At 54.7% G+C, this 57,671-nt stretch carries 45 protein-coding genes (2 of these 45 only partly in view); 16 read left to right on the forward strand and 29 right to left on the reverse strand.

Features of this window, described 5'->3' with window-relative positions:
• The 11 genes from THINI_RS24385 to THINI_RS13515 all read right to left on the reverse strand — a co-directional run.
• On the reverse strand, positions 1-437 hold the 5' portion of the coding sequence (locus THINI_RS24385) for a CAP domain-containing protein (protein ID WP_002709122.1). It extends 130 nt beyond the left edge of the window; only the first 437 of its 567 coding nucleotides appear in the window; it begins with the start codon at positions 435-437; its stop codon lies beyond the left edge, outside the window.
• A gap of 18 nt (positions 438-455) precedes the next feature.
• Positions 456-1,085, reverse strand: a complete 630-nt coding sequence (locus THINI_RS13470; RefSeq protein WP_002709123.1) for an MBL fold metallo-hydrolase — start codon at positions 1,083-1,085, stop codon at positions 456-458.
• Between the two features lie 118 nt (positions 1,086-1,203).
• A complete protein-coding gene (locus tag THINI_RS13475; protein WP_002709124.1) occupies positions 1,204-2,049 on the reverse strand; it encodes a ferredoxin reductase domain-containing protein in 846 nt (281 codons plus the stop codon).
• A gap of 154 nt (positions 2,050-2,203) precedes the next feature.
• Positions 2,204-2,395, reverse strand: coding sequence for a hypothetical protein (locus tag THINI_RS13480; protein ID WP_002709125.1), 192 nt, complete (start codon positions 2,393-2,395; stop codon positions 2,204-2,206).
• Positions 2,392-2,973, reverse strand: a complete 582-nt coding sequence (locus THINI_RS13485; protein WP_002709126.1) for an electron transport complex protein RnfA — start codon at positions 2,971-2,973, stop codon at positions 2,392-2,394. Before THINI_RS13485 ends, THINI_RS13480 begins: the two co-directional genes overlap by 4 nt.
• Complete coding sequence (gene rsxE / locus THINI_RS13490; RefSeq protein WP_002709127.1) at positions 2,966-3,610, reverse strand: electron transport complex subunit RsxE; 645 nt, start codon at positions 3,608-3,610, stop codon at positions 2,966-2,968. The genes THINI_RS13485 and rsxE overlap by 8 nt, the downstream gene beginning before the upstream one ends.
• Positions 3,607-4,266 (reverse strand): RnfABCDGE type electron transport complex subunit G, encoded by a 660-nt coding sequence (locus tag THINI_RS13495; RefSeq protein ID WP_002709128.1) that lies wholly within the window; start codon positions 4,264-4,266, stop codon positions 3,607-3,609. Before THINI_RS13495 ends, rsxE begins: the two co-directional genes overlap by 4 nt.
• Positions 4,263-5,312 (reverse strand): RnfABCDGE type electron transport complex subunit D, encoded by a 1,050-nt coding sequence (locus THINI_RS13500; RefSeq protein WP_002709129.1) that lies wholly within the window; start codon positions 5,310-5,312, stop codon positions 4,263-4,265. Before THINI_RS13500 ends, THINI_RS13495 begins: the two co-directional genes overlap by 4 nt.
• Positions 5,309-6,670: an electron transport complex subunit RsxC gene (gene rsxC / locus THINI_RS13505; RefSeq protein ID WP_002709130.1), complete on the reverse strand. Its 1,362-nt coding sequence runs from the start codon at positions 6,668-6,670 to the stop codon at positions 5,309-5,311. The genes THINI_RS13500 and rsxC overlap by 4 nt, the downstream gene beginning before the upstream one ends.
• 147 nt (positions 6,671-6,817) lie before the next feature.
• Positions 6,818-11,746, reverse strand: a complete 4,929-nt coding sequence (locus THINI_RS13510) for a 2-oxoacid:acceptor oxidoreductase family protein (protein ID WP_002709131.1) — start codon at positions 11,744-11,746, stop codon at positions 6,818-6,820.
• Positions 11,747-11,779: 33 nt separating this feature from the next.
• Entirely contained in the window at positions 11,780-12,670 is an 891-nt protein-coding gene (locus THINI_RS13515; RefSeq protein ID WP_002709132.1) for an RnfABCDGE type electron transport complex subunit B, read from the reverse strand.
• A 369-nt stretch (positions 12,671-13,039) separates the two neighbouring features.
• On the opposite strand from THINI_RS13515, the gene THINI_RS23515 reads away from it, so the two are divergent.
• A complete protein-coding gene (locus THINI_RS23515) occupies positions 13,040-15,835 on the forward strand; it encodes a toll/interleukin-1 receptor domain-containing protein (protein WP_002709133.1) in 2,796 nt (931 codons plus the stop codon).
• Here the strand turns inward: THINI_RS23515 and THINI_RS13525 are convergent.
• Both THINI_RS13525 and THINI_RS13530 read right to left on the reverse strand, forming a co-directional pair.
• Positions 15,822-16,352, reverse strand: coding sequence for a GNAT family N-acetyltransferase (locus tag THINI_RS13525; RefSeq protein ID WP_002709134.1), 531 nt, complete (start codon positions 16,350-16,352; stop codon positions 15,822-15,824). The two genes, THINI_RS23515 and THINI_RS13525, sit on opposite strands and share 14 nt — an antisense overlap.
• Entirely contained in the window at positions 16,349-16,645 is a 297-nt protein-coding gene (locus THINI_RS13530) for a type II toxin-antitoxin system TacA family antitoxin (protein ID WP_002709135.1), read from the reverse strand. The genes THINI_RS13525 and THINI_RS13530 overlap by 4 nt, the downstream gene beginning before the upstream one ends.
• Positions 16,646-16,710: 65 nt before the next feature.
• Here THINI_RS13530 and THINI_RS26035 point away from each other — a divergent pair, with 65 nt between their 5' ends.
• Positions 16,711-16,920 carry a hypothetical protein gene (locus THINI_RS26035; RefSeq protein ID WP_050988053.1) on the forward strand — a complete coding sequence of 70 codons (210 nt, stop codon included), beginning with the start codon at positions 16,711-16,713 and terminating at the stop codon, positions 16,918-16,920.
• Positions 16,921-16,976: 56 nt separating this feature from the next.
• On the opposite strand, the gene THINI_RS13535 is transcribed toward THINI_RS26035, so the two are convergent.
• Positions 16,977-18,737 (reverse strand): ATP-binding response regulator, encoded by a 1,761-nt coding sequence (locus tag THINI_RS13535; protein ID WP_002709136.1) that lies wholly within the window; start codon positions 18,735-18,737, stop codon positions 16,977-16,979.
• A 49-nt stretch (positions 18,738-18,786) separates the two neighbouring features.
• The gene (locus tag THINI_RS13540; RefSeq protein ID WP_002709137.1) at positions 18,787-20,682 is read right to left on the reverse strand and encodes a protein kinase domain-containing protein; all 1,896 of its coding nucleotides are present in this window, start codon (positions 20,680-20,682) and stop codon (positions 18,787-18,789) included.
• 208 nt (positions 20,683-20,890) lie between these two features.
• Between THINI_RS13540 and THINI_RS13545 the strand changes: the two genes are divergently transcribed.
• The 5 genes from THINI_RS13545 to THINI_RS13565 all read left to right on the forward strand — a co-directional run bounded on the left by THINI_RS13545 (position 20,891) and on the right by THINI_RS13565 (position 25,613).
• Complete coding sequence (locus THINI_RS13545) at positions 20,891-21,562, forward strand: toll/interleukin-1 receptor domain-containing protein (RefSeq protein WP_002709138.1); 672 nt, start codon at positions 20,891-20,893, stop codon at positions 21,560-21,562.
• Entirely contained in the window at positions 21,559-22,080 is a 522-nt protein-coding gene (locus tag THINI_RS13550; protein ID WP_002709139.1) for a hypothetical protein, read from the forward strand. The genes THINI_RS13545 and THINI_RS13550 overlap by 4 nt, the downstream gene beginning before the upstream one ends.
• Positions 22,077-22,949, forward strand: coding sequence for a c-type heme family protein (locus THINI_RS13555; RefSeq protein ID WP_002709140.1), 873 nt, complete (start codon positions 22,077-22,079; stop codon positions 22,947-22,949). Before THINI_RS13550 ends, THINI_RS13555 begins: the two co-directional genes overlap by 4 nt.
• 38 nt (positions 22,950-22,987) lie before the next feature.
• Positions 22,988-24,673, forward strand: coding sequence for a transglycosylase SLT domain-containing protein (locus tag THINI_RS13560; RefSeq protein WP_211206984.1), 1,686 nt, complete (start codon positions 22,988-22,990; stop codon positions 24,671-24,673).
• A gap of 139 nt (positions 24,674-24,812) precedes the next feature.
• Complete coding sequence (locus THINI_RS13565; protein ID WP_002709142.1) at positions 24,813-25,613, forward strand: hypothetical protein; 801 nt, start codon at positions 24,813-24,815, stop codon at positions 25,611-25,613.
• 51 nt (positions 25,614-25,664) lie between these two features.
• On the opposite strand, the gene THINI_RS13570 is transcribed toward THINI_RS13565, so the two are convergent.
• Both THINI_RS13570 and THINI_RS13575 read right to left on the reverse strand, forming a co-directional pair.
• Complete coding sequence (locus THINI_RS13570; protein WP_002709143.1) at positions 25,665-27,005, reverse strand: mechanosensitive ion channel family protein; 1,341 nt, start codon at positions 27,003-27,005, stop codon at positions 25,665-25,667.
• Between the two features lie 92 nt (positions 27,006-27,097).
• Positions 27,098-27,877 (reverse strand): PP2C family protein-serine/threonine phosphatase, encoded by a 780-nt coding sequence (locus THINI_RS13575; RefSeq protein ID WP_002709144.1) that lies wholly within the window; start codon positions 27,875-27,877, stop codon positions 27,098-27,100.
• Positions 27,878-28,305: 428 nt separating this feature from the next.
• Between THINI_RS13575 and THINI_RS13580 the strand changes: the two genes are divergently transcribed.
• From THINI_RS13580 to THINI_RS13610, 7 genes are all read left to right on the forward strand, one after another.
• Entirely contained in the window at positions 28,306-29,694 is a 1,389-nt protein-coding gene (locus tag THINI_RS13580; RefSeq protein ID WP_211206985.1) for an efflux transporter outer membrane subunit, read from the forward strand.
• A 77-nt stretch (positions 29,695-29,771) separates the two neighbouring features.
• Positions 29,772-32,348 (forward strand): FHA domain-containing protein, encoded by a 2,577-nt coding sequence (locus tag THINI_RS13585; RefSeq protein WP_040839453.1) that lies wholly within the window; start codon positions 29,772-29,774, stop codon positions 32,346-32,348.
• 33 nt (positions 32,349-32,381) lie between these two features.
• A complete protein-coding gene (locus THINI_RS13590; protein ID WP_002709147.1) occupies positions 32,382-33,749 on the forward strand; it encodes a beta-barrel domain-containing protein in 1,368 nt (455 codons plus the stop codon).
• Positions 33,750-33,863: 114 nt separating this feature from the next.
• Positions 33,864-34,616 (forward strand): peptidylprolyl isomerase, encoded by a 753-nt coding sequence (locus THINI_RS13595; RefSeq protein ID WP_002709148.1) that lies wholly within the window; start codon positions 33,864-33,866, stop codon positions 34,614-34,616.
• 100 nt (positions 34,617-34,716) lie between these two features.
• Positions 34,717-37,770, forward strand: coding sequence for a peptidase domain-containing ABC transporter (locus THINI_RS13600; protein WP_002709149.1), 3,054 nt, complete (start codon positions 34,717-34,719; stop codon positions 37,768-37,770).
• The gene (locus tag THINI_RS13605) at positions 37,767-39,068 is read left to right on the forward strand and encodes a sigma-54 interaction domain-containing protein (RefSeq protein WP_002709150.1); all 1,302 of its coding nucleotides are present in this window, start codon (positions 37,767-37,769) and stop codon (positions 39,066-39,068) included. Before THINI_RS13600 ends, THINI_RS13605 begins: the two co-directional genes overlap by 4 nt.
• Positions 39,069-39,118: 50 nt before the next feature.
• The gene (locus THINI_RS13610) at positions 39,119-40,048 is read left to right on the forward strand and encodes a PP2C family protein-serine/threonine phosphatase (protein ID WP_169314622.1); all 930 of its coding nucleotides are present in this window, start codon (positions 39,119-39,121) and stop codon (positions 40,046-40,048) included.
• On the opposite strand, the gene THINI_RS13615 is transcribed toward THINI_RS13610, so the two are convergent.
• Positions 40,049-41,353 carry an autotransporter outer membrane beta-barrel domain-containing protein gene (locus THINI_RS13615; RefSeq protein ID WP_040839455.1) on the reverse strand — a complete coding sequence of 435 codons (1,305 nt, stop codon included), beginning with the start codon at positions 41,351-41,353 and terminating at the stop codon, positions 40,049-40,051.
• Between the two features lie 467 nt (positions 41,354-41,820).
• Between THINI_RS13615 and THINI_RS13620 the strand changes: the two genes are divergently transcribed.
• Positions 41,821-43,761 (forward strand): caspase family protein, encoded by a 1,941-nt coding sequence (locus THINI_RS13620; RefSeq protein WP_169314623.1) that lies wholly within the window; start codon positions 41,821-41,823, stop codon positions 43,759-43,761.
• Positions 43,762-43,768: 7 nt separating this feature from the next.
• On the opposite strand, the gene THINI_RS23525 is transcribed toward THINI_RS13620, so the two are convergent.
• The gene (locus tag THINI_RS23525; protein ID WP_002709154.1) at positions 43,769-45,853 is read right to left on the reverse strand and encodes a protein kinase domain-containing protein; all 2,085 of its coding nucleotides are present in this window, start codon (positions 45,851-45,853) and stop codon (positions 43,769-43,771) included.
• A gap of 132 nt (positions 45,854-45,985) precedes the next feature.
• Between THINI_RS23525 and THINI_RS13630 the strand changes: the two genes are divergently transcribed.
• Complete coding sequence (locus THINI_RS13630) at positions 45,986-47,425, forward strand: RyR domain-containing protein (protein ID WP_002709155.1); 1,440 nt, start codon at positions 45,986-45,988, stop codon at positions 47,423-47,425.
• Between the two features lie 38 nt (positions 47,426-47,463).
• Here the strand turns inward: THINI_RS13630 and THINI_RS13635 are convergent, their stop codons facing one another.
• The 10 genes from THINI_RS13635 to THINI_RS13680 all read right to left on the reverse strand — a co-directional run.
• A complete protein-coding gene (locus tag THINI_RS13635; RefSeq protein WP_002709156.1) occupies positions 47,464-48,180 on the reverse strand; it encodes a cysteine hydrolase family protein in 717 nt (238 codons plus the stop codon).
• 1 nt (position 48,181) lies between these two features.
• On the reverse strand, positions 48,182-49,420 hold the full coding sequence (locus tag THINI_RS13640; RefSeq protein WP_002709157.1) for a Zn-dependent hydrolase: 1,239 nt from the start codon (positions 49,418-49,420) through the stop codon (positions 48,182-48,184).
• A 137-nt stretch (positions 49,421-49,557) separates the two neighbouring features.
• Complete coding sequence (locus THINI_RS13645; RefSeq protein WP_002709158.1) at positions 49,558-50,472, reverse strand: ABC transporter ATP-binding protein; 915 nt, start codon at positions 50,470-50,472, stop codon at positions 49,558-49,560.
• Positions 50,473-50,499: 27 nt separating this feature from the next.
• Positions 50,500-51,432: an ABC transporter permease gene (locus THINI_RS13650; protein ID WP_002709159.1), complete on the reverse strand. Its 933-nt coding sequence runs from the start codon at positions 51,430-51,432 to the stop codon at positions 50,500-50,502.
• Between the two features lie 61 nt (positions 51,433-51,493).
• Positions 51,494-52,897, reverse strand: coding sequence for a CmpA/NrtA family ABC transporter substrate-binding protein (locus THINI_RS13655; protein WP_002709160.1), 1,404 nt, complete (start codon positions 52,895-52,897; stop codon positions 51,494-51,496).
• A 345-nt stretch (positions 52,898-53,242) separates the two neighbouring features.
• Positions 53,243-54,421 (reverse strand): CmpA/NrtA family ABC transporter substrate-binding protein, encoded by a 1,179-nt coding sequence (locus THINI_RS13660; RefSeq protein WP_002709161.1) that lies wholly within the window; start codon positions 54,419-54,421, stop codon positions 53,243-53,245.
• A gap of 5 nt (positions 54,422-54,426) precedes the next feature.
• On the reverse strand, positions 54,427-55,005 hold the full coding sequence (locus THINI_RS13665) for an ANTAR domain-containing response regulator (protein WP_002709162.1): 579 nt from the start codon (positions 55,003-55,005) through the stop codon (positions 54,427-54,429).
• Positions 55,006-55,136: 131 nt separating this feature from the next.
• Positions 55,137-56,111, reverse strand: coding sequence for a dimethyl sulfoxide reductase anchor subunit family protein (locus THINI_RS13670; RefSeq protein WP_002709163.1), 975 nt, complete (start codon positions 56,109-56,111; stop codon positions 55,137-55,139).
• An 11-nt stretch (positions 56,112-56,122) separates the two neighbouring features.
• Positions 56,123-56,851 carry a 4Fe-4S dicluster domain-containing protein gene (locus tag THINI_RS13675; protein WP_002709164.1) on the reverse strand — a complete coding sequence of 243 codons (729 nt, stop codon included), beginning with the start codon at positions 56,849-56,851 and terminating at the stop codon, positions 56,123-56,125.
• A gap of 1 nt (position 56,852) precedes the next feature.
• Positions 56,853-57,671, reverse strand: partial view of a molybdopterin oxidoreductase family protein gene (locus THINI_RS13680; RefSeq protein WP_002709165.1) — the 3' portion only. The gene runs 2,082 nt beyond the window's last position; the window shows 819 of its 2,901 coding nt (coding positions 2,083-2,901); its start codon lies off the right edge, out of view; the stop codon is at positions 56,853-56,855.

Here is a 57,671-nt window from a genome sequence, read left to right on the forward strand (position 1 = left end):
TGGCCGCACGCTTTACCAGCTGCGCAGCTATTACTGACATATGAATAATCTACCTTTTCAGCTGCCCAATCCTGCGCAGGGCGCGCAGAGCCGATGTTTTGGGGAGCACCACCATAGCTGCTATACCATGCTAGATTTTCACCCGTACCCAAAGTGTCTTCAGCGTTAGTACGATGAACCAAATGGCAACCGCTGTTGGCAAGATGATTGGCCCAGGTTTGAGCGTAATCCGCCAGTTGATCTGACCATAGCAGGGGTATGGAATTGACTAATGCCCGTTCTTGATTATGGACATTCAACATACCTTGCATATCAGGGGCATTGGTACTCCCCGGCACGCCACTGGTGCCCGATGCACCGCTACTACCCGATGCACCGCCTCCACCACAAGCTGTGCACGTCATCATAACAAAGAAGATTACAGATAAATCTTTCATCACACTGATACCTCGCTATCAGGGAATAAAGGGGTTGTGCTGGCGCTCCCTGCCGATGGTTGTGTTCGGTCCATGACCAGGAATGACGATTATATCATCACCTAATGGCCACAACTTAGCTTTGATAGAGTCGATAAGTTCGCGATGGTTCCCGCCCGGAAAATCGCTGCGCCCGATTGAACCGTTGAAAAGGACATCACCGACGAAAACCACGCCAGCTTGTCGATGGAAAAACACCACATGACCGGGTGTATGACCTGGGGTGTGCAAAACTTCCATTTGCTGCTGGCCAAATGCCAGTGTATCCCCTTCCTGCAACCATCGTTCAGGGATGAAGGCGTCGCAGTGCGGCAGGCCGAATTGCCGCGATTGCACCGGCAACGCATCCAACCAGTACTTATCTGCCTCATGTGGGCCAGAAATGGGGATCTGGTAATGGCTTGCCAGCGCCAGCGTGCCGCCGACATGATCCAGATGGGCGTGGGTGAGAAACACGCCAACTGGTTGCAGGTTGCGCTCTTCGGCAGCCGCCATCAGCTTGCCTGTATCGCCACCGGGGTCAACGAAGGCGCATTCACGGGTTTCCTCGCACCAGATGATGCTGCAATTTTGCGCGAAAGCGGTCACGGGAATGGTTAGGTATTGCATGTCGTTACCCTGCATGAAATGGTTCACGAGGGAGATTGTACTCCCTAAAATTTATAGAGAGACATTATCGTAAATAACGAAGCGGGCGACCAATAATCACCCATTTCGCCAGCTCACCTCAATACGTCAACTCCGCCCAACGCCCTTCCGCCTGTAACCGGCCTTTCAACGCCTGCCAGTTCCCCGCCGAACCCGCCTGCTCTGCCATCACTTTGTCAAACACCGCCACCTGCTTCTTCAGCCCGGCGAGGTAGACGTAAGTGTTCGGCATCTGCATCAGCACCCAGGTTTTCGCACCATTCTGCGACAGGCTCTTGCCCAGCGTTTCGCCCACGTCGGCATACGGGTCGGGGTTGATCGCCTGATACGCCTCGAAAGTAGCTTCGTCGTAGTAGTTGGCCAGATCGTTGTTCTGGTCGTTCATGTACAAGTTATCGAGGCCGCTTTTCGCACCGTAGAACAGCCGCACCTTGCCCTGCCAGCCACCGTGCTGCGCGTACACCGACTTGATCAGGGTGCGGAACGGCGCAATCCCGGTGCCGGTGCCGATCATCAGCAGGTTGCTGGTCTTGTCGGCAGGAACCTTGAAGGCCGCCTTGTACGGCCCGGTCAGAGTAATCTGCTTGCCGGGCGCGGCGTTGCACAAAAAATTGGAGGCAATGCCGGGGTATTCCTCGCCCGACACTTCGTCGATGTAGGAACAGCGCCGCACCAGAATCTCGATGTCGGCGCCTTCGCCGCTCGGCTGTGCCGACACCACACTGTAATAGCGGTGATGGTACGGGTTGCCGAACGGATGCGGCCCCGGAATCAGCACGCCGATATTCTGACCCGGAGTAGCGCGGAACGCCGGTTCATCCACGCCCAGCACCAGTTCGCGCACCTCGTCTGCATTGTCGGCGGTAATGCGTTTGCTGGCCTTGACGGTGGCCTGGCAGGTAACGCCAAAAGTTTCTTCAGTCATCTCAATCTCTCCCAAAAATCATTGTCCTGCTCTCTTTAAGACCCTCACCCCAACCCCTCTCCCGCCAAGCGGGCGAGGGGCTAAGACAAAAACGCCGCCTCTTTCTCCCCCTCTACCGCTCAGCGGGAGAGGGGGCTGGGGGGGTGAGGGTCTTCTAATGTTCCCGATTCTTGCACGCAGTTTTGCCCTTGCACCCGCACGAAGAACCACAGCCGCCACCTTCCTCCCGTGGCGGGCCAAACTCAGGGTGGCGCAAGGCAAACCCGCGCACGATCCGCTGCACCAGCAACCACGCCAGCAACAGCACCGGCATCGCCAGCATCGCAATCAGATAATCCCGCATCATTCCGCCCCCAGTCCTGCAAATCCCATGAACGCCAGCGACAGCAGGCCGCCGAGGATCAGGCTCAGCGCCGCGCCTTGCGTCACACTTGGCAGTTTTGCCAGATCCAGCCGTTCACGCAAACCCGCCATCAGCAGCAAGGCCAGGGTGAAACCCGCGCCCGCGCCCAGCGCATACGCCAGCGACTGCCCGAAGTTGTATTCCTTGAAGGTCTGGAACAGCGCCAGCCCCAGAATTGCGCAGTTGGTGGTGATCAATGGCAGGAAAATCCCCAGTGCGCGGAACAAGGCCGGGCTGAGTTTCTTCAGCGTCATTTCCACCAGTTGCACGGCGGAGGCGATCACCACGATGTAGCTGATCAGGCGCAGGTATTCGATGTTGAACATCACCAGCAATTCATTGAGGAAATACGCGCACACCGAGCTGACCAGCATGACGAAGGAGGTCGCGGCTCCCATCGGCATCGCCGTATTCAGCTTGCCTGAAACCCCGAGGAACGGGCACAGCCCCAGGAACATCGCCAGCACGAAGTTGTTGGCCAGAAAGGCGTTGAAAAAGATAAAGGTCATGCTCTCACCCATGGGAAACGCCCTCCGCTACCGCTTGTTTGCGTGTTTTCAGCCATTCAAAGAACAGCAACCAGCCGCCCAGCACCAGGAACCCGCCCGGCGGCAGCACCATCACCACCCACGGCTGGAACTGCTCGCCGAACAGCGGCAACCCGAACAGCGAACCGCTGCCGAGGATTTCGCGCACAATCCCCAGACACAGCAGCGCCAGGGTGAAACCCAGCCCCATGCCCGCCGCGTTTACCATCGCTTTCACCGGCTTGTTGCGCGAGGCGCAGGCTTCCGCCCGCCCGAGGATGATGCAGTTGACCACGATCAGCTGGATGAAAGCGCCCAGCGCGTTGTACACATCCTGACTCAGCGCCTGGATGGCGTAGTCAACGATGGTCACGAAGGTGGCAATGATCACGATGTAGGTGGCAATGCGCACTTCCGACGGAATCAGGTTACGGAACAGCGACACCAGCAGGCTGGAGGTAATCAGCACGAAAGTAGTCGCCAGCCCCATCGCCAGCGCATTCACCGCCGAGTTGGTGACGGCCAGCACCGGGCACATCCCCAGCATCATCACGAACACCGGGTTCTCGCGCCAGATGCCTTCGAGGAAGGTGTCCAGCGTGATGCGGTCATCCTGTTTGATCAGGCTCATGGCTTGGCTCCTTCAATTTGTGACAGCAACGGCACGACCTTGGGCAACACGTCCTGCGCACTACCGTTCAGCCCCTTGGCGATGGCCTTGGAGGAAATGGTCGCGCCACTGATCGCGTCGATTTCCCACGGGTTCTGTTTGGAACCGTGCTTGACCGCGACGATGGCATTGGCCAGCGCCTTGCCTGCCGCATCCAGTTTTGCTTCCAGATGCTCGAAGTTGGCGACGAACGCCTTGTCGGTAATGGTCTTGTCACCCAGCCCCGGCGTTTCGGTCTGCTTGATGACCTTGATGCCGGTGATGCATTTGCAGGTCGGAGTGTAGGCGTAAATGGTGTCGACCGGGCCGGAATAGCCCTGCGCACTGCCTTCCGCCGCCACACCCAGCAGTTTGCCCTGTGCGTCGTAACCGGCATACACATTGATGCCTTTCATGCCGGGGGCAGCTTCCAGCAATTCACCCTTTTCGTTGATGATGAAATGCTTGTCGGCGGTCGCGCCCTTGATCACTTCCAGCACGGTTTTCTGGATAGCCAGCCGCTTGTTTTCCTCAATCGCCGGTTTGGTAGCCTGATACACCGTCACGATCAGGAAACCGGACAGCGCGGTCACGAAACCCAGCGTGGCGATCATCGCCGTACTCTTGTTCGCGCTCATGCGGATTTCCCCTTCGGTTTTGCCCCAAACAGACGCGGCTGGGTGATGGCGTCAATCAGCGGCGTGGAGGCATTGCCCAACAGGATGGCGTACATGATCCCTTCCGAGAGGCTGCCGTACACGCGGATCACCACCGTGAGCGTGCCGATCAGCAAACCGTAAATCATCACCCCGCGCGGCGTGAGCGGCGAACCCACCATATCGGAAGCCATGAACATTGCCCCCAGCATCAGCCCGCCGGAAAACAGCATGAACAGCGGATCAGGATTCTTGTCCGGGTTGATCAGGTGCAACACGCCGGAAGTCACGATCACGCCCACGAACAGCCAGGCCGGAATGCGCCAGTCCATCATCTTGCGGATCACCAGATACATGCCGCACACCAGAATCAGCAGCGCGGAGGTTTCACCCGCCGAACCCGCCACCGTACCGGTATACAGCGCGAACGGGTCAGTAGTGATGTGCTGGAACTTGCTCAGCGCCAGCGGCGTAGCGCCGCTGAAACCATCCACCGCCACCTGTTTCACCCACTCGCTGGTTTCCGGCGGAATCAGGAACGGCAGGGTCAGGGTGGAAGGCACGAATTCGGTAAAGCGCCCGCTAAAAAAGGCCGGAGTCCAGGTGGTAATCGCCACCGGAAAAGCGGCTTGTACGAATGCCCTTCCCACCAGCGCCGGGTTGAACACGTTGTAACCGATGCCGCCGAACACCGCCTTGCCGATGCCTACCCCGGCAATGCCCGCCACTGCTGCCATCCACAGCGGGAAACCGGGCGGTAAAGTCAGCGCCAGCAAAATGCCGGTAATGGTCGACGACCAGTCGCCCAGCGTATTGGGCTTGCCGCCCATCCAGCCGAAAAAGCGTTCCGTGCCGAGACACGCCAGCGTGGTGACGATCACCAGCGCCAGCACGCTGATGCCGAACTGGTACACCGCATACGCCACGATCGGCAGCAGCGCGTACACCACGTTGCGCATGATCATCGGCACATCCTGCGGCTTTTTCACATGCGGCGCGGTGCGCAGGATGATGTGTTTCTGGCTCATGCTTTCCCCTTCTGTTCACGGTTGACCGCCTTGCCGATACGGAAGTATTGCACCAGCGGGATGTTGGACGGGCAGACGAAACTGCAACAGCCGCATTCGAAGCAACTGTTGAGGTGGAAATCGCGCTCCATTTCGGCGTACTGACGCTTGCCCGCCAGCCACGCCATCTGTGCCGGGTTGAGGTGCATCGGGCAGGCTTCCACGCAGCGTCCGCACTTGATGCAGGGGAATACCGCGCCCTGGTTTTCGCCTTCCATGAACTCGCGCCCCTGGAACACCAGCACGCCCGAAGTGCCCTTGGTGACTGGCACATCCAGCGAGGCCAGCGACATGCCCATCATCGGGCCGCCGAGGATGACCTTTTCGTGGTCGGCTTTCACACCCATCTGTTCGAGAATGAAGCGTACCGGTGTGCCGATCGGAACGAGGTAATTGCCCGCCTTGGGCATGTCGACGTTGTAGCCGGTAATGGTGATGACACGCTCAATCAGCCCTTCGCCTTTGGGAAGCAACCGACCCAGTTGCGCCAGAGTGCCGACGTTGTTGACCACGATGCCGATGTCGATGGGCAGTCCGCCTGCCGGAACTTCCACCCCCAACAGCGATTTCAGCAGCATCTTTTCCGCGCCCTGCGGGTACTTGGTTTCCACCAGTTCCACCGTGATCGGGTCGTCGGGTTTGAGGGCAGCTTTCACTGCTGCTGCGGCGTCAGCCTTGTTGTCCTCGATGCCGACGATGGCCTTTTCCGCGCCGGTGATTTGCAGCGCGTAACGGATGCCTTTCAACAAATCAGCGGGCTGTTCCAGCATCACCCGATGGTCGCAGGTGAGGTAGGGTTCGCATTCGCAGCCGTTCACCACCAGCGTGTGCGCGGTCTTGCCGGTGGGGATTTGCAGCTTGACGTGGGAAGGGAATGCCGCCCCGCCCAGCCCCGCCATGCCGGTGTTCTGCACGCGCTGGATCAGTTCCTTGCGATCCAGCGTTTCCGGTTCGACCGGCTCGCCGTACAGCACCAGCTGGGCGGAAGCCTCGTACACGTCGATCACAATCGACAGCACGCGCGGGCCTGCCGCGCTCGGCATCAGGTTGATGTCTTTCACGATCCCGGTCGCGGGCGCGTGTACCGGTACGGACATGAAACCGTCCGCCTCGGCAATCACCTGCCCACGGAACACTTCCTCGCCCACCTTGACGATGGGCTTGGCGGGCGCACCGATGTGCTGCGCCACCGGCACGATCAGGCGCGGCGGGAAAGCCAGCCGCTTGATGGCTTTTCCCTGGGTCGCTTCCTTGTGGTATTGCGGATGGATACCGTGCGAGAAGCGGCCTTTGCGGAATTTGTCAAACAGAGCAAGCATGGTTGTTACCTAATCTCTGACCCTGGGAGGGCGACCACCGGTCGCCCCTACAATTCATTTCCCCCGTAGGGGCGACCGGCGGTCGCCCTTGGCGGAGGTGTTTCCCTGTCCGGGAGAAGGGCGACCGCCGGTCGCCCCTACGCCGGATTATTGGTATTTCGCCGCCCGCGCCACCAGCTTGTCCAAACCGGCTTCGTTCGGGTTGTGCGGAGTGCCAGGGTGCAGACAGCCTGCCGTGCATTTTTCCGCCGCTTTCACGATGTCCTTGTAAGGGCCGCCCTGCGGGTTGATGACGATGGCTTTCTTCTGGTCGTTGTAGGCGAAAATGCTTGGGTTGATGTTGATGCACTCGTCACAGGCGGTGCATTCCGGCGTTTCCACCCACACCGGCTCGTAGTCGGCGGCATTGGCGGCACCGCCAGCGGAAGCCGCCGGAGCCAGTGCGCCGTTGCCGCCGCTGGCCAGCAGGTTGGCAGGCACGCTGCCCGCCGCCATGCCCATCAGGGTCGCGGTCAGTTGCTGGGCAACTTCGGCCTTGGCTTGCAGTTTGATCGCATCCAGGTCGACCATCTGATCGACGCCGACCAGCGACTTGAGCTGATGCCAGAAACCACGGCGCTCTTCGGTGGAAGCGACGATTTCCTGCGCTACCAGCACGCGCATCAGGCGGTTCTTGCCATCCACGCCCCAGATATACGGGAACTTGCCTTCGCGCTCGTCGGCATCCAGCTCGATGAACTCGTGCAACTGCACCATGTTGTCGTTCCAGGTTTCCGGTGGAGCCTTGCGGAAGCTCTTGCGGAAACGGCCTTCGGTGAGGGCGAAGTCGGCGAAGGTCATCGGCACTTTCATGCTGGCTGGCTTGCCTTTTTCGTCCATGTATTCCAGCGCGTAGGTCGGCCAGTCTGCGTCGATGAAGGGATTGCCTTCGATGCTGGCGCAATCCTTGAGGGTTTCACCGGCATCCGGGTCGAAGCGGAACAGCGGGTAGGCGCGGGATTCCACCGCCAGCTTGCTTTGCTGTTCGGCGGCGTCATCCGCCACGCCATGTTCCGGCTGGCACACGGCGTAGATGTTGAACAGTGCCGGGCGGCGGCTGTTGAGGCCGTCGATGAAGCCTTCGATCATGTGGGTCATGTTGGAAATGGAAGCTTGCAGCACGAACGAGGTGCGGTGCGCCATGCCGATCAGGCTCATTTCCTTGCGGATTTCAGTCTTGCCCTTCCACGCTTTGCCGTAGGGAGCCATGTCGGACACCTGACCGATGAAGCCGGAAGTGCAAGCCTGACCGCCGGTGTTGGAGTACACCTGCGTATCCAGCACCAGCACCTTGATCGGCATCCCGGACATCAGCGCACGCGACAGGTTCTGGAAACCGATGTCGTACATCGCGCCGTCGCCGCCGACCGCCACGACTGGCGGGCACAGACGCCATTCTTCATCGCTGAAGGCTTTCCAGTTGAAATAGGTCAGGAAGGAATCGTGTTCCGCCGGGTCGTATTTGTCGGCAATGATCAGCTCGGCCTTGCGGATTGCCTTGAAGCCTTCCGCCATCTTGGCCATGTGGCCTTCGAAAATGCCCATCGCCATGGAAGGCGCGTCCTGGAACAAATGGTTTGCCCATGGGAACGGGTAGGGGTTGAACGGGAAGGTGGACGCCCACACGGAGGTACAACCGGTGGCGTTGATGATGCCCATTTCGGCGCGGCCCTGTTTGGTCTGGCCTTCGGTGTATTTCCACTTCAGGTTACGCAGGCTGTCCAGCAGCTTGGAAATGTCTTTCAGCCATGCCTGATTGAGCGGCTTGGTGTGGCCGTCGGCTTCCAGTGAGTGCGACAGGATACCCAGGGTCAGGTCGTGTTCCTTGTTGCCGTCGATGGCGGCGCGGAACGCATCGGTATTGCCCAGGTCGATGTTGTTCGCCAGGGTCATGCGCACCTTGGTTTCGAGCTGGTTGATCAGGTTGTCGATCTTTTCCAGATGCGTTTTGACGCGCGGTTGCAGCAAGGCGGTCACGGTGGCGGTGAACAGGTGGATACTGGTCTTTTCGCCGCAACCCAGGCACGCGCCGTCGCCGGACAGCATGGCGTGGTAGTTGTGCTTGTCGAGCAGCAGGGTTTCGAGTGCGCCGACCTTTTCGTCCAGGTCGTCGATGCGGCTGAAATCCGGGCTGGTGGTGGGCAGGTCGAGCCAGAATTTCCATTCTTTGCGCATCCGTTCGATGCTTTCGGCGGTTTGCGGTTCGGCGACCAGTGCGCCGTCGTCACACACGTCGATACATTCCATGCAGCCTTTGCAGGTGTACGGGTTGAGGGTGACGGCAAACAGCCCGCCGCTGCCTTTCTGCTTTTTCTCGCGGTTGGTGTAGTACGGCTTGGTGATGGCGAAACGGAAGTCGCCGATCACTTCGAGCAGGCGGGCGAATTCGCGTTCCAGGCTTTCCTTGTCCTTGCCTTCCAGTTCGGATTCGGCCAGCAGTTCCAGCACCGCGTGGTCGATGAGCTGGTTGACGTTGGCTGCTTCGCCCTTCTCGTCGATCAGCGCACGCAGCTTCTTTTCCACGCCACGCACTTCACGGCGCAGGAAGCGGGTCGGGTTGCCGCCGCGTTCGATGCGCATGATGGCGGAGTTGAATACGTCGGCCACGGAGTTGACCAGTCCCGGAATCGCGCTATCCGGGCAGACGCTGTAGCAATTACCGCAGGCGGTACAGTTTTCCGGCTTGAATTCGGGGTACTCGAAACGGATCTGGGTCATGTCGCGGTAGAAACCGGTCGCGACCGGCATCAGGCCGGTGGCCATGTACGGGTCGGCGAGGTTGCCGCTGCCCTTGCCTGCAATGTAGAAGCTGCCGGTCTGTTCCCAGAAACGGTGGATGTCGGAAATGTGGCCGTCGCCTTCCGGCAGTTGCTTGAGCATGACCGGCAGACTGCTGGCCTGCTTGCGCACTGCATCTGGGGTGACGCCAACTTGCTTGTCGGTGATTTCGACAATTTCATCGAAACCACGGCGCACGATTTTCAGGTTGTCTTCGACCACGCGCGCGCCCTTGCTGCCGAACTTGTCGCGCAACTGCTTTTCAATCGCGCCGAACAGGGTTTCGCGGGTCATGTTGTTGCGTTCCATCAGCGGCGATGCGGCGAAGAACGCGCCCTGGAAGGCGTTACCCTGCATACGGAATTGCAGCTCGGCGTTGGAAGCTTCCTCCCGCGCGATCTTGAAGCCGTCGACGTAGAACACGCGGATGCCGTGGTCGACGATGTATTTCTGCGCGTTGCGTGGAATCTGCGCCCACACTTCCGCCGGGGAACCGAGGTTGCTCTGGATGATGAACACGCCACCTTTATCCAGACCGTGCAGCGGGTTGGAGTGCTGGAACACGTTCGGGTCAGGGGAGAGCACCACGTCAACGTAGTGGTATTCGCAGTTCAGGCGGATCGGTTCCGGCGCTGCCGACAGGTAGTAAGTGGTCGGCTGGCCTTTCTTCTCGGAACCGTATTTCGGATTGGCGCGGATGTCGAAACCGAGCAGGTCGTACAGCGTCATTGCCAGATTCTTGCCGGTGGTGATCGCACCCCAGCCGCCGACCGAGTGCATCCGCACGGTGATGGAACCTTTCGGCATCAGGTTGGGGTTTTCGCTACCGTAGACCGACAGATCCTTGATCTGCGGGTAACGGCTCAGCAGGTCGCTGAAATACACTTCCTGACGCGGGGTGGCGGCGTCGCGGAAGAAGTCGATTCCGAGGTAGAAGAAACGCTTGTGCTTGCCATCCGGCAGCATGTTTTCGATCGCGCCGATAATGCCTTCCGGTTGCAGGTCGCGGCTGCCGAGGCCGTAGCAACCGGAATACAACGCAGGCGCATCACCTGCTTTGTAAGCAGCATACAGCGGGTAAGGCAATTCGCCACGGCTGACCGTGCCGTTTTCGATACTCTTGGTCATCGCCGCACGTACTTCACGCATGATCGGCAGGTCTTCGGCCAGCGGCTGGTCGGTACGTTCCAGCACCACGCAGCCTTTCTTGCCTTTCAGCGCCTTGCTGACCAGATCGCCGGGGAACGGGCGGTACATGGTGAGGTTGATCACGCCGACTTTGAGCTTGCGGGTGTCGCGCAGGTAATCGGCGACGGCTTCCGCCTGCACCACCATGCTGCCTTGCCCCAGGATCACGTAGTCGGCGTCATCGCAGCGGTATTCAGCAATGCGTCCGTAGTAGCGGCCCGTCAGACCGGCGTACTCAGACATCACTTTTTCGGACAGGTCACGGATGTGGTCGAAGAAGTACGGGCGCTGCGCGGCGGTGGCCTGCATGTAAGCGTCCTGGTTCTGCACCGTACCGGCCACCATCGGGTTGTCGACGCTCCACACTTCGGGGACGCGGCGGCGTTTGGGGCCGTAGATCATTTCCTGCGCCGGGGTCGGGCAGTCGATCATGTCGGACGGGCTGCCGAGGAATTCGTCGATCAGCGCCCGTTCCGGCACTTGCAGCGGCTCGATCAAATGGGTGGTGAGGAAGCCGTCCTGCGCCACGGCAGCAGGCGTCAGCGACAGTTCGGCAATCTTGCGCCCGATCAGGTTGAGGTCAGCCGCTTCCTGCGCATTCTTGGCGAAAATCTGGAAGAAACCGGTGTCGTCGATGCAGTGGTAGTCGTCGTGCCCGCAGTGCACGTTGAGGCTGGCCTTGGTGATGGCGCGGCAGCCGATGTTCAGCACGTAAGGCAGGCGCTTGCCCACCGCCGCGTACAGCGATTCGTGCATGAACGCCACGCCCTGCGCGGAGGAAAAGTTGGTGGCGCGCAAGCCCGTCATGGACATACCGGCAGTGACGGCAGCAGCGGCGTGTTCGGATTCCGGCTCGACGAAAATCAGCGGCTGGCCGGAGGTGTTGACGTGGCCTTTCGCCACTTCCTCTGCCCAGTATTCGCCCATCTGGGTGGAAGGGGTGATGGGGTATGCGCCTGCCGCGTCGGATGCCTCGCGTTCGCACATGATGACGGCGGCGTTGCCATCCATCGCCATGCGGATACCGGGATACTTCGCGGCGGGTTTTTCTGGTTTCTTGCTTCCGAACATGTTGACTGCCTCTACGGGTGAGAAGTTAAACGGTTATACACGGACGACCGGCAAAGCCTGTTTTCTAATGACGGCTTTTGCCTTCTGGCCTTTTTCGGTCTCCCCTTTGCGGTTCAGCCACACGATCGCCCCGGTGGGGCAACGCTGGATGCTGACGCGGGAGGCCAGTGCGTTTTTGCTGTAGTCAATGGTTGCCAGGTTGTCCCTGATCGTTATCAAGCCTTCGGGAGAGTCGTTTGCGCAGCGCTCGCAGGCGGTGCAGGCCACTTCGCATTCGGCTTCCGCTTCTTCACCGTGGTGCAGGTTTTTACACGCCACCCATAGCTGGTGGCTGATTGGATGTAGTTCGAATAAATGTTTGGGGCAGACATCGACGCAATCGCCGCAGGCGGTGCATTTGTCTGTGTCAACGACCGGCAGGCCGTTTTTGTCCATGGTAATCGCGCCGAATTCGCAGACGTTGGCGCAGTCGCCGATGCCGAGACAGCCCCAGGCGCAGCCCTTGCCGCCGCCGCCGACCATGGCCGCGCCCCGGCAGGAATTCAGGCCGACGTAAATAGCGCGGTTGTAGGAAACGTGCTGGCCGCCAGCGCAGGCCAGCCGCGCGACGCGCTTTTCCTGGCTGCCCAGATCGACGCCGAGGAAGTTGGCGATGGCGACATTGTTTTCCGCCGCATTCACCGTGCATTGGCCGGGGCTGACTGCACCAGCTACCAGTTTTTCCGCGAATACCCGGCAACCCGGCTCGCCACACGCGCCGCAGTTGGCGTGCGGCAGGGCAGAATCCACTTCGTCAATACGTGGGTCTTCAAACACGAACAGGAAACGGTTGGCGATGGCCAGCAAGATGGCTAGGGTTACCCCTAATGCGAGCATATAGCCTAGCGCCACGGCCATGTCGGCTGTGAAAATGGTGTTAAGCACGTGAATGTCCTGCGATCCTGAATATGACATTCACGTTACTAATATTTTGTGCGGCGCACTAATGATGTTTGTCAAGTTTTTATGGTGCGACGCACAACCTGAAGGGATAGGGGGATAACCGAAAAGGGATAGAAATGGATATTCAACGCACCGGGGAGGTGCATGGAATCCTATTTATTATCAGTCGGGTAGATGGCTTTTTACGAATTTGCTCGGAAATAGGAGCAAAAACGGGGCATTTGGAATCCCTCACTAGCGGTTCCTGTGTCGGGAGCGCGGAGAGTAAGGGATAAAGAACAGAACGGACAAAATAGTCGATAAACGGTATGATGACGACAGCCATAAGTAACCATTCCCCAAGGTTTTGTAATGGATCAGCAGTTCGATATTTTTCTTTCCCATAACAGTGCGGATAAACCAGCTATCCGTGAAATCAGGCAATTATTGGAAGAAAAAGGATTATCCGCGTGGCTGGACGAGGAAGAGTTGCAACCGGGCATAAGCTGGATGACTTTACTTGAAGCCGCTCTCTGCAATTGCAAAAGCGCGGGCGCATTTGTTGGCAGCAACGGAGTCGGCTCCTGGGAACGCAAAGAAATAGAAGCTCTACTGATTGAAGCGGTCGACAACGGAATTCCGGTCATTCCTGTTTTGCTGCCCGGTGATTATGAACAACCCAAATTACCGCCATTTCTGAGAACGCTGACCTACATCGACATGCGTTCGGGTATTACGCCGGAACTGATCGACAGGCTGATTTGGGGTATTACGGGCAAAAAACCTGGCCCATCCAGAAAAATACAACCCAGCATCCATCCCGACCGCCTGCCCACCGTCAAAGGCGAATTTTTTGGGAGGAAAGATGAGCTGGCACTATTGGATAAAGCCTGGAAAAATCAGCACACTCACATCCTCCAGTTTATTGCACCTGGAGGCACGGGCAAAACCAAACTCCTGCGCCATTGGCTGGATAATACTGAAGACATAGGTACGAGACTAACTTGGTCGTTTTATTCACAAGGCATTTCCGATAACAAACAAGTCTCTGCTACCCCATTTTTCATCTATGCTTTTTCCAAGCTCAGCGCTGCCCGAACAGAATTTATTACCGAAGAAGAGAAGGGAGAATACCTAGCCGATTTACTACGGAAGCACAGCTGTACTCTGGTATTGGACGGCCTGGAACCTCTGCAACACGCCAAATCGGAAATGCGCGGCGAGCTGAAAGACCGGGCAATGCGGGCGCTGTTGAAAAGTCTTGCCACTGACAACAATACACTATGCATTATCACCACGCGCATTGCCGTACATGAACTTAGCGATCGCGCCCACGTAACCTCCAGAAGCCTGCAAAATCTGGCTTTAGAAGATGGCGTAAAATTACTCATATCGCTAGGCGTCAAAGGAACAGAAATAGCCTTGATGCGTGCTGTGAAAGCCTATGGCTGCAATGCCCTGGCGCTTAGCCTGCTGGGCAATGCCTTGCGCATCCGTCATGAAGGTGATGTGCGTCAGCGCGACAATATCAGGATATTAACTAAGGCAGCAGGTAACAAGGACAATCGCCACGCTTTCAAAGTGATGCAGGCTTATGAAGACTGGTTCGCGGGTGCACCGGAATTGGCACTGCTGTACCTGCTTGGGCTATTCGACCAGCCTATCGGGAAAGATGTCATGCAGGTATTGTGGGATGCCAACATCCCCAACCTCACCACCGATATTTCCGAAGATGACTGGCTGGAAGCCATTGATACCCTGCGCAATGACCACTCCCTGCTGTTTGAGCATGAAGGCAATGCAGAACAGTTTGATTGCCACCCACTGATCCGGGAATACTTCGGTAAACAGTTACGGGAAACCTGGCCGGATGCGTGGCAGCGTGCACATGCGGAGCTCTACAACTACTACCGGTCATTACCTGACGAGGAACAGCCAGAAACGCTGGAAGACATGTACCCCCTGTTCCGCGCAGTAGAACATGGTTGCCTGGCGGGTCTGTACCAACAAGCCTTTACCGAGATTTACTGGAAACGTATCAGCCGGGAAAAAACCTACTATCTGGCCAAGAAAGGCGCTTGCGGAGACGACCTTTCCAACCTGATCCATTTCTTCCAGAAGCCCTGGGAAATTCCTGCTGAGGAACTGGACATCTGGAGCCAGGCCAGCGTACTCCGGACAGCAGGGCATCGCCTGCGGGCTTTGGGGCGCATCCGGGAAGCCATCAAACCTTTCACCGCCGCCTTAAAGCGTTACGAGCAATTAAATGACCCCAAGCAAATCGCCATTACCGCCAGTAACCTGATCGAACCCTACCTGACTTTGGGGAATGTAAAAACGGCTTTAAGAAATGCTGAAAAGGGCGTTAATCACCCAGACCCCAAATTTGTCCGGCGTTTGGAAAACGTTTCCATTTTCGCCCGGACTTTGCATCAGGCAGGCAGGACAAAGGAAGCGCGTGAACACTTTATCGAAGCCGAAAAACTGCAACACGATTATGACTCCCAATACCGCTTCCTTCATTCCCTGTCTGGCTTCCGGTATTCCGAATTACTACTGGAAGAAAATCAGTTTGGCGAGGTGCTTGAGCGCGCCCATTACGCCCTTGAAATTGCTGAAGCTACTACCCCCAACCCTTTGTATATTGGATTAGCCAGGCTGATATTGGGGCGGCTAAGTTTGCTGCAAGCTCAATTGGGGGAGGCTAACAAATGGTTGGAGTCTGCGCTGATTTCATTACGTGAAGCAGGCAATCAAGACCATTTGCCGCGCGGTTTGCTAACCCGATCAACACTTTATCGCCACATTAACCAAACTGACCTTGCCCGGCAGGACTTGCAGGAAGTGTTCGACATCGCAAACGGCAGCGGGATGCGGCTGCATTTGACGGATGGGCATTTGGAGATGGCGCGGCTGTTGTTGGCGGAGGAAGAAACCCCTCCTAACCTCCCCTTATCAGGGGAGGAACAAGACGCTTCTGCCACTGCTGTGCAAGAACGCCCCTCCCCTGATAAGGGGAGGCCGGGAGGGGTTTCTTCGGCGCAAGCCGAATTGTCAGCCGCAAATCATGTGCAGGCAGCCGCCAAACTGATCCAGGAAACCGGCTACCACCGCCGCGACCAGGAACTCGCAGAGCTACAGCAAGCCATCAGCTCTATTCCCCAATAACCGCCGCATACACATCCAATAACGCCTGCGCAGGCATGTAAAGCTTCAGCGCATCATCCTGCCAGGGCACGAACCCGAAATGCTGGTAGTATCGGGAAACTGCTTCATCCTTGGCATCAACCACCATCCCCACCACGGCAAAGTCCTCCAGCAAACGTGCTGTCCGCACTATCGCATCAATCAGCAAACGTTGCCCGATGTGCTGCCCCTGATACTGCTGGCCAACAGCCAACCGGGACAAACGCGCCACGGGCAAGCTCGTTTTCGGCAACTTTTTCAGGTCTTTGGGATTGAAATATTCCGCAGAAATTTCCGCCAACGTCGTGGTGTAAAACCCCACAATACGTTCCGGCTCCGAGGGGCGGACAGCAACCCACGTTCTGGAAACCTGCTTTTTCTGATGCTGGCTGGCAACCTGTTGCAGGTAACGGTTCAGATCATCCTGACCACAATCAAAAGCACTGCGGTCATGCTGGGGAGCCAGCATGACAATGCTGAGTGGATTGCCAGCCGTCATGCGCTGGTAACAGTGACACGATAACGTTTGGCGGCTTTCAGTAGCGCGGCATTGGGTTTGGGGGGATTCTCCAACGCATCCAGAAACGCCTGTGTATCACGTGGCGAAAGCTGAATTACCTGTTCCTGACGCAGGATACGCTCCGCCTCCTGCATGGCCGAATGCACCATGAACTGGTTGATGGAAGAAAAACCCGCCCACGAAGCCGCCTGCGTCAACAGGGCTTTCACATCGGGCGTCACACGGCTGACTACCCGTTCGGTTTTATTTTCAGCGTCGATAACAGTGGCCATTGGGTTTTCCTAAATACTATCTGCATAACATTGACCATAATATTTTGTTGCCATTATGGCAACAAATGTTTGGGGCAGACATCGACGCAATGGCCGATGCTGAGGCAGCCCTAGGCGCAACCCTTGCCGCCGCCGACCATGGCTGCGCCACGGCGGGCATTCAGGCCGACGTAAATGGCGCGGTTGTAGGAAACGTGTTTGCCGCCCGCGCAGGCCAGCCGGGCGACGCGCTTTTCCTATATTGCATTGCACAACCTGAGGGGATAGGCAGATAGCCAACAAGGGATAGGTGGAACTAGTCGCGGATTGACAATAGGGTTTTCAGACGCCTCTAAGCTTCCGTAAACGCCGCCATCTGGTGCAGGGCCGCGCGCAGCTTGGCGGGCGCGATCGGCTTGTGCATCAGGAACAGCCCGCTGTCACGCACTTCCTGCAAAATCGCCGGGCTGGTGTCGCCGGTGATGATGACGGCGGGAACCGGCTTGCCGTAAAAGGCGCGGATGTCCGCCACCGCGCCGACCCCGGTCAGGTTATCGCGCAGTCGGTAATCCGCCAGGATCAGGTCAGGCGTCACCGGGTGCTGGCGCAGCTTTGCCAGCAATTCCGCCGCCGATTCACCCGTCACCACTGTGCAACCCCATTCCTTCAGCAAAAATTCGGTGCCGCTGAGAATATCCTGCTCGTCATCCACCACCAGCACGGTTTTGTGTAACTGGATGATGGGGGCAGGCTGGTTGGCCACCGGGTTGACCAAGCGCGCGTCGCCTGCCAGCACGCTTAGGGTGAAAGTGGAGCCTTTGCCAGGTTCGGACTCGCAGGTCAGGCCAATATCCAGCAAATCGCACAGCTTGTTGACGATGGAAAGGCCCAGCCCCAGCCCTTTATTGCGGTCGCGTTCCGTATTATTGAGCTGGTAATACTCGGTGAAGATGTTGTCCAATTCCTCTTTGGGAATGCCGACGCCAGTGTCGCTGACGGTGATACTGACCGTATCGGCGTCCTGCTGGCGGCAGGTGAGGGAAATGTTGCCCTCGCGGGTATAGCGGATGGCGTTGGAGAGCAGGTTACGCACGATCCGTTCCAGCAGGATGGGGTCGGTGTGCACCGTCAGTGGCGGGCAATCGCAGTGCAGTTGCAAGCCTTTTTCGGCGGCGCGCGGCTGGTGTTCCTCGTACAGGGCTTGCGCCATGTCGTGCAGGTGCAGATGGCCGCGCTGGATGTCGATGCTGCCCGCGTTCAGGCGCGACACGTCCAGCAGGCTGTTGAACAGGTTGGCCAGCGCTTCGTTGGTTTTGCGCAGGGCTTCCAGCGCGGTTTGGCCGGTAGTTTTGACGTGCGGTTCGATGGCGTCCAGGTACAGGCTTTGTGCGTGCAGCGGCTGGCGCAGGTCGTGGCTGGCGGCGGCGAGGAACTTGTCCTTGGCGACCACAGCTTGCTCGGCAATGGCCTGGTTGGTTTCGGCGCGTTCTTTTTCCTGCCCCAGGCTGGTGATCAGGTCGAGGTTTTCAAACCGCAAGCGGATGGATTCGCGGGTGGTGCGGCTGTGCATCGCCGCCACGATCATGCTGGTGAGCATGAACACAAAGCAGATCATGCCCATGAACACGTAGGTAAAACTGCCTGCGCGGATCATGCTGACAATGATGGGGATGGAGGCAGGCAGGGCAAAGGCGATGAAGGCCGGCATCCGCGCCGAGCTGGTGGCTCCGCCAGCCGACATCAGCCCCGCGTAAATGCACACCACGAACAGGATCAGTTGCGGGTGTTCGGGCAGGAAGGCCAGCCAGAACACCACGCCCCATAATGCGCCGGTCAGGCCGCTGCCGAGGGTGAAATGCCGCTCCCAATGGCACAGGGCAGGCGTTTCTGTAATCATCTGCTGGGCAAACTGGCGGGAATCGTAATAGCGCCAGGACAGCACCGCCAGCATCAGCAGATACCACAGGCTGAGGTACAGGCGGTCGCCTTTCCCCCATGCCATCACCACCACCATCAGGCCGACGAACAGGTTGCCGGGAATGATGACGCCGAAATTATGGTAAAGGCGTTTGACCTGCTCGGTGTGGATTTTATGGGTGAGGGTAGAATCCATTCGTTGCTTCCTTGCTGTTCCTGCTGTCACTACCGCACCCGGCACACAGCTACTTCGCACGCTGGTAAGTGTCGCAATCTGAAAACTCGGCCTTGCGGTGCTGCTCCAGTTTTTCCAATTGTTTGAATGCCTCGGTGTTGGAGGCGTCAAGCGTCATGGCCTGCCGGTAATGCCATTCGGCGCTATCCAGGGCGTTATAACGGCCAAATTTGTCTTCCAACAGGGCGCGGCAGCCACCACTCCAGAAGCTGTGGTCAAACAGTGCCTGTTGTTGTTCACGTTGCCCGGCTTGTTGCAGGTGTTGGCTGATTTGTGCCTGCCGCTGGCGGTTTTCCTCCGCCTGTTGCTGGGCAAGCTGGGCCGTGACTTGCTCTTGTTGCTGGAGATTGAACAGGTAATAACCGCCTACAGTCCCCATGCTCGCCAGCGCCACGAGACCTGCCAGCCATGCACCATGCCTGCCCGCAGGCGGGGTATCTGGCAATGAGGGTGGGGAAGAGGTTTTCCGGGACGGCGTAATCAACGTGGAGGCAGGCGGGTGCTGATCTATGGCGGGTGTTGTGACCGGCAGTTTTGCTAATGCTTCCAGCAGGTCGGCAGCGGAGGCAAACCTGTCAGCAGGCTGTTTTGCCAGCAGCTTTTCCAGTATCGGTTGGTAGTGGGCGTTGTCACCGGTGAGTTGGGGGATGGGGGCGTTTAAATGTTGCCCAGCAATCGCGACAAGGCTATTGCCGGTGTAAGGGCGCGAGCCTGTCAGCATTTCATACAGCACGATACCCAGGCTGTACAGGTCAGAACGGGCATCGACGCCGTGGCCACGGGTCTGTTCCGGCGACATGTAGAATGGGGTTCCTGCCACCAGCCCCAGTTGGGTGGCGTCGCTGACAATGCCTTGCAGCTTGGCGATGCCAAAATCAGCCAGTGCAGCGTTGCCATTGGCCCGAAACAGGATGTTGGCGGGCTTGATGTCACGGTGGATATAGCCTTTGGAATGGGCATAGTCCAGGGCGCTGGCGATTTGTCGGGTAATCTCCAGCGTGGCGCTGGGTAGCAGGGGGCCAGATTCCAGTTGTTCCTTGAGGGTGCCGCCGGGCAACAGTTCCATGGCCATGTAAAACAGGTTGTTGTCGGCTCCGCCGTCGTAGATGTGTACGATATGCGGGTGCTCCAGCTGGGCGACTATGCGTGCCTCACGGATAAAGCCCTGGCGCAGGGCTTCAGTGGCAGCCATTTTGGAGGACATGACCTTGAGCGCGACTTCCCGTTCCAGAATGGTGTGACGCGCCAAATAAACCGTGGCCATGCCGCCTTCTGCCAACTTGCGGATAATGTCGTAATGCGTCTGTCTCAGGCGGGCTTGCGTGTCCCGGGCGTCGGTTTGCCGCTGGCGTTCGGCGGCCACTGCCTGGATGGCGGTTTGTTCGGCGTGCTGGCGATCCTGCTCCAGCTGGCGGGCTGCTTCCAACGAGACAGTGTGTTGGCGTTCTTCCTCCTGCTGGCGGGGGGATGCCGCGACTTCGGTGTACGCCTGTTCCTGTTCAGCCCGTTGGCGTAATGGGCTGAAATGATCCTCCAGATCCTGTAACAGGCGTTGTAATGCCGGGGAATCCTGCTGCTTGTGCCAGTCACACAAGTTGGCAACCTGAAAGCTGCGGAAGCCCAGTGGGGGCAGCACATTATCCAGCTTGACCGGGAATAACGCTTGCTTGCGCTTGCCCTCTTCAGCCTCCTCGTATACCCATTGGGAGCGGATCGAGCTGGTCGTCCAGACCACTACGACGCAGCGGCTGGCGTCCAGTTCCGCCCCCAGCAATTCATGCCAACGGATGCCGGTTGGGATGACGCGATCCCAGAACACCGACCAGCCTTGCGCTTCCAGTACGCTAACCAACGGGCGTACCCGCTCACGGTCTTTGCTGGTATAACTGAGGAATATGTCGTTCATACTTGTTCTGCTGGGCCACTGCTGCCGTTTGTTTGGGAATTTCTGATCCACATCCGGCATTCAGGTGACAGTTGGGGAGAATGCCTTTAGGATGACACTTGTCAACACGCTTGATTTTCATCAAGCCTTGGCCTATTGAATGTTAGAGGCTAGCATGGTGTTAAGTGTATTAGCATAATTATATCAGTAGGGTAGGAATGATGGGGAAATGAGCGATATTTTTCTCAGTTACGCAAACAATGATCAAAGCCGCCTGCTGCGGTTGGTGACAGCGCTGGAAGCCAAGGGCTGGGCAGTGTTCTGGGATCGCGCCATTTCCACCGGCAAGACCTGGCACGACACCCTGGGCAATGAGCTGGATGCCTGTGCCTGCGTGGTGGTGGTCTGGTCGCAACATTCGGTGCGTTCACGTTGGGTGTATGAAGAGGCAGAAGAGGGGCGCAAGAAAGGTGTATTGTTTCCTGTCATCCTCGATCAGGGGGTGGTTCCGCCGGTGGGGTTCCGTGCCCTGCAAACCGCTGACCTCAGCCAGTGGCAGGGGGAGCCGGGGCATCCGGGGTTTATGCAACTGACCACAGAGATTGCTGCCTGCTTTGGCGGCAACAAGGCTTGCCATGACCCGGTGATCCAGACGCCCGATGCACCCGCCACCCTCGTCCGCCAGTTGGATCCAGCATTTGCCAGCCAGCCAGGGTTGGATGAGGCTGCCTTGCAGCAAGCCAAGCACCACCTTGCTTACCACCTGGGGCCAATTGCCGGTTTGCTGGTGCGCAGGGCGGCTCCGCGCGCCGCCAATCGGGCACAACTGGTACAATTGCTGGCCGCCGAGTTGACGGACGAAAACCAACGCACCGATTTCATAAGGAGGATGAAGTCATGAACACAGATTTCAAGCGTCTGCTGCCAGCCTTGCTGCTGGTATTCGCTGCCCACGGCGTGTGGGCGGAGGAAAACTGGCAGGCGGCATCACCCGAAGCCACCGGGGATGGCGCTTGCCTGCTGAGCACGCCCAAACAGACTATCAACGACGGGCAAGGCGATACCAAGGTATGGTTGGAAGTAGACAAAACCGCTGTAGTGGTCAGAACCCAGTCCAGCATCGACCCCGAGTTCAAAGATATTGGCCTTCAGGTAGACCAGGAAACATTCCTGCCGTTTGATGAGGTGCGCAACGAAACCGACCTGGTGTTTGCCAAAGACATCCAGGTGCTCACCCAGCAATTCATCAAAGGACATTCCGTCACCGTGTCGGCGCGCTTCTGGCCGACATGGCCAACGACAGGCGTCAAAACCATCCCGTTCAGCCTGATCGGTTTTACCAAAGCCTACCAAGAGGGGTGCGGTGCCATTGCCGAACCCCCGGAAGACGCAGCACCCGCCAAGGAGGGCATATCATGAAACTCGCCGTCAAATTCAACCTGTTCCTGATCCCCCTGCTGTTGCTGGGGTTCGTGATCGCGGGCTTCATCTTGCACACGGTGTTGCAGCGTAATGCCCGCCATGAAATTCAGGATCGCGCCGCTATTATGATGGAGGCTGCCTTGGCTATGCGCAGTTACACCGTCAAGGAGGTCAGGCCGTTGCTGGAGGTTCAGAACCGGCGCAATTTCCTGCCGCAAACGGTTTCCGCCTATGCCGCCACCCAGTTGTTTAACACCATCCGTGAACAGCACCCGGAATACACCTACAAGGAGGCTACCCTCAATCCCACCAATCCGCGCGACCGGGCAGTGGACTGGGAAAGCGACATCATCCAGCAATTCATTAATGATGAAAAACAGACCTTTCTGGTAGGCGAACGTGAGGGTGGAACCGGGCGTTCCCTGTATTTCGCCAAACCGTTACGCATCAAGGATCCGAACTGCCTTAAATGCCACAGCACGCCGGATGTCGCGCCGGAAACCATGATCAAGCAGTATGGCACGGCGAATGGCTTCGGCTGGAAACTCAACGAAGTGGTGGGGGCGCAGATTGTCAGCATTCCGATGGATATTCCCATTACCCGCGCCAATCAGGCGTTCATGACCTTCATGGGGATTCTGGCGGGGATTTTTGCCTTCATTGTGCTGCTCCTGAATACCTTGCTGCATTCACTGGTGTCGCGCCCGGTCAACCAGATTACCGCCTTGGCCGACCGGATTAGCAAGGGCGAGGAAGGTTTACCGGAGTTCCAGACAGGCGGGGCGCAGGAAATTTCTGCCTTGGGTGAGTCTTTTAACCGCATGAAGCGTAGCCTGGAAAAGGCTATGGTGATGCTGGGGGGCTAATTGCGTGCCTTTACCTTCGGCACGCCATGAAACAGTAAATGGCAAGTAACATGCAGGAAAAAGACAAAACTGTCATCGTGCCCCCATCCGGCGCAGGTGGGGCAGCAGCAGATGATAAAACCCGTTTTGCCCAAGATGGTTTGCGCGTCACCCTGCTGAATGACGGCGCACAACTGGGCGAACCCCATTTTTTCCCGGACAGCTTCCGTGCCGGGCGGGCAGCGGACAACGATATCGCCATTCCTCTCACCATCGTCAGCCGTCTCCATCTGGAAGTGAAACGGCAGGCAGATGGCTGGTGGCTGTATGACCGTAGCGCCAACGGCGTTTACATTAATGGGCAGAGGGTGGGGCAACAACTGCGGCTGGAACTGCCCGCGCTTTTGCAATTGGGCGACTCAGCCTGCTTCCTGCGTTTGGAAGCGCCTGCCACCCCTGGGTCTGTACCTCCGCCCAAACCAACAGTGCAACCCCCAGGCAGGGCTACGGCAACTGCGCCGACGACCAAACTGGGGTCTGCCCGAACTGCCCCTTCCCGCAAGGGCAACACTACGTCTGCGGAGAAACTCTCCAGGGAGCAGCTCAGGGAACGTTTGCTGGCTGAATCTGCCGCGCAGGATGCGGGCGAATACACCCTGATGGTGCGGGCGCTGATCCACGAAGACCGCAGCAAGCGCCGCCGGAGTTACCGGAAAATCATTTGGGGGACGGCAGCCCTGTTGGTGCTGGCCATCGGTTTGCTGATCTACCAGCACCAGATGCTGAGCAATGCCCACCAGCTGGCGATAGCCATGTTTTACGACATCAAGACGCTGGATGTAAACCTGTCGCAAGCGGAGGTGCGGCTGGAAGACCACATGGCAATTTTAGAGACCGCCATCCAGGAGACCCGGGGCGAGAAGCTGATTGCGGAACGGGCCAAGCTGGAGGAGGAGCGGCTCCGTTTGGCCAAGGAGCGGGAAAAACTCAACAATATGCGGGTGAAATACCAGCAATACGTACAGGAAGCGAATTCCCTCAAACTACGCTTTCCCGGAAAAAAGTCTTACGAGGAACAGCTTATCCTCAAGGTCGCCCGCCACTTTGGGGAAAGCGAACTGGAAGCACCACCGGAGTTTGTCAAAGAGGTGCGGCGCTATATCGGCTACTGGCAGAACTCCCCCCGTTTTATCAATGCCATGCAACGTATGGAAACAAACGGTTATGCCCCGGTCATTCTCGGCGCCCTGCAAAAGGAGAATTTGCCGGTGGGTTTCATGTACCTGCCCCTCCAGGAAAGCAATTACAATTCACAGGCCATTGGCCCGCAAACCCGCTATGGCATAGCCAAGGGGGCGTGGCAGTTCCTGGCCAGCACCGGGCAGGAATATGGCCTGAAGCCAGGGCCTCGGGCAGGTTCCCGCGAATACGACCCTCTGGATCAACGTTTCGACTTTAACAAGGCGACCGTCGCTGGGGCAAAATACCTCAAGCATATTTACAGCACGGAAGCGCAGGCATCCGGCCTGCTGGTGATGGCGGGTTACAACTATGGGCATAACCGGGTTAAAGGCTTGATTAAGAAAATGCCAGACAACCCACGTGAGCGGAATTTCTGGAAGTTCATCCAGCGTTATAAGATACCGCAGGAAACCTACGATTATGTCTTTTATATCGTGGCGGCTGCCGTTATTAGTGAAGACCCGAAACATTTCGGTTTCAAGTTCAAACCGCCGATTGAGTGATGGGGGCAAGTAGCGGCACTTTCATACTTTAGTACCGTCGTCACTCACGCCATTCGCCAGTAACCTTTAGTCATCGGGAGACGCAAAACAAACCGCCACTCCCCAAGCTGACAAACCTCATGACTAAAGGATGGATACCATGGACACTGTAATTCGCAACACAATCTTCGCCACCGCCGCTTTGCTGATGGCTGCTTCTTCCACCGTTAGCGCGGGTGATTTTGACTACATCGGCAAGGGTGGCTGGCGCGACATGCACGGTGGCTATGGCGACAGCAAAGACAAACAAGTCCATAATCTGGGGCAGTGCCAGGACTATTGCAAATCTGATTCCGAATGTACCGGGGTGGAATACCGCACCCATACGGATAACCATCACAATACTTACCATGTGTGTGAAATCCACCACGATGAATACGGCCATTGCGATACCTCCGGTGGCAGCAGCCTGTCGGGTGAAGATGGTTGCTATGTCCGCCATGCTGACCCGGACAAGCCAAAGGAAACGAATGGCCGCGACCCTGACAACTATGACCAGTGCTATGCCCAGCATTGGAACTGGATCACCTTCGGCAACTACAACCAACCTGAAGTGCATGTTGACCCGTATGACCACGGCAAGTTAAAGGCGTATCACACCGGCTATGACAATGGCTTTGAGGTAACCGTGCATCATGATTGCACGATCAGCCTGAAGTCACGTTACAACCACAAGTATGTATCCAACTGGGAACACGAATACAACCTGAAAGCGGACGGCAACCACATCGGCAAGGAAGACCAATACAAAGTCTACAAGGATGAATACAGTGGCCGTTACCTGTTCAAATCCGTGAAGCATGGTTCCTGGGTGTATACCGACCATCAGGGTTATGTAAAGTCTGATCCGCACGGCCAAAGCACTTGGGAAGACCGTAAGTACCATGTGAATATCAACTAAAACACACTAACCGGGCTAAAACAGGTGGGCGGCAAGGGGATGGGTCAAGGCTCATCCCCTTTCCTGTTGGGTATGCCGCGTGAACAATCGGGCCGTTTCCGCGTCCACGCTGCACACATGCAAATCCCGCTGCGGATACGGAAACTTGATGCCGTGCTGTTGAAACCTCTCCCATACCTCCAGTAACACTTGGCTCATAACGTTAGAACAGCCATTCATGGGGTCGCGTATCCAGATGCGTAGCTCCAGATCGACGGCATGATCGCCAAAGCCCTTCAGTAGGCACGCTGGCGCGGGATATTCCAGCACCCGGCTGACTTTTGCCGCCGCCTCCACGCATAGGTTGATAGCCTGTTTGACATCCGACTGGTAATGGATGCCGATGGGGATTTTTAGGCGTACATTGGGGTCAGTGTATGACCAGTTTTCCACCTTGCTATTGATGAGTTCGTCATTGGGGATCAAATGTTCTGTGCCATTGCGGGTGACAATAGAAACGTAACGCGCGCTTAAATGGCTGACCCGCCCGTACTGTTCGTCAATAACAATGGTATCGCCGGGCTTAATGGACTTATCCAGCAACAGGATAAACCCGGCAATCAGGTTGGAAAACACGTTTTGCAAGCCCAACCCTATGCCCACGCCAACCGCCCCACCGAATACCGCAAACGCGGTTAAATCCACCCCGACAATGTTCAGCCCGATCAGGCAAGCCAGTGTTAGTAGCACCACCTTGGAAATCTTGGCCAGCAACGCCTGGGTAGATGCACTCAGGGTGGTATTATGGTGCAGGTTACGTTCGATCAGGTTGGCAATAAACATGGCCAGCCACAGGGAAACTGCCACTGAAAACAAGGAGGAAAGCAGCCCATACAGGCTAAGCCCTTTGTAGCCACGGCTGAGCTTGATGCTGTCCAACCACTCAATGGTTCTGGGCAAATACCCGAGAATCTGTAATGCGGCTACGCCCCAGATCAGGGTGGCGACCGAGTGGCTGATGATCGGGTTGCTGATGAAGGCTGAAAACAGGCGGCTCACCGACCAGGCAATAGCTAGGGCGCTGATCTTGTCGAGGGCCTGATGGGGCAGCCCCAGCAATTCGTAAACCAGCGTAGCCCCTGTCACCCATAGCAGTAAGGTCAGCGGAAATGCTTGCCGCCGCGCAACCCGGACCAGAATCCGGCGCACACTATGCTTGCCTCCAGTGGGGGGGAAATGTTGGAACGTCCAGTGCCCGAAGTGCACGCCGACATAAAATGCCAGTATCAGACCCGCCGCGCCGATCCCTATCTGGGTCATCAGTTCCGCCGTGAACACATGGCGCATCAGCCATGCACCAATCATCTCCGATATGTCCAGAAAATCCTTCCAGAACAGTGAGGTATCGAACATATACTCTGCTCCCTAAGCGGCTTGGCATTGCCTGCCAGGTGGTTCTGGCTGCAAAAGCTGCTTACAGGCGGTTGTTGTGACTGAACGGTAAATTATATGCGCTTAAGTACCGGATTAATCATTGTCATATCCATTTCATCAACATCGTCAACAGAGATAACGATTACGCTCACATTGTCTTTGGCATACCTTGCTAGCGCTGTATTCATTAAATTTGTGCAGGCAATTGCGGCTGGCCATCGGCCAAGCTCGGTTGCTATTTCTGATTCATCCAGCATTGCTGTTAAGCCATCGCTACAAATTAAAAAGATATCGTCAATTTGCACGGGAAAACGGACAATCTCAGGTTCCAATATGCCATTGCCACCGATTGCGCGTGTCAGCACATGACCCGCAGGGTGCAGCTTGGCATCTTCGGCATTAAGTAAACCCAGCCTAACCAGTTCATTGACTTGTGTATGGTCAGTCGACAATTGCCTTAGATCACCATAGCGTGATAAATAAATTCGGCTATCGCCCACCCAAATGCAACTCGCCTTTTGTTGATGTAAAACAAGCACGGCAGCGGTGGTTCCTATAATGCCTGCTTTTTTCTCATCCGCTAGTCTTTGTAACTCGCCATGCACACCTTTTAATGTGTTGATGACTTGTTTTTCCCGATCTTCCAGCGTTCCATGCAAAGTAAGGGCGGCCAACATGGAAACGACCAACTGACTGGCTTCATCACCACACTGATGCCCTCCCATCCCATCTGCAACGACCCATAACCCCATATCTTTGCGTTCAAGTATGCTGTCTTCGTTAAGTTCCCGCCTGGCCCCTACATCAGTCATGGACGCGGATCGCCAAAAAAAGTCACCGTTTTTCCTCATTGATATTCTCCTCTGTACACGACTACATCCCTAAGTAACTGATTTATAGTTTTCTGACTAAAGTTATTGAGAACCCGCTGCTGGTCAATCCTCCTTCCTTGAAGCCAAGCAGGCTTTGAAATCAACATTCGTGCCACTACCAATAAGTGTAGTAGATTGTCATTATTTTTCAAATTGTTACCAGGATGATCAAATGGCGTTATGACAATTTTGGATGAACGGGCAAATGAATGCTGATGAGTGGGGGCGGAAATTCTGAAGAATGTACTATTCTTGACTATAATCAATCCTCAAGCATATGTTTTTTGGATGATTATTATTATAACTAATGGGTAGTGATCACTAATGATTTTTTCTACCGGTGCATTCTTCCGAAAAACGTTTGCATGAGTACTTGCGAGCATAAATAAGAAGTGAGGAGTGTTGCTTTGAGAAAACAAACTGGATATCAACGACGTTTGTCGCCTGTCATGATGGCTGGTGTTTTGCTATGCGTAAGTTGTACCTCACTGGAAGGTACGGAGTATGAAAAAACATCAGCTCCAGAGAAAAAAGGTTGGAGCGCAGAGGGGGCTGGCAAAATATCGGCAAGGCAAACGGCTAACCCTAATTGGTGGAAGTCCTTTCGAAATGCGCAGCTGAATAACCTGATTGAGCGGGCCGTCAGCGACAATATTGACTTGAAGGTTTTAGTGGCGCGCACAAATACTGCAGAGGCTGCTATAGGCCAGGTTCGAGCAGCAAGCTTGCCCTCATTGAGGGCTGGTGCCGGTGCCAGCTTTGATTCTAGCACTGGCGTCGGCTCATCAAGCCAATTCAATACGGCTACCTCATTGAGCTGGGAACTGGATCTGTGGGGTAAGGCAAAAAAAGGTGTTGAGGCCCAGCAAGCGGAAGTCCGTGCTACACAGGCTGATTGGCGTGCAGGTTATTTGAGCTTGGTTTCAGATGTTGCGATAACCTATTTCCAGATCCTACAGTTTGATGAACAAACAAAGCAGCAAGAAAAAGTACTGGGCGATTCGCAGCGTATACTGAAAACCCTGGAAAGTATGCAGCAAGAGGGGGTGATTGAGAATACACGTGTTTTACAGCAGAGGGCGGAAATTAATCAGCAGTCAAAAGATTTGTTGGAGATTAAACGGTTACGGGCTATAGCGGAAAATAGTCTGGCTACCTTGTTGGGAACGCCGGCAGGGAACTTGCGTATACCGCCAGGAACATTGACGCAAGATGTCACCATTATCGATGTACCCGCAGGCTTGCCTTCAGACTTGTTGATGCGCAGACCTGATATCGTTGCAGCCGAATATCGGGTACTTCGCGCCTATAACCTGACTGCCGAGGCTAAGCTGGCGCGCTTGCCGAGTTTTGGCCTGACTGGCCGCGCAGGCAGTGCCAGTTTCAAACTGTCTGACCTGCTCAAGTCATTTACTGTTGGTATTTTGCCTTCGCTGGATATTCCCATTTTTGATCCTGCTGTCAATACAAGGCTAAAAGTCAGCGAGGCTGAAACCAAAGTGGCTAGAGAGGAGTACCGCAGTGTGGTTATCAAGGCTTATCAAGATGTTGAGAACGCATTGGTTAATTTGGAGAGCCACAAACAACAGCGTAAAGAGTTACTGGCCCAGCTTGCAGAATTACGTTCAGTGGCAGGGACAGTGAACGAGCAATTGCGTGAAGGGATGGTATCACAGCTTGAGGTGTTCGAATCAGGAAGAAGTTTGTTGGCGACAGAAATGGCCGTGCTAGAAAACAAGCAGTTGATTCTTTCTGATACGGTGAGGTTATACAAGGCGTTAGGTGGAGGGTGGTAAAACAACAGGTATGTATGCGCGAGATGGTTACCATGTAAATCAATAAATTGGCAGAGGATGATTCTGACGGTTGGGTTATGAAAATAATTTTGACACCTGTTACACCTGTTAGTCCAAAAGAACTTGAAAAAATAACAATTACATCTGAGCAGTTTCCTGTTGGCCGCCAGGAGATGCCATTTTCCAACTACTCCGAAGCGATACAAAAAGTGTTATCGCGGCGTCATGCGCGAATTTTCATGCAAGATGGCCTGCCTTATATCATTGATATGGGTAGTAGCAATGGTACGGTGGTCAACCATATGGAGGTGCGCGACAGGCCCCATGCACTCAAGCACGGCGATCAAATTTGTTTTGCCAACAAGCTTACCTATACCGTTGAAATTGAGGCGGAGAGTGAAAGTTCTAGTCAAAAAGTAACACCACAAAATACGAAGCCCTTTTATCTTTATATGACACCTGAAGATGGTCAATCACCTATTGACTCAATTGTCATTATGAGCTTCCCATTCATGGTTTCAAGAACCGATGATGTTTTTAGTCGCTATCAGGATGATTTCCCGGAAGAAGTTAACTTTTTGTCGCGGCGACATGCCTATATCTTTGAAAAAAATGCATCCCTGTATATCGAAGACTTGAAAAGCGCAAACGGGACGTTTGTCAATGGGGAGATGCTGAAGGATGAGGCCATCCAGTTAAAATCTGGCGATATACTTTCTTTTGGTGGATATTATTTCCGTTATCATATCAGGATTGAAGGTGGGGGAGATAATCTTGAAACAGATGAGACGATAATCCAGCAAGGTTGCCAGCAGAATAAGCCAAGCCTTGAAACAACATCAGCAGCCGTAATGGTTGAGTCAGTAGAAAATGAAAATAAGACACTGTTTATTTCATCGGCAACATCATTTCTCGACATCTTTTGTTTTCAAGAGGAGGCAGCCAAAGAAAAGACGGGGGATGATGATAACGGTAATGAGCAAAAAAACATAGATAATAAAGCCAGTGAACGGCTCTTGTTTCATAAACAAAGAATCTTCTTGCAGAATCTCGTCGGCGCTTTTCAGGAAGGTGAGACGACAAGAGGTTTTAACCTTAAAATTGCAGGGTTGCTTGTTTTGGTTGTTATTACAGTTGGTGTTGGCTGGTACTTTTTAAATGCAGAGAAAAGATCAATAACAATAGCTTGTGATAGTGAAGACCATGCAGGCTGTATGGAAGCTTCGCTGGCGTATTTAAGTGCGGGAAATATTGATGGTGAAGTTGCACAATTTGCATTTAATGCTGCATTAAAGAGATATTTACCTGACTGGATTGACAAAGTGGTTAATCGTGAGGGTGAAGGCTCTTCTATAATGAACGAGCTGGCAGCCTTTCAAAATGATCTTCGTAATGCTTTATCTATAGAGTCATCTGGGAAGAGTGAGAATATATTGGTGGTCTATTCGCAGATGCCAATGAGCAAAGGGGATCTGCCTAAAGAGATGGAGTATGTTGATGGCACAATTGGGCTGTTAAAGAATATAGAGGTGCTTGAATCATTTGTTACCCAGCGAGGAGGGGGTGATGGGAAAATAAAGATAGATAAGGATGAGAAAGAGATAACCGATATTGTCGATAAGTGGCAGGCAAATACCGATACAGACCGAAGGATTATGCTGGATATCATCAAGCAAGTACCAGAGTTTGATGAGCTACGAATGCTTGTGTTCAGCCATATTAGGGATTTGAGGAACGATAAATCGCTCTATTTGTCGGCTATACGATCATTTAAGGAGCATTTAGGTAGCATGAGTGGTAGTAATGAAAACCAAATGCTGTCTGAAGTTGATAAGTTGCAACAAAAATATCCGCGTATTATAGGGCTGGATACGTATCGTGATGATATTAAGCTCTATCAGAAAATTAAAGACCTCGAGCAGGGTGGCTCAGGCAAAGTGTTAAATGTTCAAGAGTTGGCTGGCCAGTTTAAAACGGCATTATTTTCCAATTTGTATGCGCAAAATTTAAGAGCGAAACTGCCTGAAGGTGATGTTGCGAATCATTTTAGTCAAGCTCTGGCGCAATGGTATGATGGGTCGTGTGATGAATCGATAGGCACACTGGGAAAGATCCAGGATTTGCAATGGGTTGAGTTGGCGCAAGCTAAAATCAATCGTCAAAAAACCATCTGCCAGCAATTTGAGAAACTTAACAAAAGTAGACGTGAAAAAAATTATGAAAATACACTCTTACAGTTTTATACTGCTCTTGAAAAAGAAGAGGATAGGTATTTTGTTAGTCAAATAGAGCCAGAAATTTTAACGTATAAAAGTAAATTGCAAGGCAAGGCAGAGATGCTTTTGAAAAAGGCGATTTCTGATTGGGAGAATTATACTCGCCAAGGGAAAATCGAAAAGCTGCAACTTCTGGAAAGTGATATTAGTACACAGTTCACGGAACAGTCCAAATTGCTTGTTCAAGCGAACCAATATATTGATCAAGCAAAAACGATTTATCAGATGCTGGCTCTGGAATTGACTCCACTACAAAAAGAAAAAGTGACGGCAATTGCGGACGAGCTGGCTTACCAGCGTAATGCACTTGAGGATTTAGCGAAGACATCAGACAGTAGTCAAGTGGCAGAGGCAAAGTTAAAGTTGCTCAGGAAGTAACCAAAGCGAAATCATTCAGAGGGTATACTTTATATGGCAGATAAAAAGCAGGGGCCAGAAAAGCTGAATATTGCACTGGCCGATCACAGTATTGAAGGGATTGAGATATTTACCAGTGAGCCGTCACGGCTTTTTGGGCTGATGATATGGCTAATCAGTGGTTTGCTGCTTTCCGGATTGGTATGGTCGTTTTTTGGTAAGGCACCTGAAATCGTTGTTGCCTCTGGTGTTGTAGGGCCGGACACTGATGTTCGCCGTTTTTACGCACCAATAGCGGGTGAACTGGTCGATATCTTCGTGACAGAGGGGCAGCCGGTTTTAGAAAATGATGTGCTGGCACGGCTCAATGCCAGGGATGCCGTTGAAGTGGCTACGCAAGCCCTGGAGGCTCAAATACAATTAGAAAAAGCTGAACGTGAATTTGATGACTTTCCTAACCGCAAGCGGCTAATGAATCAGAAAGTGGCGGCACTTGAACGCCAGATTGAAGCCGCAAAACAGGTTTATGACCGTAATGTGGCTGACGGGTTGAGTAAGCTTAAACAGGCACAACGTGCCAAGTTGCAGAAATTGTTAAGTGATCGGGAAAAGGCCCGCAGTGCCCTCGATATTGCCCGTAAGGAAAAAACGAGTTTTGAGCGGCTGCTTTCCAGTGGGGGTGTTGCCAGAAATCAGGTGGAATTGAAAAGGAGTGAATATGCGGCTGCGCAGGCAAACCTGCAAGTGGCTGAAGCGAATCTTAGTGAGCTTGAATTTACATTAAGTCAGGAAGATGAACAGGCAACGGAAGGGTTGGAGCAAAGCTATCAGGATTTAATCCAATTGCAGATAAATCTTGAGACCTTAAAAAATGATATTCTCAATGAAGAAAGCAAGTTAGACATCGCATTGCGCAGCGCCAAAGTACAAGCAGAAGCAGCTTCCCGCGTGAGCTTTAATGATATTGATGAAGAAAATTTTTTGCGGGTACGTGCCCCTGAATCCGGGGTAATCACACAGCTAGCCTTTACGCAATCAGGTGACAAAATCCAGGCCAATACGCCTTTGGGTGGTATTGCCCCCAATGATGCAAAGCCTATTTTAAAGATTGAAATCCTTGAGTCAGATAGGGGTTTATTGAAAATTGGGCAGCCAGTAAAAATGAAATTTAATGCTTTTTCATATCAGCGTTATGGATTTATTGAGGGAGTACTTGAATACATATCACCAACAGCTGAAATGTCACAGGCAACTAATACCCCCGCTTTTAAAGGGCGTGTGAGTTTGGAAAAAACGGCTTTTGATGTGAAGGGTGAACAATTTGATATTAAATACGGAATGTTAGCGACCGCAGAAATTATTGTTGAACAACGCCGAATGATTGATCTTGTGTTATCGCCAATGAAAAGTTCCAGTCATTAATCAAAGGAGGGGAGGCTTGGGTTGAATAGGTTACTTGACCACTTTAACTGCTAATTCTTTTAGTAGCAGGAAGTTGAATTACACCAATTATTTAATGCCTAGGAGGGCGTAGAGATGAGCAATATTGTAAAAATCGACGATGAAGTGATTAGCATGGATAAACTCATCAATAACCTGAAACTCATGGGAAGGTTTGATGGGTTGGTTGAAGAGATTGTCCGGGCAAAACTACTGGTTCACGCAGCCAAGCGCAAAGGTATCGGCGTGAGTCCTGAGGACGTACAGGAACGGTCAGAGCAATTTAGGCGGGTGCTAGGATTACATCGTGCAAAAGATACGATGAATTATTTGGATGCCCTAGGTGTAACGCTGGATGATCTTGAAGAATACCTGACAGATCAACTGTACCAAGAACGGATGCTGAGTGAAATCACCAGCGAGGAGGCGGTTGATGGGTATTTTAAACTGCACTCCCCCCGTTTTGACAGTGTTGAGGTTAGCCATATTGTGCTGGACACGGAAGCTAAGGCGCGGGAAATCGTTTCTATTCTGGAAGATGATCCTGAAGCGTTTTCAGAGTTGGCAATGGAAAATTCCATTGCAGAAACCAGTAAAAATGCTGGGAAAATTGGCAAGATTTTGCGTGGTTCATTAAGCGGTGAAATCGAAAGCAAGTTGTTCAATGCTGAAGAAAATGCGGTTGTTGGCCCCTTTGCCTCGTCAAATGGGAGCCGTTATGAAGTATTTCATATTGACTCAGTTGCGCCCGCAACGCTGGATGATGAAACACGTTCTGAAATCAAGAGCATTTTAAAGGAAAGCTGGATGAGCGAACGTGCGAAAGAGCACCAAATTCGGGCAGCATGACGCTAGGCATGAGTAAAATTTTCAGTTTTCAACCGTTGTTTCCGGGTAATTAATTGCCCGGAAGCATAACTTGGTATGTCAAACCATTTGGAGTAGTCCTTTGAGTAACAGTGAAGATATCAAGTTCTTGCAGTCTGTCAAGGTATTATCTGCTTTATCCGAAGTTGAACTCGAATCGCTTTCAGCCGCTTCAAGAATAGAAAACTTTGAGTTAGGTGACAATATTTACAAAACAGGTGATATACCTGAGGGTTTGTGTATTGTCCGTTCCGGACGGGTAAGGATGTTCACCGAAGACTCAGGCAAGGAGGTGAGCCAAGGTATAAAGAAAAAAGGTGACTCCTTTGCCGAGGTTGCAACGTTACGGGCAGAACCTTTGGAGTTTTCGTTACGCTCATCGGGTAAGTCAGAAATTCAAGTCATACCCCGTGAGGCGATGATAGAGGTACTCAGGCATAATAAAGAGGCGAGTAAGTTTTATGCCAGTTATGTCGCTTTTAGCTCTGCGGGTGGTTTTGTCAACAAGCTGTTTGACCTTGAAAAAAAGATTAACCAACAAGAGTTGGAAGATTTTATTGGCAGTATTGGGGTGAAGCGAGTGCCAGCAGGGCATACGATTCTGGAGCAAAATTCAACCAGTGATCATCGGCTTTACGCCATACGCAGAGGTGAGGTGAGTATCATACGCAAGGAAAGCGGTGATGAAATGCATCTTGCGACGCTTTCTAATGGTGAGATTTTTGGTGAGAAAGCTTGCCTTACCCGTCAGGAGCAACAGGCAGCCGCGATAGCTGTGACTGATACAACATTATTGATTATTCCGGAAAAAAGTGTTTATTTTATTCTGGAAAAAAATCCCAAGTTGAAGGCAGTACTGGAAGAACGCATCCAGTTTATGGATCGGGAAACCCGACGCCAGAAGAAGCTCATAGAGAAAAGAAAACGACCGCTATTGCTGGATTTGTCATCCAAGCCTGGGCGGGGTGAAAAACTGCTTAAGCATTTTCCATTGGTGCCACAAGCTGAAGAAATGGACTGTGGCGCAGCTTGTTTGGCCATGATTTGCAAGTATTACAAGATCCCGATGACGTTGGGAAAGTTACGCGAACTTGCGAATGTGACAACCGAAGGCGCGACGATGGCAAGTTTAGCCAGGGTCGGCGAATCACTCGGGTTTACAACTCGCGGGGTGAAATGTACTTATCAGGTTCTACTGGGGTTTGAGCTACCCTTTATCGCACACTGGGAAGGCTATCATTACATTATTGTCTATGGGGTATCTAAATCCCATATTTGGGTTGCAGACCCTGGCCCAGGCTTTAGAAAAATGACGGTGGAGGAGTTTGAGCGGGGTTGGAGTGGAACCTGCTTGTTGTTTACCCCTACTACGGAGTTGGTGCAAACGGAAACCACTAATTCCCCTTGGGTGCGGTTTGTCAGTTATCTGAAACCCTATAAAAAAATACTTGGAAACCTTTTTATGGCCACCCTGATTATACAGGTTTTGGGTCTTGCGCCCCCCATTATTACGCAGAATATACTCGATCAGGTGATTGTGCATAAAAATGTGAATTTGTTGAATTTATTGGTGGTTGGTTTATTGATAACAACGGTATTTTCACAGCTAACCACAACGTTACGGGCTTTTTTGTCGACCTATATGGTAAGGAATCTTGATTTTACCATGATGTCGATGTTTTTTAAGCATATTATGTCGTTGCCGGTTTCTTTTTTCTTTTCCAGAAAAACAGGTGATATTCTGGCCAGATTTCAGGAAAACCAGACCATCCGGGCTTTTCTTACTGAATCAACCGTAACAACCATCCTTAATTTGTTAATGGTATTTATTTATTTTACGGTATTGTTTTTCTATAGCGTAAAATTAACCTTGATATTGATTGCTTTTGTCCTTCCTATCTTGTTGCTGACGATTTTGGTGACGCCTAAAATTAAGCAGTATGCAAGACAGTCATTTGAGGCATCCACTGAGTCTGAATCCATTTTAATGGAAACCCTGAATGGGGCTGAAACTGTTAAAGGGATGGGTATAGAGCGAAAAATGCGGATACAGTGGGAAAAAAAGTATGCCAAGGCACTTGATGTGCAGTATCGTGCGCAGCGTTTTGGAATATGGGTTGGGTTGACAAGCCAACTGTTAAGTGCCACAACAACCATTATTATTTTATGGACGGGTGCTAACCTTGTATTGGCGAGCGAGCTGACTATCGGCCAGTTAATTGCATTTAATGCACTGATGGGCAGTGTACTTGCGCCTTTAATGGGCTTGGTTGGGATGTGGAACCAGGTGCATGAGGCTGGCGTCGCTATGGAGCGTTTGGGTGATGTTCTGGATATCGAGCCTGAGCAAAAACCTCAGGACATTAGTTCCAGAATTGTATTGCCAGACCTTCACGGCGACATGGTGTTTGAGAATGTGTATTTCCGCTATGGAGGGAGTGAATCTAAATATGTATTGGAAAATATCAGCTTTAAATGTAATGCAGGTGAAATGATTGCTATTGTTGGCTTAAGCGGGTCAGGCAAGACGACTTTGGCCAAGCTTATGGTCGGTTTTTACGAGCCGGTGGAGGGGAAAATAACTATTGATGGTTATGACCTGAGCCTTATTGACCGGGAGTATTTTCGTGCCAATGTTGGTTATGTGATGCAAAGCAATTTGTTATTCTCTGGAACCATATCGGAAAATATCGCGGCTGGTGATGAAAATCCTGACCGCCAACGTATCATGGAAGTTGCTCAACTGGCCGATGCGCATGGGTTTATTAAAAACATGCCGCTTGGTTATGAAACGGTTGTGGGTGAGCGTGGCATGGGTTTGTCAGGGGGGCAAATACAACGCTTGTGTATTGCCAGGGCACTTTATCGTGACCCCAAGTTATTGATATTTGATGAGGCGACATCAGCACTGGATACGCAGTCTGAGGGGAATATTCTTAATAGTATGCAGGATATTCTTAAAGGGAGAACAGCAATCGTTATTGCTCACAGGCTGAGCACGATTATGCATGCAGATAAAATTCTAGTGCTTTATGATGGTGCTATTATTGAGCAGGGAACACACCATGAATTGCTTGGCCGCAAGGGCATGTACTATCAGTTGGTCAGCAAGCAGATATCGGGAGCTGAAAAATGAAGTTAGAGGATTTAGAGGAGGCCAGCCCGCCCAGTACAGTAACGTATGCAAAACTGTTGGAAAAAATAGAAATGATACGCTCTTCTGTTCGTTGGGCGCAGTCAATGGATCGCCCTGAGTTGCAGAAAATATTAACGCATTGCAATACACTGCGGGATGAAATGATGCAGCTTTCCTATAAGGAGCGGCTTGTTAACTTTTCGGCGAGCGAAAAGTTGCCTATAGTCAAAGAATCCCCATCGCAAAAAACCGGGAAAAAAAGAAAACAGGAATTGCTGGAGCGTAACTTCATTTTTGAGGGTGTTTTTGGTGAAAGCCCTGTATTGCTGGAGGCCCTGGAAATTGCTGAAAAAGCAGCCCCCACCACTTTACCTGTATTAATTGATGGTGAAAGTGGCACCGGCAAGGAGCTGATGGCGAAGGTGATCCATAATAACAGCTCTCGCTCCGGCCAACCTTATGTATCCATTAACTGCGGTGCCATTCCAGAGAGCCTGATAGAGTCTGAGCTTTTTGGCCATAAGAAAGGGGCATTTACTGGCGCAACTTCAGACCGTAAAGGGAAATTTGAGTCAGCGGATGGTGGCACCATTTTTCTGGATGAAATTGGTGAACTACCCTTGCAGGGGCAAGTGAAGCTATTACGTGTTTTGCAGTCCAACGAATTGCAACGGGTTGGTTCTGATCAGGTCACGTATGTTGACGCCAGAATTGTTGCCGCTACCAACCGCGATCTTCTGGAAATGAGTAAAAAAGGCTTATTTCGTGAAGACTTGTATTATCGTTTGAGCGTGATAAATGTGACATTACCACCTTTGCGTGAACGTCGTGATGAAATCACCTTATTGCGTGAATACTTCTCGGCAGAGGCGGCGGAACAATTACATGTACGCCCATTGCTATTATCGCCCAGGTTGCAGACATTTCTTCAGCATTATGAATACCCAGGCAATATTCGTGAACTAAGGAACCTTATTTATCGTATCTCTTGTCTGGCAGGGGGCGGTGTTGGTGATATTGAGCATTTGCCGGATTCCATTCGCCCTGGAAACGCGAAGCCTGGCTTGTCTAAAAAAAGCCACCGGCCTAGTTTGCTTGAGCAACCGTTAGCAGATATTAAAAAGGAAGCTGCTGATGCCGCAGAAAAGCTTTATCTGGAACAGGGCTTAACTGAAGAGGCGGGAAAAGTTGCAAAATTCGCAAGACGAGTCAACATGAATCGCTCACATCTTTGGACATTATTAAAGAAACATGGGCTTAACGCCGATGACTATAAACAGTCAACCGCAGGTTCATAACCCTTATGTGCCACCCAGGCAAGGCAGGCTCCAATTCGGTGGGTCTGCTGATGCCTGAACGGAAGTTATTGCACATTTTGCGGGGCTACTGTTGCCCGGTTTGCGCCCCAAACCAGTATCGGGGCATGGCGGTTAGTATGCGTGGGCCGCGTGCCGAGAATCAGGACAATTACTTGCTGGTGCAACCTGGGGGGCAGGCGGAATGGTTGGTCAATGAGCAGCTTGAGTCCCGGCGCATCACGGGTTGGGGAAACCAATGGTGGAGACTGTTGGTGGCAGACGGCATGGGTGGCCACCGTAACGGGCGCGAGGTCAGCGAAGCGTTAGTGCAGTTGGCGCTGGAGATTAGGCCAGTATGGGAAGTCAGCGTCTTGCGGCAAACCCTAAATCACCTGCATCAGCAATTGCTGGCAAGGTTTGGGCAACAGCACGACCAGCACAGCCCAGGGGCTACGCTGGTGTGGGTGGATGTACATGTGTCTGGGCTGGTCATGCTCGCGCATGTGGGCGACAGCCGTCTGTACCAGTGGCGGGAGGGGCGGCAGGCATGGCGGCAGGTTACCCATGACCACACCTGGCAGGAGTTTGCCTGGCGGGTGGATGCCGAGGCTGGTAGCCCCTTACCACAGGAAAAAGGTTTGGCGCAAGCCATGGGGTACGGTTCCTATGGGGTGCTGGCCAACACTGACGGCGCGCGCTTTCCGGCATTTTCACCCCAGCTGCACCTGGAGCTGGCAGAAGAGATGTTGCCACATGCGCGCGCCCACGCCGATGTGACCCGCTTGTCATTGCCGCCGGGGGATGCCCTGCTGCTGTCAACGGATGGCCTGTGGGCAACGCCGGGTCGGGATGTCCCTTCCTTGCCGTCATTGAACGAACTGGATTCGTCGGCATCCCTGGATACGTTGGCCGAGGATGCTCTTGCGGCAGGGGGAAGGGACAATACGACTGTCGTATTGCTCAGGCCGTATGCTTCCTGACTAAAACTCCACCCGGTATCCCACTCGGACAGAGGCATCGGAATACTGGTCGTTACCCTGAATGGTTTCGAATTGAACAAAACCCGAGCGGCCTTTGGAGAAAACGGCAGAAACCCCAAACCCCAGCTTGGCGTGGTTGCGGTCAGGGTCACTGGTACGCACAACCGATGGGTCTATGCCTGTCAAACCATCAGCCGCCACCAGTGTCGCTTCAATATTGCGCGGGTCATTGGAAAACTCATGGCCGATTTCAATGGATGCTTGCGGAACAAAAACGGTGCCTGCCTCTGTCCGCATGGGCTTGCTGGCTTTGACCCCAACGGTGCCCAGCAAGGAATCCGCTTCCTGTTTGGCCACCCGCAACGCCATCCCTTCCGAGGCTGTTGGCAAGCTTTCTTCATAGGCGTCAATGCTGGTGCGGGTATAATCCACGCGCGCATAAGGTGTAATGGTCACGTCGTCATAAAGGATGTCTTTGCCCCCGCCCAGGCTGGCTGAGAACTGGGTGCTGCCGGGTTTGCCGGTTGCGGTGTCATAGGTAGCAGCAGGGCCATCACCAGTGGTATTGATTTTAGGTACGGGGCGGGTAATCGTCAGGTCACTGTTGCCAACGCTGATGACCCCATCCAGGTAAGCCGTATCGGAAAGGGCGCGGGTGACATACCCGCTGATATACGTGCCTTTTGATTCCACCCCGCCTTCTATGATGTTCCCACTGTCATCCAGAGCCGATTGGTCAGTAAATTTGGCTTCCCGCCGGTCAAAACCCAGCGATGCGCCAACGATGGTTTGTTCATCTTCAAGCCGGTAATCCATGCCAACCGTCACTTCCTGGCCATCAATGTCAAACGCCCGTTCACCCTGGACAATCGTAGCCCGTTCAGGGTCAGTCGGCGTACCCGCTGTAACGCCATTACCAAAGCCTGTTTCATCGCTGGTTTTCTTGGCTTCGCCGTTACGGAAGCCACCATTGATGAAAAAGCTCCGGCGGCTATTCTCAAGCAAGTCACTGCTGGCGGTGGTGTCTTCCTCACGTACTTCGTCCATCCGTTCACGCAGGTTGGAGACTTGCTTCTGGGAGGACTGGCTGGTCGTTGTCCCACCGGCAGCAGCCTCCTCGTGCCGTAATGCGGAAACGGCAGTGTTATCGTTCGCATCGCTTATTCCTGCCACCCCGCCTGCTGGCCCGCTACAAATGGCTTTAAAGTTGCTTTGCGCGTTGCTTAGCGTAGTAGGCGCTGTCCCGGTAATCCCGTTCAAGCGTTCGCAGGTCTGGATAAATCCGCCTTGAGGTAATTCAGCCATTGCATTATTGCTTGCCAATATGGAAATTAATCCGGCATAAAAAATTTTCCCGCCATGAGCTGGCAGTTTTCTACAGCCAATAGGCTTTGCTTCATTTCGACGCATTACTTACACTCCTGTTTTTTCACTTTACTAAACAATCTTCATTAAACAGTTTTAGCACAAGCCAGAATAAATGCTCATGTTTTTTGATTCAAGGTCATGAAATAAACTAATAAAAACAGCGGCTAGGGTGTCTGCTAGGTAAAGGTATAATTTTAACAACCTATAGCCAACGACCCTTATACTAGACTTATCCTTTAAGGATTTTTGCGGAATGATAGAGGGCGGGTATGTTTGTCTGGAAAAAAATAACGTTTATCGGAAAAAGGATTGCGCTTTCATTTCTGATCACTTTGCTATTAATGGCCAGTTCCCCTTTTTTTACATCTAATCGGGCCAATGCTGATTACATTAATATTCCTAACGTGGCCGATGCCGATAAGCTGCTGATCGTTGATTGCTTGTTGCCTGGCTCAATCCGCCAGATGGGGACACGCCTGACCATGCTGACTGCCCGCCGCGCCATCAAGACCAGTGGGGCGGATTGCGAACGCCGTGGTGGGGAATACGTTCCGGCTGACCGTGCCAATGCCGCCAGCGCCCTGAACGTCTGGAAACCGCTGGCCGAAGCCGGCGATAGGCAGGCACAAACCTACGTGGGGGAAATCTATGAAAAAGGCATGGGAACCGCCCCTAATTACCAGCAAGCTGTCCAGTGGTACACCCAGGCGGCCAACAAGGGTGACGCCCGTGCCAAAACCAACCTTGGCAATTTGAGTGAGCGTGGCCAGGGGGTGGCGCGTAACCCTGCGCAGGCCATCAACCTGTACGGCGATGCTTCCCGCCTGGGCAGAAGTTATTCCACCGCCGAACCTGCCGCGCCACCACCACAGGCACGCAAGCCTTCAACCGCCAATGCACAGGCCGTGGCCGAAGCCAAACAGGCGCTCGAACAGGAACGCCGCGCCGCCCTCCAGCAGCAGGCAGAAGTGGAAAAACTGAAACGTCAGGCCCAAGCGGCTGCCGCAGCCAAAAAGAAAGAAGCTGACCTGCTGGCCAAGCAAAAACGCATCCGTGAAGCAGAAGCCGAATTGGCAGAAGTGGAGCGTGCCAAAGCCAGTGGCAAGGAACCTGTCGCTAAACCCCCTGCCAAAATTGCCAGCGCGGCGGATGCCCCCAAAATTGAAATCCTGTCACCCCCCATTAGCGCTATGCGCTCTATCGGCAAACCCAAGATTCAGGTGTCAGAAGAGGTTGGCAACCCGCTCACACTCCGAGGCAGGGTCAGCCCCGTCCAGGAAATTGCCAAACTGTCCCTGAATGGCAAAAGCATCCAGTATGACAAGCAGGGTGGCTTTAGCGCCAGCCTGCCCGTCAATGTGTCTGGCACGGAAGTCAGGGTCAGCGCAGCCAACCAGCAGGGGCAGAGCACGGATTTCAGTTTCATTTTATTGCCGCCAGAAACAGCTGGGAATACGGCTGCTGCCGATGCCCCTACTGACAAGGCATCTGTTAGTGGTGTTAATTTCGGCAGGTATTACGCGCTGGTCATTGGCAACCAGAATTATGCTGGCTTCCCTGCCCTTGCCACCTCCGTCAATGATGCCCGTGCGGTTGCGGGCGCTTTGGAAAGCCGTTACGGCTTCAGGACTGCCGTACTGGAAAATGCCACCCGCAGCAAGATGCTGGCGGCGTTTGATGCCTTGCGGAACAAGTTGCAGCCACAAGACAACCTGTTGATCTATTATGCTGGGCATGGTGAATTGGCGGGCGGTTCCGGCTACTGGCTGCCGGTGGATGCGCGTAAGGGTGATACCAAAAGCTGGGTATCCAATGCGCAGGTCACCAACTTTGTGGATGCCATACAGGCCAAACATGTGCTGGTAGTGGCAGATTCCTGTTATTCCGGCACTTTGTCGCAGTCGGCCATTCCGCGCCTGTCTGCTTCCAGCGGGGGCAAAAGCCGTGAGTGGTATGAGGCAGTGGCGAAAACCAAGGTGAGGGTAGTGCTGTCATCTGGCGGGGTCAGGCCGGTGATGGATGGCGGGGGCGGCAAACATTCCGTCTTTGGCGCGGCGTTCCTGAAGGCGCTCAATGCTGGCGGAACGGTACTGGAAGGCGCGCGGATTTTCCGTCGCCTGAAAGGGCAGGTAAGCAGCGCGGCGGGCGCGGCAGGCATCAAACAGACGCCCCAGTTTGCCCCCATCCGTTTCGCAGGGCATGAGGCGGGTGATTTTGTCTTCCTGAAAGATGGCCGCGCTGTTATTGACGGCAACCCCGAGGAGCCAGGCAGCCCAGGTAATGTACAGAGGACGTTACTGGCCATTTGGGAAAAGTCCGTGCTGAAGCCGGTTGAAGCAGCCTAAAACGGCCTCATTTTTTGAACATGTCGTTGATTTCGTCAACCTCTTGTTCCGGGCGTTTGTAGTTGTCGCAGTTGGAAAACTCGATTTTCTTGCGGTTTTCCAGCTTCTCCAGCTCCCAGGAGGCAATGGCGTTGGCAGGGTCGAGCGTCTGGACTTGGTGGTAATGCCATTCAGAGCTATCCGCAGCTTCGTAAGGGCCGTCCATGTCTTCCAGTAAATTTTTGCAGCCCTCACTCCAAGTGGAATGGTCAAACAGCCGCTGTTTTTCCCCCCGGAGGCGCGCCAATTCCAGATGGCTGTTGACCTGTTCTGCCCGTTGGCTGGCTTCCAGTGCGACTTTCTGCATATTGATGGTGTAATAGCCACCCCCAATTCCCAGACCTGCCATAGCCGTTATGCCTGCTAACCATATTCTGGCTTTGCGTCGGGGCATAGGCGGCGCAGATGCCGTTGCCATGGGGGAGGGGGGCAAGCGTTCTGAGGTATGTTCTGGCCGGGTGGGAGGCAGGATTGTAGGGTTTACTGTCGTAGCATGGGTTTCAGGCGACAGGAGTTCATTGATAGGCCGGATCTCCGTAACCGATAGCTCGAGTCCTGCCAATGCTTGCAGTAATGCGTTGGCGGAATCAAAACGATCATGGGGTTGTTTGGCAACTAGCTTGTCAATCGTGGGTTGAAAACCGGCCAATTCGTTTGGTAGCCGAGGCATGGGGGCGTTGAGGTGCTGGTAGGCAATTGCCATGGGGGAGCTGCCGTTGAATGGCAACTGGCCGGTGAGCATTTCATGAAAGACGATGCCAAGGCTGTACAGGTCGGTACGATGGTCGAGCTTTGTGCCCGCCGCCTGTTCCGGTGACATGTAACGGGGAGTGCCCGTGATTAGCCCAAGCTGGGTCATGTCGCTGACGATGCCTTGCAGTTTGGCGATGCCGAAATCGGCCAGCGCAGCGTCGCCATTGCTGCGGAACAGGATGTTGGCAGGCTTGATGTCGCGGTGGATATAGCCCTTGCTATGGGCATAGCTGAGGGCGCTGGCAATCTGCCGGACGATGTTGAGGGCGTGTTCGGGCAGGAGGGGGCCGGATTCCAGTTGTTCCTTGAGGGTTCCGCCGGGCAGCAATTCCATCGCCATGTAAAACAGGTTGCCGTCCGCGCCACCGTCATAGATGCGCACAATATTCGGGTGTTCCAGTTGGGCGACGATGCGTGCTTCGCGGATGAAACTCTGTCGGAAGGCTTCGGTGGTGGCTATTCTGGGGGACATGACCTTGAGGGCGACTTCACGTTCCAGTAGCGTATGCTGGGCAAGGAAGACGGTTGCCATGCCGCCTTCACCCAGTTTGCCCAGGATGTCGTAGTTGGCTTGTTTCAGTCTGGCTTCAGGCGTTTGGGCAGCTTCTTCGGCGCGTTTACGTTCTGCTTCGGCCTTGCGGGCGGCCTCGGCTGCGGCGCGCTTGCGTTCCTCTTCGGCCTTGCGGGCGGCCTCGGCTTTGGCGCGCTTGCGTTCCTCTTCGGCCTTGCGGGCGGCCTCGGCTTCGGCGCGCTTGCGTTCCTCTTCGGCCTTGCGGGCGGCCTCGGCTTCGGCGCGCTTGCGTTCCTCTTCGGCCTTGCGGGCGGCCTCGGCTTTGGCGCGCTTGCGTTCCTCTTCGGCCTTGCGGGCGGCTTCTTCCTCAGCCAGCCTGATTTCTTCCTGCTGACGCAGCAGCGTAAAGTGCGCCTTAATGTCTTCCAATAAGCGTGTCAGGGCGGGAGAATCCATTTCACCCTGCCAGCCAGTGAGGTTGGCTACCTGAAACATGCGGAAGCCCAGTGGTGGCAGGACATTATCCAGTTTGACCGGGAATAACGCCCGTCGGCGTTTACCTTCTTCTGCCTCTTCATAGACCCATTGTGAGCGGACTGAGGTTTCTGTCCAGACCACGATGACGCAACTGCTGGCGTCAAGCTCATCCCCGAGGACTTCATGCCAGCGCGTACCGGTAGGGATGGTGCGATCCCAAAATACTGACCAGCCTTGTGCGCCCAGCACATTGGCAAGTTGCCGCACGCGCTCACGGTCACTACTGGCATAACTGAGGAAAATATCACTCATGGCTGATCCGTTCTTTCATTCACTACTACCGTTGGTTGGGTATTCCCATTCAATACCGGATTTTAAGTTACACTTAAGAAAAATACTTCCATTCTAACAATTACAGATGGCGATTGCGGATTATAAATACTGATGAATATGGATGAGCATGAATACAATGCCTTGCATGGCCATATAATCGTATGCAGTCTGAACCGGCAGGGGCGGGCTTTTATTGCCAACCTGCGCCGCCAGGATCCGCAACAGCCAATCGTGGCGTTGTTACGCGAGGCTGAAACCCAACATGCCAATTTTTGCGAGCAGCAGCGGGTAAGCCTGGTGTCAGGCGATGTCAGATCGGCCAGCAGTTTGCGGGAGGCCGGTCTGGCCCGGGCAAAAGCCATCATCGCCTGTAGCTATTCCACAGCGACCAACCTGCAAACGGCCACGGCGGTGCGGCAAATCCTGGGCGAACGCGCAGACAATGCCGGGCAGCTCAACCTGTATCTGGCACTCAGCGCAACAGCCTTGCGCGAGGGTCTTGAAAGCGCCAGTTTCCGGCAATTGCTGCACCCTGACAGCCGCCTGAACCCTTATGTGTATAGTGAGGAAACCCTGCTGGCGCGTTGGTATTTCAATCAGTACCCGCCGCATAGCTGGGCAGACAGGTATGGGCAGCAGCAGGTGCATCTGGTGCTGGCCGGTTCCAGCCCGCTGGTGGAGGCGCTGGTTTGCCAGTATGCAAAAATTTCACCCTACAAGGCATTTGCGCCGCCGATATTCACCTTGTTGGGGGTAGACGCGGAACAGCAGCGGCAGGTGCTGGTAGCGCGTTACCCTGCGCTGGCGAATGGCCTGACCGGTGCGGAACAGGTCATTGCTGGCCTGTATGCGGTGGAATGTGATGAGGCTTGCCAGTTACCTGAAGGGGAGCTGGAGGGCGCTGCGCCGGTTACTGCCGTGCTCTGCTGTAGCCATGATGATGACTGGAACGCGCGCTGCGCACTGCGCCTGCGTGAATCCCTGGGGGGCGCAGCCCCGTTTTACGTCTATGAGGGACATGGCTCCACGGATCAGGTCGAGGATCTGGATGGGTTAGTCCCATTCGGAATGCCTGAACAGGTTTTCGATCTTGAACAGCTGGCGGCGGTGGAGCGCAATGCCCGTGCTGTGCATGACGCTTACCGGCAGCAGATGCAGGTCGCTGATCCGCAAGCTGCGGCTACTGCCGAGGGCTTGCAGCCGTGGGAACAATTGCCGGAAACTTACCGCGCTGCCAACCGCCGTGCGGGTGACCACATGCCAGTCAAGCTGGCCAGCATCGGTTACCCGCTGGAGGCAGGCAAGCCGTTGACGCCCAGCGATTCCATTGTGCTGGATGAGCCGCCTGCCCGGCGTGAGTTGTTGAGCAGGCTGGAACACCGTTCCTGGCGTTACGAGCGTCTGCTGAATGGCTGGTGTTATGGAGCCGTGCGGGACAACCAGCAACGCCTGCACCCTTCCATCGTACTCTGGGAGGATTTGCCGGAAAGCGAGCGGCAGAAGGATGTGGAACAGATGAAAAATGTCTTGCGGGTGCTGCAAGACGCCTGACCCCAGCTCTGGAAGGGTTCAACTTGAAATTTGCATCATCAAGCCAGCTTCCCCACTTCCCCGATCACCTCATCCGTCGTCAAAATCCGCGCATAACGGTCGCGCATGGTCGTGACCGTAGCCCTTTCCAGCTCCGGCGTGACAGTCGCCACCCCATCTTCCACGATTGTGACGTAGAAACCCAGATCACAGGCATCACGGGTGGCGGTAGATACGCATTCGTTGGAATACACCCCGCAAATCACCAGTGCGGTAATCCCCAGGTTGCGCAACACGTATTCCAGATTGGTGGAATTGAACACCCCGCTGGCAGTCTTGTTGATAATGATCTCATCGCCCATCGGCTCCACTTCTTCCAGAAATTTCGCCTCAATGGTGCCGGGCGCGGCATGTAAGCCTAAGCGTTTGTGCCCCGGCCCCCGGTCACGCCCATCGCGGGTCAGCGACTGGATGCGGGTATGGATCACTTCCAGCCCCGCCTCGCGGAACGCATCCTGCAAGCGGCGGATATTCGGCAGCACCATCGTTTCCAACCGGTTGAAATAATACTCCTGCGACTCGGGCGGCAGGCCGGACATTTCCGCGTTACTGAACAGCCCGTAGCCACGTTTCGCATCCAAGTATTGCACATCAATCACTAGCAGCGCGGTATTGTGCTGACGCAGGGATTCGATAAAGCCGGATTTGCGGGTAATGCTCTCGCGGTAAGTATCAATTAACGGGTCGGTGAAAGTCACCTGTGTCTTGTCTGTCATATCAGCTCGCCAGTGAAATCAGTGTATTTAGCAGCAGGTTTGCGCCTGCTTCAATGTCCTTGAAGGCCGTCCACTCATGCGGTGAATGGCTCTTGCCGCCCTTGCTGGGTACGAAAATCATGCCTGCCTGCGTCACCTGGGTCAGCATCTGGCAGTCGTGTGCCGCGCCGGAGGGCATGGTGTGGTGCGCCAGACCCATCGCCCCGGCTTGCTGGCGGATGGTGGCCACCACCTGTTCGCTGCACGGTGCGGGCGGCAGTTCGCTAAGCACTGCAACATGTTTCACAAGGTCATGCTGGCGGGCAACGGCAAACAGGGATCGCTGGTAAGCATCCGCCAGTTGCGCCAGAATCGCCGGGTCGGTATCGCGCACTTCCAGCGTGAAAACAGCTTTGCCCGGCACCACATTGGCCGCGCCAGGGAACAGTTGCAGCTTGCCAATCGTTGCGCGGCTGTTGCGCGTGCCGTATTCATCCAGGATCCGCTGTAGCTGCCCGGCGAAATCGACCACACCCTGGAAGGCATCGCGGCGCATCTCCATCGGCGTCGTGCCCGCGTGATTGCTTTCGCCTTCCAGCGTCACTTCCCATTTGAACAGGCCGGTAATGGCCTGCACGATGCCGATGGGGCAGTTTATGCTATCCAGCACTGGCCCCTGCTCGATGTGCATTTCCACGAAAGCGTGCAGGGTTAGCGGGTCACGTTCCGCCAGTGGCATTTGCTGCGCGTCGAAACCGGCCTTCGCCATCGCCTCCACCAGCGTTTCCCCATCCAGCGCCCGCGCGGATAGTACTACACCGGGTGACAATTGCCCGGTTAGCGCCTGCGACCCCAGCATCCCGCCGAAACGGCCTTCCTCATCGGTGAAGGCAATCGCTTCTAGCCCATGCTTCAGGGGTAAATCCAGCTCCTTGATCCGCTGTACGCATTCCAGTGCAGTCAGCACGCCGAGTGCGCCATCCAGATGGCCAGCGCCGGGCACGGAATCGAGGTGGGAGCCGGACATGACGGTGGAAGGCAGGTCGCTACGCCAGCGGGCGCTGATATTGGCGGCAAGGTCGGTATGCAACTCCAGCCCGGCAGTGGTGATTTCATTGCCCAACCAAGCGCGGGCTTCGAGGTCGGCAGGGCTGAGCGCCATGCGGTAAATGCCGCCGTCAGGCTTGCGCCCGATTTCGGCGAGGGTCTGGATGCGGTGTTGCAGGCGGGTTGAATTGATGGAATTTAATGCAGGCATCATTGTTCTTGTGTCAGGACTGGTTTTTTACCATACCCGACACAGGCACATTTTGCCAATGTTTCAAGCCCGGTATGGTATCCGCCCTGACCTGCCAGCCGAGAATGCAGGTGGCACTATCGGCTGGCAAGAAAGCTTACTTATGCTGCTGCTTTAACCAGGGTTTTGTTCAGTTTCACGATATTGCCCCCGGAGGGTTCGCTGTCTTCGTCAGCATTTGCCGTCGCTGCGGCGGCTGATTTGGGTGTGGAAGCTTCCTTGCGCCCATGACGCTCATACAGGAATTGCAGCACCGCGTGGCGACAGCGGATGTATTCCGGCGTTTCGGACATTTCCACCCGGTTGCGCGGGCGTGGCAGGTTCACCTCCAGAATTTCGCCGACAGTTGCTGCCGGGCCATTGGACATCATCACGATGCGGTCGGAAAGCAGTACGGCTTCGTCCACGTCGTGGGTGATCATGATGACGGTGTTGCCGAGTTGCGCCTGGATTTCCATCATGGAATCCTGCAAGTGGGCGCGGGTGAGGGCGTCGAGTGCGCCGAAAGGTTCGTCCAGCAGCAGCACCTGTGGTTCCATGGCCAGCGCGCGGGCGATGCCAACACGTTGTTTCATGCCACCGGAGATTTCATCCGGGCGTTTGTGCATGGCGTGATCCATGTGCACCAGGGTCAGGTTGTGCTCAATCCATTCCTTCATTTCGGCTTTGGACTTTTTGCCTTTGAAGACCTGTTTCACTGCCAGCTCGACGTTTTCATACGCGCTCAGCCATGGCAGCAGGGAATGGTTCTGGAATACCACGGCGCGTTCCGGCCCCGGTTCATTGACTTCCTTGCCGTCGAGAATGATGCCACCCTCGGTGGCCTTGTACAAACCGGCGACAATGTTCAGCACGGTGGATTTGCCGCAGCCGGAGTGGCCGATGATGGATACGAACTCGCCCTTTTCGATGCGCAGATCAACCTTGTCCAACGCACGGAATGGCCCCTTGGGGGTGGGGAAGTCGATGGATACGTGCGAAATCAGCAGGTGATCCGGGTGGTTGCTCGTTGTCATGTCTTGTCTCCTTTGATTCCGTATCAATTAACGCAGCGCCAGGCTCTTGTCCCAGGAAACCTTGCGTTGCAGGAACAGCATGCCGCGATCCAGCGCAAAGCCGATCAGGCCGATGACGATCACCGCCACCATGATGCGACCGAGGGAGTTGGAGCTGCCGTTCTGGAATTCATCCCATACAAATTTACCGAGGCCGGGGTTCTGCGCCAGCATTTCCGCTGCGATCAGTACCATCCACGCAATGCCCAGTGACAGGCGCAGGCCGGTGAAGATCATCGGAATGGCGGAAGGCAGTACGATCTTGCGTACATGCGTCCACCAGCTCAGGCGCAGCACCTTGCTGACGTTCTGCAAATCCTTGCTGATATTGGCCACGCCGACAGTGGTGTTGATGATGGTCGGCCACAGGCAGCACAGCAGTACAGTCAGTGCCGAGTTGACAAAAGACTTGTCAAACATCGGGCTGTCAGTCACATACACCGCGCTCACGATCATGGTCACAATCGGCAGCCATGCCAGTGGGGATACGGGTTTGAACAGCTGGATCAGCGGGTTGAGCGCGGAATAAACCGTCTGGCTCAAGCCGGCCACAATACCCAGCGGAATGGCAATAAAGCCAGCCAGCAGGAAACCGGTCATCACGGTCACAATGCTAGTCCAAATCTGGTCGAAGAAAGTCGCCTTGCCGGTATACGGGCGGATGGTGACTTCCGCCGTCGGGTCTTCTTTCAGCGTTTCAGCATTACGCTCCTCTTGCCGCTTGTAAAAATCAGCTTCCTTCTGCCGCGCGGCCTGGTGTTCTGTCACCAAACCTTCAAATTGTTCGAACACCTGCGTCGGGCCGGGAACCGCACCGAGTGATGTCACGATTTTAGGTGCGCCGATCTGCCAGATTGCCAGAAACAGCAGGATGCCTATCAGCGGCGCGCCGAAAGTCTGGAATAAATGCTTGGTGTTCATGTGCTAGTCCTCTTAAAGCCCTTCACCCCTTGCGGGGGAAGGGTTGGGATGGGGGGTAAAACTACGCCTTCTCGTCTTTCTTCAGCCCAATCTTGAAGCTGTCGATGTACTCATTAGGCTTTTTGCCGTCGTAAGTCACGCCGTCGATGAAATCACCGGTGGCTGGCTTGTAGCCGCTTTCAGCAGCAAAGTCAGGGAAGTCTTCCTTCTTCAGCTTGCCTTCGGCGATCAGGGCTTCAGCAGCTTTTTTGTAGATGTCCGGGCGGTAAACGCTCTTGGCAGTTTCGTCATACCAGGCATCATCCTTGTGTTCGCCGATCTGGCCCCAGCGACGCATTTGGGTTAGGTACCAAACCGCATCGGAGTAGTACGGGTAGGTCGCGTTGTAGCGGAAGAACACGTTGAAGTCCGGTACATCACGCTTGTCGCCTTTTTCATACTCGAAAGTGCCGGTCATGGAGTTGGCCAGTACTTCCTTGTCCGCGCCGACGTATTCCGGTTTGGAAAGGATTTCAACAGCTTCCTTGCGGTTGGCGTTGTTGTTTTCATCCAGCCAGTAAGCGGCACGGATCAGCGCCTTGACAACGTGTGCAGTGGTGTTCGGGTTCTTTTCGGTGAATTCCTTGGTCAGGCCGAAGACTTTTTCCGGGTTGTTTTTCCAGATTTCATAGTCGGTAATGACCGGCACGCCAATGCCTTTGGCAACTGCCTGCTGGTTCCACGGTTCACCTACGCAGTAGCCGTCGATGGTGCCTGCTTCCAGAGTGGCGGGCATTTGTGGTGGCGGGGTCACGGACAGTATGACGTCAGCACCAATCTGCCCCTTGATGTCATCCTTGGCAGGGGCGTACAGGCCAGGGTTCAGGCCGCCGGATGCCAGCCAGTAGCGCAGCTCGTAGTTGTGGGTGGAAACCGGGAATACCATGCCCATGTTGAATGGCTTGCCTTCCTTCTTGTATTCCTCAACCACGGCTTTGAGTGCGTCAGCTTTGATCGGGTGAACCGGCTTGCCATCCTTCATTTCGAGATGTCCTTTCATTTTTTCCCAGACCGTGTTGGAAACGGTGATGCCGTTGCCGTTCAGGTCCATGGAAAACGGGGTCACGATGTCGGCCTTGGTGCCGAAGCCGATGGTGGCTGCCAGTGGCTGGCCTGCCAGCATGTGCGCGCCGTCGAGCTGGCCGTCGATGACGCCATCCAGCAACACTTTCCAGTTGGCCTGCGCTTCCAGTTGCACGAACAGACCTTCGTCTTCAAAGAAGCCTTTTTCGTAAGCGATGGCCAACGGAGCCATGTCGGTCAGTTTGATGAAACCGAATTTCAGGTCGGCTTTTTCCGGCTTGCCGATGTCTTCGGCGTGCGCGGCAGTCATGCCCAACAGGCCGGTTCCCATGCCCATGCTTAGCGCCAGAGCCAGTGTGGCCTTTTTCAGGAAGCTGCGGCGCGTTGAATCTGTATTACTCATGTAAAAACCCTTTTGTGTAACCAAAAAAAAAGCCCTGGCGACTGTTGGGGAGGAGAGGAACCAACAGTGCCAGGGCATCTTTACCCAAAATCCCGCGCTACAGCGCGCAGGTAGGAGGAGTCACTTCGCGGCAGTCGCCGTTGACTGCTTGCTAAATTACAATGCAATGGTTGTGCCAACGTTTAGCCCCCATCCCCAACCCTTCCCCCACAAGGGGGGGACGGGAGCAGAAATGCCGTATTCAGAGGGGATCCTTGTTCCCTCCTCCCTTGCGGGAGAGGGTTAGGGTGGGGGGAAATAGCCGACATTCTCCATTAGCCTGCACTTATCTAGTGCCCCGCGCCCTCAAATGGCACGCAATTGATGCAGTGCAATGTGGTTGCTGCCCATGGCGATGGGCTGGCTGGCTTCGTGCAAGACCCAGGGCGTGGTGCAACCCAGTAACGGGATTTCATCGCCAGTGGGGTAGGGAAGCTTGAGTGCAGCGGCTGCCTGCCGGTAGGTGGCCGTGCGGTATACACTGGCCAGCAGGCGTTCCGGATTTTCCGGCGCATGTGCCAGTTGCCCGGCAGCTTGCATCTGGTGCAGGAAATAACGCCCGTGTGAATGCCAGGGGAAGTTGGCGGCGTAGCGGGCAAAGACGTTGAAGTCGGGCAGGAAGCGTTCCGGCTCATCGGCGGCGTAGCGGTAGCGCCCCAGTAACGGGGCACGGATCAAATCCAGTGGGGTATCGAGGTATTGCGGGCGGGAAAGCAGTTCCGCCAGCTGGATGCGGTTGTGCCGGTCATCCGCCCAGTGGGCAGCTTCCAGCAGGGCGCTGATCAGGGCCAAATGGGTTTCCGGATTCATGTCCGCCCAGGCCTGGGTGACGCCCACCACTTTTTCCGGGCCGTTGTGCCACAGGCCGTAACTGCTGGCGGCGACACAGCCAATACCGCGCTGGACGGCGGCCAGATTCCAGGGTTCCCCGGCGCAATAGCCGTCGATTTCCCCGTTTGCCAGCGCATTCACCATCTGCGGGGGCGGAATAACACGGATTTCGACACCCTGTTCCAGATCCAGCCCGCCATCCTGCAACCACGCCCGCAGCAGGTAATAGTGTTGGGAAAACGGGTATACGCACCCCAGTACCAGCTTACGCCCCGGTTCACGCTCCAGCAGGGCTTTCAGGCCGGTGGCACGTAACGGGCTGCTGTGCAGGTATTCGGGGAAATGGGTACGGATACCTTGCATCAAGCCGGTGGCCAGGGTGATGGCGCTACCGTTCAGGCCGATGCTGATGGCGGTTTGTATGGGGATGCCGAGGCCGTCGATGCCGAGGGTGGCCGCCAGCGGCATGGGGGCGAGCATGTGCGCCGCATCCAGTTCGCCGAAGGCTACCCGGTCGCGGATATTGGCCCACGACACTTCGCGTTGCAGGGTGACGTTGAGGTCGTATTTCTCGAAGAAACCACGTTCCTGCGCCGCCACCAGCACCGCGCAGTCAGTCAGGGGCAGGAAACCGATGCGTAAATCGTGTTTCATCAGCACTAACCCCCCAGCAACGCCATGGCGGCGACGAAGTTGCGGGCGGCTTCACCGATTTTCATGTTGCGGTCCATCGCCATCTTGCGCAGCAATTGGTATGCCTCTTCCTCGCTGAGGTTGCGGTGCTGCATGAGGATGCCTTTGGCTTTGTCCACATCCTTACGGTCTTGCAGGCGGCCTTTGTAATCTTCGAGTTCCTCGCGCAGTTTCTGGTGTTCCTGGAAACGGGCGATGGCGACTTCCAGCACGGATTTCAGACGCTTGCCCGGCAAGTCGTCGACGATGTAGGCGCTGACCCCGGCACTGATGGCAGCGCGGGTGGTGTCGAGGTCGCTTTGCTCGGCGAAAAACACGATCGGCTTGGGCATTTCCTTGCTGACGGTGCGCAGCGATTCCAGCGTGTCGCGGTCAGGGCTTTGCATGTCGATCAGGATGATGTCGGGTTGGTGGCTGCGCACGGCGGCCAGCAGGTTTGCATCCGGCGTAATGCGGATGGTGTTTTTGTAGCCTGCTTCATGCAGGGCGGATTCAAGGCTGTCGGAACGTTCCGGGTCGTTATCGACCAACATGAGCTTGTGCATGTGTTACTAAGGCTCAGGTAAAAGATAGGAAGCCGTATGCAAGTATTACGCCACGCAGCAATGGCCTATCCCGGAAACGGGCGTGGTTACGGTGGTACGCCACGCCCGTTTCCGGGGCTGTCAGGCTGGCATCAAGTTGCCTGATAGTACAGGTTCTGCGGGTGGTTAGCCTGTGCGAAGAAGAACCAGCGTTCTGCCAACAAACCCACATACTGTACCAGCGCTGCAATGGCCAGTAGGGTAAACAAGTTGTTTGTCCAGCCAATCACCAGCAACGTCACCGGCACTACAAACACCGCAATCAGGAAAAATACCTTGATGCTTTGCAGGAATGCCGCACTCTTGTGATGGAAAAACTCGCGGGTATTGAACGAGCCACCCATCGCGCCCTGTGAAATTTGGGTAATTTTCGGGTGACGCACGCCAATCGCCGTACAGGCCGTGCTCTTGCGCTTGATACGGCCATTACGGTACAGCGAGAACATGCGGAAACCAAAGCCCGCCAGCGTGAAGATCAGTGCCCAGCCTGCATACGCATCAATCTGGCAGCTACCCAAGTAAGCACCCAGCGCCGCCGCCAGCGTAAAGCCGGAAGCCAGCCCCAGCAGTGTGTAATTAATTACGGTCAGCGGCGAAGCCCACTCCTGGATGAACTTGATCGCGGCGTAAATCATGCCAGTGCACAGGTACAGCAGCAGTGCCAGCAAGCCTGCGACGAGGCCAACAATCAGGGTCAGTCTGATGTCGACATTACCGGTTGTTGCGATCACCGGGTCAATGCCGAAATAGTGCAGCGCCCCCCAGATAAACGCCATGCCACTGAAGGCAGGCAGCACAATCACTTCACGTGCCAGCCACGAGGTTTTCCATTTGGTGGCGGCGCGCCAGGCACGCTCCGGGCGGCCCAGGTGGAAGAAGGACGCAAACAACCCCAAACCCATCAGGATCAGTACCACCACCGTACCCGTGATGTACAGGTTCAGCGGAGCAACGTCGCCCACCACCCCAAACGTGTTGTAAACCTGACCGGTATACAGCGCCAGGAACAGACCTTGACCCGCGCCGATCAGCGTCGTCAGAAAAATAACCGAAAAAGCAGGATGCATACTCAGTCTCCTTAGAACAGGAAGTCGTCCAGCGACGGCAGATCGCTAGTCGGCGCGCGCTGTTCTTCTTTCTTCAATGGGTTATCGACACGGTTCAGGGCTTCTTCCGTCACATGCGCCTTGGTCTTCTGCCGTGGCAGGTAATGGTTGGCCGGGCGGGTGCCCCATTCCGGCATCAACTGATAGCCGCCGCGTTCCGCGATAGCGGTGGACACTTCCGAATCCGGGTCATGCACATCGCCAAACAGACGTGCACTGGTCGGGCAGGCCAGTACGCAGGAAGGCTTGCGGCGTTCTTCCGGCAGGCTCATGTCGTAGATGCGGTCGACGCACAGGGTGCATTTCTTCATCACCTTCTGCTTTTCGTCGATTTCGCGCGCACCGTAAGGGCAAGCCCACGAGCAGTACTTGCAGCCGATGCACTTGTCGTAATCGACCAGCACGATGCCGTCTTCCTTGCGCTTGTAGCTGGCACCGGTCGGGCACACCGGCACGCACGGCGGGTCTTCGCAATGCAGGCAGCTTTTCGGGAAGTGCACCGTTTCCACTTTCGGGTATTCGCCGACTTCAAAGGTTTGCACGCGGTTGAAGAAGGTGCCCGTCGGGTCTTTGCCATACGGGTTCTTGTCAACCATGCCACCGCCGCCTTCACTGGAGGTGTTCCATTCCTTGCAGGAAGTGACGCAGGCGCTACAGCCCACGCACACGTTGAGGTCGATGACCAAAGCCAATTGGGTCATGTTATTTACCCCCCTTGAAACGATTCTTGAACAGGCCGGAACCGCCGATAAAGGTCTGCCACTTGCCGACGGGCTTGGCCATACCGGGGTAGCGCGGCTGGGTCGGGAACTGCGGGAAGGTGGAACCCTGTTCCTTTTTATCCGCTTTGTACACTTTCACACGTACATCGAACCACGCCGCCTGACCGGTCAGCGGGTCGGAGTTGGAATAGTGCTGGCCTTCCGGCTGGTTGGGCAGTTCCTCGCCGATGATGTGGTTGAGCAGGAAACCGCGCTGGCATTCGTTGGCATCTTTTTCCAGTGCCCAGGCACCAGAGGCTTTGCCAATCGCGTTCCACGTCCACACGGTGTTCGGCTCGACCGATTGTGAGTAACGCGCCTGACAGCGCACGCGACCGTGGACAGATTCCACCCAGATCCAGTCGCCATCCTCGAAGCCATATTTCGTACCCACACTCGGGTGCATGTGCAGGTAGTTGTGCGCATGAATCTGGCGCAACCAGGCATTCTGTGAATCCCACGAGTGATACATCGCCATCGGACGTTGGGTCAGGGCGCTGAGCGGGAATTCGTTCTTGTTGATGGTTTCGTTTTCGAGCGGCTCGTAATAGAACGGCAGCGCATCGAAGAAACGTTCAACCCGCTTACGCAGGCGATCCGGCGGTTGTTTGCCGTGGGAAATGCCCTGCGCGGCGCGGCGGAACTTGTGCAGCACTTCGGAATACAGGTGGATATTGATCGGCTCGGCATGACGGGTCATGCCGTTGGCCTTCGCCCATTGCAGGTAGCCCATGTTCCAGTTGCGCATGTATTGGTAGGA

Origin of the sequence: Thiothrix nivea DSM 5205 (assembly GCF_000260135.1) — a bacterium.
Lineage (GTDB): Bacteria > Pseudomonadota > Gammaproteobacteria > Thiotrichales > Thiotrichaceae > Thiothrix > Thiothrix nivea.

Coding starts and splice junctions, on each gene's coding strand:
- THINI_RS13470 (WP_002709123.1), bottom strand. CDS start 1,085: ATGCAATACCTAACCATTCCCGTGACCGCTTTCGCGCAAAATTGCAGC.
- THINI_RS13475 (WP_002709124.1), bottom strand. CDS start 2,049: ATGACTGAAGAAACTTTTGGCGTTACCTGCCAGGCCACCGTCAAGGCC.
- THINI_RS13480 (WP_002709125.1), bottom strand. CDS start 2,395: ATGATGCGGGATTATCTGATTGCGATGCTGGCGATGCCGGTGCTGTTG.
- THINI_RS13485 (WP_002709126.1), bottom strand. CDS start 2,973: ATGGGTGAGAGCATGACCTTTATCTTTTTCAACGCCTTTCTGGCCAAC.
- rsxE (WP_002709127.1), bottom strand. CDS start 3,610: ATGAGCCTGATCAAACAGGATGACCGCATCACGCTGGACACCTTCCTC.
- THINI_RS13495 (WP_002709128.1), bottom strand. CDS start 4,266: ATGAGCGCGAACAAGAGTACGGCGATGATCGCCACGCTGGGTTTCGTG.
- THINI_RS13500 (WP_002709129.1), bottom strand. CDS start 5,312: ATGAGCCAGAAACACATCATCCTGCGCACCGCGCCGCATGTGAAAAAG.
- rsxC (WP_002709130.1), bottom strand. CDS start 6,670: ATGCTTGCTCTGTTTGACAAATTCCGCAAAGGCCGCTTCTCGCACGGT.
- THINI_RS13510 (WP_002709131.1), bottom strand. CDS start 11,746: ATGTTCGGAAGCAAGAAACCAGAAAAACCCGCCGCGAAGTATCCCGGT.
- THINI_RS23515 (WP_002709133.1), top strand. CDS start 13,040: ATGGATCAGCAGTTCGATATTTTTCTTTCCCATAACAGTGCGGATAAA.
- THINI_RS13525 (WP_002709134.1), bottom strand. CDS start 16,352: ATGACGGCTGGCAATCCACTCAGCATTGTCATGCTGGCTCCCCAGCAT.
- THINI_RS13530 (WP_002709135.1), bottom strand. CDS start 16,645: ATGGCCACTGTTATCGACGCTGAAAATAAAACCGAACGGGTAGTCAGC.
- THINI_RS26035 (WP_050988053.1), top strand. CDS start 16,711: ATGTTTGGGGCAGACATCGACGCAATGGCCGATGCTGAGGCAGCCCTA.
- THINI_RS13535 (WP_002709136.1), bottom strand. CDS start 18,737: ATGGATTCTACCCTCACCCATAAAATCCACACCGAGCAGGTCAAACGC.
- THINI_RS13540 (WP_002709137.1), bottom strand. CDS start 20,682: ATGAACGACATATTCCTCAGTTATACCAGCAAAGACCGTGAGCGGGTA.
- THINI_RS13545 (WP_002709138.1), top strand. CDS start 20,891: ATGAGCGATATTTTTCTCAGTTACGCAAACAATGATCAAAGCCGCCTG.
- THINI_RS13550 (WP_002709139.1), top strand. CDS start 21,559: ATGAACACAGATTTCAAGCGTCTGCTGCCAGCCTTGCTGCTGGTATTC.
- THINI_RS13555 (WP_002709140.1), top strand. CDS start 22,077: ATGAAACTCGCCGTCAAATTCAACCTGTTCCTGATCCCCCTGCTGTTG.
- THINI_RS13560 (WP_211206984.1), top strand. CDS start 22,988: ATGGCAAGTAACATGCAGGAAAAAGACAAAACTGTCATCGTGCCCCCA.
- THINI_RS13565 (WP_002709142.1), top strand. CDS start 24,813: ATGGACACTGTAATTCGCAACACAATCTTCGCCACCGCCGCTTTGCTG.
- THINI_RS13570 (WP_002709143.1), bottom strand. CDS start 27,005: ATGTTCGATACCTCACTGTTCTGGAAGGATTTTCTGGACATATCGGAG.
- THINI_RS13575 (WP_002709144.1), bottom strand. CDS start 27,877: ATGAGGAAAAACGGTGACTTTTTTTGGCGATCCGCGTCCATGACTGAT.
- THINI_RS13585 (WP_040839453.1), top strand. CDS start 29,772: ATGAAAATAATTTTGACACCTGTTACACCTGTTAGTCCAAAAGAACTT.
- THINI_RS13590 (WP_002709147.1), top strand. CDS start 32,382: ATGGCAGATAAAAAGCAGGGGCCAGAAAAGCTGAATATTGCACTGGCC.
- THINI_RS13595 (WP_002709148.1), top strand. CDS start 33,864: ATGAGCAATATTGTAAAAATCGACGATGAAGTGATTAGCATGGATAAA.
- THINI_RS13605 (WP_002709150.1), top strand. CDS start 37,767: ATGAAGTTAGAGGATTTAGAGGAGGCCAGCCCGCCCAGTACAGTAACG.
- THINI_RS13610 (WP_169314622.1), top strand. CDS start 39,119: ATGCCTGAACGGAAGTTATTGCACATTTTGCGGGGCTACTGTTGCCCG.
- THINI_RS13615 (WP_040839455.1), bottom strand. CDS start 41,353: ATGGCTGAATTACCTCAAGGCGGATTTATCCAGACCTGCGAACGCTTG.
- THINI_RS23525 (WP_002709154.1), bottom strand. CDS start 45,853: ATGAGTGATATTTTCCTCAGTTATGCCAGTAGTGACCGTGAGCGCGTG.
- THINI_RS13630 (WP_002709155.1), top strand. CDS start 45,986: ATGAATATGGATGAGCATGAATACAATGCCTTGCATGGCCATATAATC.
- THINI_RS13635 (WP_002709156.1), bottom strand. CDS start 48,180: ATGACAGACAAGACACAGGTGACTTTCACCGACCCGTTAATTGATACT.
- THINI_RS13640 (WP_002709157.1), bottom strand. CDS start 49,420: ATGATGCCTGCATTAAATTCCATCAATTCAACCCGCCTGCAACACCGC.
- THINI_RS13645 (WP_002709158.1), bottom strand. CDS start 50,472: ATGACAACGAGCAACCACCCGGATCACCTGCTGATTTCGCACGTATCC.
- THINI_RS13650 (WP_002709159.1), bottom strand. CDS start 51,432: ATGAACACCAAGCATTTATTCCAGACTTTCGGCGCGCCGCTGATAGGC.
- THINI_RS13655 (WP_002709160.1), bottom strand. CDS start 52,897: ATGAGTAATACAGATTCAACGCGCCGCAGCTTCCTGAAAAAGGCCACA.
- THINI_RS13660 (WP_002709161.1), bottom strand. CDS start 54,421: ATGAAACACGATTTACGCATCGGTTTCCTGCCCCTGACTGACTGCGCG.
- THINI_RS13665 (WP_002709162.1), bottom strand. CDS start 55,005: ATGCACAAGCTCATGTTGGTCGATAACGACCCGGAACGTTCCGACAGC.
- THINI_RS13670 (WP_002709163.1), bottom strand. CDS start 56,111: ATGCATCCTGCTTTTTCGGTTATTTTTCTGACGACGCTGATCGGCGCG.
- THINI_RS13675 (WP_002709164.1), bottom strand. CDS start 56,851: ATGACCCAATTGGCTTTGGTCATCGACCTCAACGTGTGCGTGGGCTGT.